Genomic DNA, 57,671 nt, shown 5'->3' with positions numbered 1-57,671 from the left:
GAGTCCGCGAGCGTCATTGCGAATTGCGAATTGTTTTAATTTATGCTGGTGTTCCATAGTTAGGATGTCTCGTAAAGAAGCGTTCGCGGAGCGTCTCGTTGACGCAGCCTCTCGTAGAGAAGAGAAGCAATCGCCAGGACTGGGATTGCTTCGCTTTGCTCGCAATGACATTGTGTAACTAATATATGTCTAACGACTTACCGTTCGCGTAGCGTCTCATAGAGAATGCTTTAGGCTGTGCTAATACTAATTCTGTATGAAGATGGGCTAAACCATATTTAAGTACAAGAAAGAAGAAGGAGAAACGTAGACGCATTAGCGAAGAAGGAGCGTCAGCGGCTTGCCGCAGGCTACTGCAAAGAACGCAAAGAGAAGAAAGAAATGCTTAACCCAAGCGTATTGGTCTATGTATTACTTCTTTACTAAAAAATATGCGGTAGCATATTCCGGTAATTGGCTAATATTCTGCCCAAATTCTTTTTGATTCTTAAAAATACCTGCCAAAAAATCGAGTTGATAAAGATTAGGTAAAAATGCCCCACCTGTATCAGCCATAACTCCCATTCGCAGATGTTTACGACCACCTTTAGTATGCTCAATTACAATTACTTTACCTAAACCGATATTCAAAACATCTCCTGCAAAAGTGACTCCGGGTTTAATGGAGATTTTTGCATCTATTTTGTATCCATAGCCTTTAATGGCATCAACCTCTCTAAAATACCAATAGCGCTTTTGTGCTGTTGCCTTCAATCCGCGAATATAAGACATTCCATTATTTCTATCTACATTAAAAAATGCCCTATAACCATCAGTAAAGTTAATTAGTACTGTTCCTTGCATTAAGGCTTCTTCTAAGCCAGTTCTAGTTAGATAAGCGAGACTTTTAACTTTTCCAAATTCTTTACCGCCTGGTTCAAAAATACCCGATAAAACATCCTGCTTTGTGTATTTTGTATAAAATTTGTCGTTATTAGAGTTATCCTTTAGGCTATAAATGGGGGTATTAAAAGTAGAGGTTTTCTTGCGAGAACCAGAGTGAGTAAATACAGCATATTTAGTAATTCGCAATTGTTTTTGTTTCTTATCTTTTGGGTTATAGGCAGTCCATTTGATAACTCGAAAATTTGAATTGATAAACTTAGGGTCTTGTAAACGAGTAGCTCGTTTATTAGCAATATCTTCTTTTAAAACAACAATCATGAAATCCAAAGTTTTAAGAACATCTGGCACAGTAACCCCTTGAGTGGTAAGCAATCCTGTACGCAGAATATCTGGGTCTTCTGAGGCGTAGTCTTGAAAGTATTTTCTAGTATTAACGAGAACGGTTAATAAATCTCCTTGATTGAAATTAACCTTACTACTTGGGAGTTTAGCTGGAGTAACAACTTGGCTACCATTAATGCTAAATTTATATTTTTTAAACTCATCAATAACCGGATAGGATGGAGATGCTGCTAACAAATCCTGGCGAGATGAAAAGGCGTATTGCTTTAAAATCTCATCAGATGTTTGTTGTGTGACAAAAGAACTTTGAACCTTCGAGGTTAGTGGATCAACAAGGTGATTTGAAGTGAAGGAAGTTTGTGATTGAAGTAGGGCTAAATTATCTTGCTGAGTAAAAGATTGATCTTGTTGGGTTTGCTGTTTAGTTTTTAACTGATTATATAGATGGCTACTGCTTAAACTGACAAATAATAAAGCAGCACAACCTAATGTTAAACGGATTTTTTTATTAAATAAGATATTCATAAACTAAAGAATAAATTTGTATTGTCTCTTAGTATCTTCACTCCGTGACGCTGCGCGTAGCTTGCTTTGCTGTCAGGGTAGAATTTGGGATTTTTTAAGTTTCTATCACCTCACGCACTAATTGCGCCAACTTATCTGCACTATCAGGAACAGCGATCGCTTTTGCTTTTTGTCCCATTTTTGCTAACTCTTGCGGTGATTGCAGCAAATTCAACACATTACTTTGCAATACTTCACTCGTCAATTCTGATTGCTGCAAAGTTAATGCCGCACCCGCTTTTGTAAATACGTCTGCATTGTAAGATTGATGGTCTTCTGCGGCAAAGGGGTAAGGAATCAGAATCGCTGGAACTCCACACACTGCTAATTCTGTCAAGCTACCTGCGCCAGAACGACTAATCGCCAGAGTTGCTCGTTGCAACAAGGCCGCCATGTTGTTGTAAAAAGGTAAAGCTATGTACTGTGAATGTTTGAGACTATCTGCTTCTGGATCGCGATCGCCAGTTAAATGTACTACATAAGCACCAGCATCAAACCAAGCTTTTGCCGATTCGCGTACCAATTTATTTACGGCAACTGCACCCTGGCTACCGCCAAAGACGACAATTAAAGGAACACCATCAGGAATAGCTAAATCCAGTGGTGCATCAATTGCCCCATCAAGAAATTGCGCTCTTACCGGAGTACCAACACAAACATTTTTGGCACGGGGCAAATACTTAGCAGCTACTTCAAATCCCAAAGCAACCGCACTACACCAAGGGCCAAAAAAGCGAGTTACTTTACCAGGTATTGCGTTAGATTCGTGGAAAACCACAGGCAAACCGAGGGAACGTGCCGCAATCACGGCTGGCCCGGCAATGTAACCCCTGTGGTAAACACCCCTTGAAAATTTCCCTGTTTGAGAATTCGTCTAACTTCCACAATCGAAAGGGCAAGTTTACCCAAGATCCGAATTGAGGAAAATCCAAACCCTTGCTGAAACCCTTCAACTGCAATAGTATTCAAGGGATACTGTTTAGGGACAAGTTGAGTTTCTAGGCGATTGGGTACTCCCAGCCATTCTATTTGATAATCTGGAAGTTTTTCTGCCAGTGCGATCGCTGGAAACAAGTGACCACCAGTCCCACTGGCAGCTATTAATAATCGTATCGGTGCGTTTGCCATCAAACCTCTACCGTTTAGCGTCTAGCTTAACTAAGATAAAACAATTTCCTTACTTTCTCTCATCAAATCAGTAAATTCTTGCCAATGACTAATATTATTACCGCCTTAGTGAGACGACAACTCAGATTTCCAGCACATATCTGGCTGGTTTCGTTCCTACTGACTATTGGTTTAACAAGTGGTTGGCAACGTACTCAGGCGACGACACCACAACAATTAGTCCAAACTGGTACACCCCAAAACGCACCAGCCAATCTGAAAAATCTCTTGACGCAAGTTGATGCCGCCGCTAGCCGGGGAGATGTCAAAGGAGTGTTGCAATTTTATAGCCCCAATTTCACTCATGGGGATGGATTAAACCTCCAAACTCTAGAAAAGTCTTTAATTTCACTTTGGCAACGATATCCCAAATTGCAATACACTACAAAACTGCTATCTTCAAAATCTGAAGGCAATGGGATTATTGCCGAAACAGAAACGAATATAACTGGCTTACCCTCCGGTAACGCTAATAAATTGACTCTCAATGCCACGATTAAATCGCGTCAGCGCATTGAAAATGGCAAAATTGCCCGCCAAGACATATTGTCAGAACGCACCTTGCTTACCTCTGGCAGCAAGCCGCCCCAAATTGATTTTAAATTACCACAGCAGGTGGTAGTTGGTCAGAAGTATAATTTTGATGCGATCGTCCAAGAGCCACTTGGTGATGATTTTCTACTAGGAACGGCGCTAGAAGAACCCATAAAACCAGATAAATTTCTCAACCCTACATCTGTAGATTTGCAATTACTAACATCTGGTGGATTGTTTAAAACGGGACAAGCACCATCTACCCCTGGTAGTCAATGGGTTTCTGCTGTCATCCTACGAGGTAATGGGATGACGATGGTAACTCAGCGCCTGCAAGTAGTGAAGAAGTAATACAGACGCGATTAATCGCATCTTTACAGGAGTTAGGAGTAATAGACAGACTGATGATAAATTATGAACGATAAAACTTGTGCTAATTCATAATTCATTAACTGTTAACTCCTCACTCCTAACTATCCTAATGACCGAAGACGACTCATGATACAAGCCCCTAAATTTATTTATGGGGATAAAAATTTTTGAATTTTGAATTTTGAATTTTGAATTCGGAGCGAAGCGACGTGACTTCCCTACAAAATCAAATCATTTTGATTACTGGCGCAAGTAGTGGTATTGGTACTGCTTGTGCGAGAATCTTCGCTGGTGCGGGTGCAAAACTTATTTTGGCAGCACGACGTTTAGAACGTTTACAACAGCTAGCAGATACTCTCAGTAAAGATTTTAGTACTGAAACTCATTTATTAGAGCTAGATGTGCGCGATCGCAGCGCTGTTGAATCTGCCATTACAACTCTACCCCCCGCTTGGTCTGATATCGATATTCTCATTAATAATGCTGGCTTAAGTCGTGGTTTAGACAAGTTGCACGAAGGCAGCTTTCAAGACTGGGAAGACATGATTGATACTAACGTTAAGGGTTTACTTTACGTCTCCCGCTATGTCGTTCCGGGAATGGTAAGTCGCGATCGCGGTCATGTGGTAAATTTAGGTTCCATTGCTGGACATCAAACCTATCCCGGTGGCAATGTCTACTGTGCAACCAAAGCTGCTGTGAGAGCAATTTCTGAAGGTTTAAAACAAGACTTGTTGGGGACACGGGTACGTGTAACTTCCGTTGATCCTGGTATGGTAGAAACGGAATTTAGTGAGGTGCGCTTTCATGGAAATACTGAACGCGCCAACAAAGTCTATCAGGGAGTTACACCCCTGACAGCAGATGATGTGGCTGATGTAATATTTTTTTGCGTGACGCGATCGCCCCATGTCAATATTAATGAAGTTGTGCTGATGCCTGTTGACCAAGCTAGCGCTACCCTAGTTAACCGACGAACGTAAAGCTAGCCCATCTCATACCATTCTCAAAAAGCTTACCCTTTTTACCTATTTCCGCAATTCCTCTCAACACTGAAACGGAGTACCGTTTCAGTGTTGAGAGGAATTGCGGGGGAAAAGCGAAACATCCCTTGACCAATACTGAGCGTCAGCGAAGTTAGGGAGAGGGATAGTTGAGCTTTTCCCAAACAAATCTTTGGTACAACACGACTATTTTAAATGTATTATATTCACACGTGATTAGGTCGAAGTCATGGAACAAGTATTGACGCTAGTTTGCAAACTCAACCCCTCTCAAAGACAGGCAGAAGAAATCGAACTGGTACTAAAAGCTTTTGCTGATGCGTGTAACTACGCCAACGAAAAAGTTACAGCACCTACGGCTGTTATGAGGTACAGTAGCAGCAACTAGCAAACCAGTTTCTTAAATGTTGAGGATTTATTAAGTTGAGTGCAACTGAGATTAGTTTATCAACCATTTCTGTTGTAGTTGGAGCGAAACTGCGTAAAAAAAATTTAAGTTGTGACCACCATAATTCAATTGGATTAAAATCGGGGGAGTATGAGGATAAACAAATAACTTTCGCACCTACAGCTTCAATCATTGGCACAATTGAATCTAGTTTATGTGCAGATAAATTATCCATAACTACCACTGCTCCTGACCATAAATTTGGCACTAAAAACTTCTCAATAAATAATTCAAATGCGATGCCATCCATTGAACCATTCATTGTCATTAATGCAACTACTTTTTTAATACTAATTGCTCCAATCACTGTAACTTTTGAGCCTCTATAAAATGGGTTAAAAGAGTAAGCTCTTGTTCCCATTTGTGAACGAGCATGAGTCCTCGCTAACCCTAATAAAACGCCAGTTTCGTCCAAAAATACTAAATTTTCTGGCTCTATATTTTTGACATGCTCCCAATAATCTAATCTTAAATTTAGGACTCAATAGTCCCCGCTTGCGTACTCCGCTTTGTTTTTTTTTTCGATTTAATCCTAATTTATGTAACGCCCGGCACATTGCACTTTGACCTACCCAATTGCCAGTCTTGTCTGCAAATAATTCACACAACTCTATCAATGTTGCATCTGGATATGATTCAACTAATTCTCTCAACTCTGTGTCAGCATTTGTTAAATGACTAAATTGTGGCTTTCCTCGCGGCTTGGATTGTAAATTCCCTTCAAGTTTTTGTTGTTTTACAAGCTTTTGAACTAAACTTTTTGAGACGGAAAATATGTTAGCTACTTTTCTGATTGAGATGTTTTTTTGAAGATGTGCTGCAACTATTTTTTCTCGAAGATCGACAGAGTATGACTTCATTTAAAGGTATTTATATTTTAATCTATTGTACCTCATAACAGACGCAAGTGCTGTAAGTCTCAAATAACCAGTAAGATGACTATTCAAAATCTGGTTTATAACGAGATTCGCGCTTTGTTTGGGTTAAGCGCAAATTTAGCTGTTCGTGCTTGTGCCAGAGTTGGAGCTAATCGCAAAACTGCCAAACAAAAAGACAAGCCAGTTAAAACATTTAAGCCAACATCGGCTGATTATGATGCCAGAATTTTCTCATTTAGAGAGAAAGACTGGACTGTTAGCTTAACTCTGACGAATGGCAGAGAACACATCAAAATTGATGCTGGTAATTACCAAAGAGGTAAATTAAAAGGCAGAAAGCCAACATCGGCACAACTATGCAAGCATTGTGATGGTAACTGCCACAGGGCGGGGTCATCTCTCCGTTACTAGCAAATATTGCCTTCCACCGGATGGAAGAACGGATTAAGCAATTTGCCGACACTCTACCCACAAAGGGCGGTTTCGGCAAGAGGGACAACAGAAAAGCCCTCACCCTCATCCGGTACACCGATGATTTTGTGATTCTCCACAAAGACATAACCGTTATCCAAAGATGCAAGGAGATTATCTCCAAATGGTTAAAAGGCATGGGTTTAGAATTAAAGCCCAGTAAAACAAGGCTTGCTCATACCCTGAACCAGTATGAGCAACAAAAGCCAGGATTTAACTTCCTTGGCTTTAATATACGTCAATTCTTGGTCGGAAAACAGGGTAAGCGCATCTAATTTTGTAGTTAAAATGACAGATTGTTTTGCACAATTGTGATCTTAAAAAGAAGATTTAAGCATTAAAGACATTCAGTAGTAGGCTAATAATCAAAGCATCTATCTAGCATCAGAGGCAGTCTCATGGCATCAGGTTTAAAATCATAAATTAGGGCAAGCTATCCGTCTCCACTGGGGCGTTGAAAATGGATTGCATTGGAGTTTGGACGTTACGTTCAATGAAGATGCTTGCCGCGTCCGTACTGGTCATGCTCCACAAAACTTGTCGTTCCTGCGACGTATAGCACTTAATGCACTAAATTTAGAGCGCTCGCTCAAGCGTAGTAATCGTCAAAAATCAAATCGAGCTGCTATGGATAACAACTATATGTTGACGATTCTTGCTACTTGTTTATCACACCATCATGATGCTTCAAATGCAGAATCGTTGAATCCTGATACAAAACTTTACATACACAGTTACACTAACTCTCTTAAGCCTAAAATAGTCAACATAACATTATCTCCTCAAACCAATGAACATAACTGATTTCCTGACACATATAAGATTGTAAATAGCGGAATTTATCTAATAGCGTATGCCCCCATTGTTGTGGGATAGATAATATCTGTAAAATTAGATAAGCTATTAAACTAATGTAAATTTGTATAGTGATACCATTGACGTTCTTAGTAATTAATTTGTCAAGTTTTAAGTGCATCTTTAAAAACTTCCACAATAATTCGACTCCCCAACGTAATCGATAAATATTCCTAATTTCATCATCACTAACGGCAGCTTCTCCTAACGCTGGTAAATTAGTAACTTTAGGGTTACTCGGTTTTCGCCTCTAAGTAGGTGGGCGGGAAAATTTATAACTATGTAACGAAAATTTAACCAGAGGAATTAGAGTCAAATTTAATACGTTGTGTACTGTAGTTGCCTTTTTCTCCCCTAGCTTTAACGCCATCCATCACGGCGTAAGCGAGGTCTAACTCGTCATCAAATATTTGCCCACATAGTTCGTCTTTTTTAAGGTGCTGCCACTCCAATTCAATTGGGTTCATCTCGGAGCAGTATGCGGGCAAGAAAAAGATGTACAAACCCATGTTTTCCCACTTTGACCATAACTTTTGCACTTCAAGACATCGGTGTATCGATCCGTTATCCTGCACAATTACCCTAGTGCGTCCAGTTTTTTGAGCTTCAGTCGCTTCAATCTCCATCATTTCGATGTACGATTTACGACTAATCCCACCAATAACCAGACCGTAAACAAAGCTGATTAAAGGTTGAAGAAAGCCGATAATACTTAATCTCCGTCCACGATGCTTAGTTTGCTCTAAGCGTTTTTGCTCACCTTTGAAGTAATAGGTGTAACCTGGTTCGCTCCATACACAAAACCCTGATTCATCTAGATACTTTAGGTCTATTTCTCCAGCCGCAGCAGATAATTCCAACATATCTAGGACTGAAGAGTTTGTTTGCTCGTGCTATCGGGTTTTGCTTGCCTTTGTGACTCTTCCTTGCTCGCTTCCAATTGACCCCCTTTTTTTGAGTACCCGTCTTAATCTGTCGGGACTCAGTTTAATTGAGCGATGCCTGCGGCGGGCTACGCCTACGCGTTCTAATTTTTGTGCGAGTTGAAGACTATTGTATGTACGCGGTTCTTTTTTCAGGCATTCTTCCAAAAATATGATGTCCTCTTCTTGCCATTTTGACTTTCCTCCTCGACCCGGTAGTTCCCAAAGTCCTTCTAGACCTTTGCTTTTCCAGTTGTGTAAAACCTCTCTTACCGTTTGTAGAGTCAAATTAAAGTGAGCAGCTATTTTTTCTACATACCAGCCATGTGCATTTAGCCTAATTATTTCTGCTCGATCTTTTACTTTCTGTGGTACTTCCGCAGTTCTTAGCTGTAACAGGGTTCTGTCTTGCTCACGAGTCAAGAATATCCTTAAACGAGCGCCCATATATTAAGTCACCTCGGTAGATGCATTCTCCGTATTTACTTATCTTTACATAGTTTGGTTTTTTCGTGCCTACCTACTTAAATCACAAAAATTAATTACTCTATAGGCAATAGCCTCATCAGATGCACCAACTTTAACCAATCCAGTTGAGTCCTCAAACTCTAGTTTCCAATTATTTTTTATCCGCAAGACAAAATATTTGTTTTCTTGCACTAATTCTTGAATAAATTTTAATCCAGCAAAGCCCCTATCCATTACCCCAACAGCATTTATTGGGAGACTAGACATCATTTTAGAACCAAATTTATAATCATGAGCATGTCCAAAATTTATGAAATTATCTGAGGGACTTCCAGTAGCTAGATTTAGAGAGCTGAAAAGTTTTACTTGATGGTGTCCTAACACCCATAACAATTTACTGGTCAGAGTAATAATTGTTGAATCTATTGGACAAATCGCATATTTATCGTGTAACTTTTTTTGAACTTTGTTCTGTACTAATTCATTTAATTTTTGGTAAATTTCTTGAAAGGGTTTTTGGCTTCGATGTAAATTTGCTTTAGAAAAAGTAGAAATATCTACCTCATATCCTGTCTTGTTTAACCTGTTAAACAAATCTCGCATACTTGTTAAGCTGTTATCCATAGTATAGGATAACCAGCACTCAAAGAACAGACGACTGTTCAATACTGGATAATCGTTTTTTGGCAGTCCTCTCAAGATACCTTTGACAATTTTGGGAAATTAATTTATAATCACTATCAAATAGATATACTTTAATCTTCTGCCCAAAATTTAACATATTTTGGGCTATTTTTATCGGATTTTTCTTAACATTCAACACTTTTGACAATCACTATATAAAAGACCGGAGTTTTTACCTCCGGCTTTATAGTTTATCAAAACTTAAAACTAATTACTTTCCTGCTGATCTAACCAAGTAATTAAATCAGATACTTCTGAAATGTTGAACAATGCAGCACCTAAAGCTTCGAGTTTCTCAACAGATAAAACTTGAACTCTCTCAATTATGAATGAATTAAGCTTCCCAAAACGTTGATTGAGTAACCGCAAACAAAATGAAACCGCTTCTTGTTGTTTCCCCTTCTGCAAAATATCCTGATAAATTACAGATTCTTGCATAATTTCCTCTCCTAAAAATTGCTGAATTAAATCCTTCTCAAACTTCAAACCTGCTAATATTTCTGTGTAAGCGGCGATATTCTGCCGAGTTCCCCTATCTGAAATTCTAGCAACACTCTGGGCAACCTGCGATAATAACTTTCGGGGTGAATCTGTCTGTGTTAAAGGTGCTAACGGTAATAATGCAGGATTATCTAGAAAGCCCGCTACCCGTGGAAATTACCGAAGATTTGCTTCATAGGTTGCGACTACCAGAAGAATATTGGGCAACATTAACCGCGTGTCGGACATTAGATGATTTAATGGCGGTCAACTTACCAGGGAAGTGGTGCGATCGCATTTTTGATTGTATCGCTGAACCCAATTTTGACCAAGTTCTTAACCAACCCAGCTTTGTTACGGGTAGCACTGATGATTTATTGCGCTTCACTGAAGGTGAGTTGCTGGGATTTTTACTCAAACTCAATCCTGAACAAGAAAAGTTCGTCAGTTGGGCAATCAACGCTTCTGTCCCTACACTGCTAAAAGGTGGCCCCGGAACGGGAAAAAGTACCGTTGCACTTTACCGTGTTCGTGCTTTGGTAGAAATCCTCCAAGCCAACGGAATCGAAAAACCTAAAATCCTATTTACAACCTATACAAATGCACTGGTTGCGTTTTCTCAACAACTTTTAGCAAGTCTGTTAGGCGAAGATATACAGTATGTTAATGTCAAAACTGCTGATGCAATAATTGCGTCAGTCATTTCCCAAAGTACCGGAAAACCCAATATTGCTTCTGGTGATGTCCTGCGAAAAACCATCAAGCAGGCGCTAATCTACGCAATTGATTCTCTAGAGCCAAGACTTGAAATTTGTCGGACGCACAGGAGTACTGCGCGTTAATCACCGCACCACCCGCGAAATTAACGAAGCTGCAATATCTTACTTGGCAAATTCGATTTTAGATGATGAGGAAATGGGGAATAGAGAATTGGGAATCGGAGAAATTTCCCGTTCTCCAAACTAGAGACTATATCCACAATGGCCCACCACCGGCTATCCGTGCCGTAAATAATCCAGGGGATGAAGCAGAATTACTGGTACGATTTTGCAAAAGTAAGGCAAAATTCGCCAACAAAGTAACGGGGATTGGATTGTTAGCTTGTTTTTAATTAATGGACAAAAAGAACCCGCCAAATTACGTGATGAAGCGTGGTTATTTCAACCAGAATTAAGCGTACAATCAGCAGATTTTCAACATCCTGATATTTTTCTCAAGCGACATAAACCGCGTCAGGCTGGTAAGCTTGACCCAGTAATTTATGCTGAAGAAAAAGCGATGGCAATGCTTTATCGCAAACAGGTAGAGTTCGCCATTGGTCATGGGGTAAGCGTTCACGCCCAAACAGCACAAAATACTACAGAATGTGCTGTTAAACTATCTACCAACGTTGTACCTGTCTACGAAGTTCCCAAAACCTCTCCACCTCAAGCAGATGAAATTCCTGAATTGAAGGGATTGGTTTTGGATATGAAAGAACTGGCGCAAACTCCAACCGCAGATTTTATAAGTAGGCTAAATCCCCTGGTAACAGCTTACACAGTCTGGATTCAACAACAAGCACAACGGATTTCTAATCCTAATGAAGGATTGACAGATTACCAAGATGTAGCCGAGGATGCAATTAAAAATTGCGATCGCACTCTTCAACGCATTCAGTCAGGTTTAACACTGCTGCAAACTAACCCGGAAGCAGCCGAAGCTTTCCGATTTATGAATCAAGCCATGCACTTGCAGCGTCTTCGTTCTATTTACTCAGAAGAAGCACGCCAAGGCAAAGCGCCAGAATTAGACAAAATCCCTAATCCTACCTGGTTTCCCTTTCAATTAGCGTTTATCTTGCTGAATTTACCCCGCATAACCGACTTACACCATTGCGATCGGAGTCACGAAACCGATGCTGTTGCAGACTTACTTTGGTTCCCTACTGGTGGTGGTAAAACCGAAGCTTACCTGGGATTAACCGCCTACACCATCGGCTTGCGGAGGTTACAAGGGGTAATTGCGGGACGTTCTGGAGAATATGGCGTTGCAGTCCTCATGCGCTACACCCTACGCCTGCTTACGCTACAACAATTTCAACGCGCCACTACCTTAATTTGTGCTTGCGAATCTATCCGTCGAGACAACCCGGCTAAATGGGGGAAAGAACCATTCCGTATCGGGTTGTGGGTAGGTCAGCGCACTACCCCGAACCACACCGACCAAAGCGAAGAATTTTGCAAACAAGCACGAGGACAGTATCAGCAAAGTGCTAGCGGTTCCCCTCACCAACTCACAAATTGCCCGTGGTGTGGTTCTAAAATCGACCCAGGTAAAAACATTGAAGTCGAATCTTTTAGTAAAGGTCGCGCCCGTACTCTAATTTACTGCGGCGACTCTTTGGGGCGTTGTCTGTTTAGTAAAAAACAATCTTCAACTGAAGGTTTACCCATCCTTGTAGTTGATGAAGAAATCTACCGTCGTTTACCCACGCTGTTGATTGCTACCGTAGATAAATTTGCCCAAATGCCTTGGAAAGGGGAAATTCAAATGCTATTTGGGCAAGTAGATGGTTACTGTGAACGGCATGGTTTTCGGACATCAGATATTGAAGATACTAATTCACATAAAAAAACTGCGTATTTACCCGGTGCTAAAACAATTCACAGCAACCCCCTACGCCCACCTGACTTAATCATCCAAGATGAGTTGCACTTGATTAGCGGCCCCCTCGGTACATTAGTAGGACTTTATGAAACCGCAGTAGACCAACTCTCCTCTTGGGAAGTCGATGGTAAAAAGGTTCGCCCCAAAGTCATAGCCTCTACTGCAACAATACGTCAAGCAGAAACTCAGATGCATAACCTATTTCTGCGGAAAGTACAGGTTTTTCCACCCCAGGGCTTGGATGTGGAGGATAATTTCTTCTCACGCCAGCGAGAACCAAATGAGACTAATCCAGGACGGCGCTATGTCGGTATTTGTGCCACAGGGCGACGGCTAAAAGCTGCATTAATTCGAGTTTATGTTGCTATTCTTGCTGCTTCTCAAGATTTGTATGAAAACAAACAATACGGAAATCGTGCTGACCCCTGGATGACGTTGGTCGGTTACTTCAACTCGATGCGGGAATTAGGGGGGATGCGACGCTTGGTAGATGATGACATTCGCATCCGCCTTGCGAAAATGGATAGTCGGGGACTAGCAAAACGTCTGCGGATTAACTTGGAGGAACTTACATCCCTTAAGGATTCTACAGATATTCCCGTAGTTTGCGATCGCATTGAGACTGCGCTGATGAAGTTGCTTGCAAAAGCGGGTGGTGCAGGGATTCATGTACTGTTGTACACCCAGCGACCTGATAAGAACGTGATTGATCCGTTGATTCGCTCAAACTTTCCAGCCAAGACGGCCTTTGTTACGACTCGCCCTGAAGACAGTTGTATTATCCTTGGAGACGATAAAGACAAGCGTGCGGTTTACTTGCTGGGATACGGAGATTTCTTGTATAAAACAACTGAAGTGCTGCGACTCCAGGCGCTTTATGTAGCTGACGATGAAGACCCTGAATACTTCCAGCAATTACTTCTAGAAGCTAAAAATCAAAACGACCCCTACACAGCTTGACAGTCTGGGTTAGACTTTGATGAATTTGCCGCTAGTTTGTACGGCGAGCGCAATAGTAAGGACATAGGTAAATCTAAAACTACTGCTATTACTAAAACTAAACAGTCCAAAACTGATTTTGAGGGCAGTTTTAACTTTAAGGTACAGCTTGACGAGGAAGCAAGAAACTCAATTTTTAATTTGCATCAAAAAGGCTATCAACTTGATGAAATTGTCAAAGCGGTATTCAATTTATCCCGTCAAGATGGTAGGTCATACAAGAAATTTAGAAATGTTGTTGAGGATTTTTTAAATAGCTTTAAAGAAGATGATATTTGAATTAACGATGCCTTTACCTCCTAGTATGAACGAGATTATTAACCAGGCACGGTCAGGTTGGCAAGCCAGCGCTGGACTTAAGAAGTACTGGACAAACTTACAGCAAATTGCAATCAAACGTGCCACAGATAAAAGTACTGAAAGCAATACTGGGCTTTGTTTTAGGATTCATTTTGTAGTGGGTTTGATCGAAAATTGCTGTAATTGGTGAATTTGTTAAAGAATGTGAATTTTGTTTGGATAGTACAGTTTGGATTGAATTTCATTGGTATCTCAAAAATTTTGCACGAGATAGCGATAACGTAGCTGCTGCCGCCAAGTTTATTATGGATGGTCTGGTTACAGGACGAGCAATTCGTAACGATAACTTGACAGTTATCCAATCGCCTGTAGTTCATTATTATCATCGCAGTAGTGGTGATGACGGTGTGCTGTTGAGACTTTCACAATCACCTGATTTTCTGTTAGATAATTTTATTGTATCTAACCAATTTTCCCGAAATAGCTTAGAAAAGCATAGTCAAAAAATTACATATTTAGTGTCAATTTAACTTATGAAGATATTGGATTTAAAGGATAACAATAATGTTACGTTATAAAGACTACCGTCAGTTAATCGATCAGGTAAATGCAGGCAAGAATATTAACCTATGGGGCAAGCCAAATATTGGTAAGACTCTTACTGTTAAAAACTGTTTACTCAAGGATATTAACTTAGAGTCTGTTTACCTCAATCTTGAATATCCTTTTAGTGTGGATCATCTATTCAACGTTATTCCTATTAGCTTCAGCTTTTACTACCAGCAGGATTGGCAAAATATCATAAGCAACTTATCTGATGGTTATAATAGGCTGCTGGTGATAGATAATTTTGATAGATTGCACTTTGTTAGCGATAGTTTTATCGGCGACTTATTTCGATTACAACAATTAGCTCAACTAGAAAATTTTTCTTTACTATTAATATCTCGGATGCCGCTAGAATATTTTCACTTTCCAGGTTTTGCTAACTATTTTGAAAATTTGGAATTGAACGAAACTAATACTTGGACTTTTGGACAGTAGATATGTAGCTTATAGATATCGTTTTTTGGTGATATCCGCTCCGGGTGGAATGTTGGTTTAAGCAATAAAGCAAGTTCGACTCTTGCTATCACTATTGAGGATGAAATTGTTAATGCAGTTAATAGCGAAGAATTTAGTTCTTGTTATTTGCAAGTGTGTGCTGGGTGTAAGTTACTGCATGGTGCCAATAACATTGTTTGTGGCATTCATGTTCCTTGGCGTTCTCACCCTAAGTTATGTATTGGCTTAGGAACGAGTCACACATGCGTTTGCCCTGAGTCTTTGAGTGAGTATACACTACAAAATCTACTGACGATTACAAGTAATCGTCAGTGTTTACACTTGAATAATATGACATACTCATATAAAAATTTTATACATCTGACTATCTTTATCGATTTAATGTAGTATGATTAATAATCATTAATAAATCACCGAATACAGCCATTGTCTTGGTAAATATGAAACAAATTAAATTCACAAATAGTGCTGGTAAAATAACTGCACTTTTATTTTTAATTACAATTTTACTGACACCTTTTATGGTTGTCAATGCCGGAGAACGTGGGGTATTAATGCAGTTTGGAGAGGTACAAGAAACAGTATTAAGCGAAGGAATACATATAATAATTCCCATTTTAAATACAGTCAAAAAAATCAGTGTGAGAGTTCAAAAACAAGAAATATCTGCTGAAGCTTATTCTAAAGATTTGCAAGATATTTTTACAGATATAGCATTAAACTGGCACGTTATTCCTGAAGAAACCAATATAATGTTTCAAGAAATTGGTGATGAAAAAGACCTAGTTGATAAAATCATAAATCCTGCGGTAGAAGAAGTTTTAAAAGCAGTTATAGCAAGGTATACCGCAGAAGAAATAGTTACTAAACGAGGAGAAGTAAAATCTGGAATTGACAATACATTAATAGCAAGATTGCATGAATACCATATTGCAGTTGATGATATTTCATTGGTTAATGTCAATTTTTCGGATAAATTCAGTGAAGCAGTTTAGTCCAAGCAAATTGCAAAACAAGATGCCAAACGAGCAAATTTTATCGCAATAAAAGCTACTAAAGAAGCAGAAGCTAAGGTTAATTTGGCTAAGGGAGAAGCAGAAATAAACAGATTATTGCATGATAGTTTGACTAATGAGATTTTAGAAAGGCAGGCAATAGAAAAATGGGATGGTAGATTACCTTTGATTATGACTAAGGATGCTCCTAAACTTTTAAATATAAATGATATTTTAAAATTAAAATAATTTGACTATGATGTAGCAATCGGTTTTTATTTCTGTAAGAGTATTCCAACTAAAAATTTAATCAACTACCGAAAAAAAGCTAGGAGTATCGAGAATTTTAAAGTGGATTAATGCCAGAATCAAAAAGGTATAGGCAGTTGAAGAAACTAAACCTGTCAATAGTTCTTTTTTGACGTTATGCTCTTGAGTTTGTTTTTGTAATACATCAATTGCACCTGCTTGCATCAACAGAATACCAATAATATTAGATAACCAGTAACCAATTATAACGCAAGGCATAAGTAATTTAGGAGCAAAAAGACTACAAACATAACCGAAAAAATAAGCAATTGGTAAATTGAATACTAGATCATTCCACCAGCATAATGGTGATAATAAATATCCAATCATTAAGAAAAATCCACCTCTGAGCTTCTGCAATAAAGGTTTGGGTAAATTTTCTGGACTTTGTGATAACAACTCTTGACCACTCTTTTCGATTTCATTCATAACTTGTACAGTAATTTGATCAATTAACCGTACTTTATAATGAAAATTCCAAAAAGTCTAGAGCTAAATAGAAGTTGAAATCCCAAAACTTGGTTAACTATACGTAAAGCTTTTGTATTAATAAACTCTATATGCACATCTGAAAATTTTTATTCTTTAGTGAGTAATTCCTGTTCTTCAGGAAGTAACTTCGTTTCACTCACTAGTTTTTCACTGGTAATATTTGCTGACTGTGATAATGGTCGAATAATAAAACTCACGCCAATTGCCCAAGCGATCGCTACCATCCAACCTGCAATAATGTCACTGGGAAAGTGTACTCCCAAATATAGGCGTGTCCAGCCAATGGCCAAGAGATACACACTACCCAAAATCACCGTTAACCAGCACCAAATACTACCCCAAGTTAAAACTACCAAAAGAGTAATCAACGTCATACTCGTCATAGCATGACCACTGGGGAATGAATAATCAAACTCTGGAGCAACTGAAGTCCACAAATCAGGACGTACTCTATGCCAAAATTCTTTGGCTGTGCGGTTGATCGTAGCACTACCAGCAGCAGTAATCAGTAAATACGTGAGCGATCGCCAGCGACGTTGCACTAGTAAAATAAGTGCGATCGCACTCAGAACAGGTAACACAGTCCGAAAAGAACCCAATTTTGTCACAATTGTGGCGAATACATCTAACTGTGGCTGTGCTAGAGAGTGAACAGTCACCAGAATCGGTAAATCCCAAGGGAAACCACCCTCGTTGTATCGCACCTCTAACGCCAGCAGCCCAAAAATTTGCAGTGGTAAATATATCCCCACGAACAGCAGCAACAGAGAACGCCAATAGGTAATTAACAACTTTTGCACAAACCCGATAGGCGATCGCAACTTTGGCGTTTGTTGATTTTCATTGTTGACTTTTTCTAACTCTGGCATATTAAGTACGGCAGAAGCTTGTTATTAATGTAGTTTTTTGAAATACTACTATATTCTTCTTACTGAAATCAAAATCTTTGTTATTAATCGTTTTTAGAAAAAATTATTTATTTTCTTGTGTTTATTTATACATTAGTTTTGCATCACTTTGCAAAAACATAGACTTTTACTATTTTTGATTTTAAAATACGGTAAGTCGGTCAGTATTTAGTATTTGATGAGATTTTTTCAGCAGCCATTCAAAACTTGCAGTTACATGAAACGTTCTGCACACCAGCGTTACAACCAGTCTTTTAGTTTCAGTTAAACCAAGACGCATTTGCAAAACCCCGGTTAAGGACAGGAGTATGGATTTTTTATTATTGCCTCTCTTCAGCTTTCTAGTTGGTATTATTGTTGGTCTGACAGGAATTGGTGGTGCTTCTCTCATCACTCCAATGTTGATTTTTATTTTTCAAGTACCACCTGCTGTAGCAATAAGTTCTGATGTAGTGGCAGCGACGTTAATGAAAGTCGTTGGTAGCATCAAACATTGGCAGCAAGAAACCCTCGATAGAGAAGTAGTTAAATGGCTGGCTTTGGGGAGTGTTCCTGGTTCTTTGTTGGGAGTAGGGATAAGCTAATCAGCATTTAAGCTGCATAATATATAAATGCAGAGCCGATTGAAAAAAGTATGCCACCACCAGCCAAAAACTTTTTAATTTTAGAACAAGTTACTCAGTTACAGCAGGCTCTTAAGGAGAGCGAACTACCGCACGTAAGGGAAAGAATTTTAATTATTCTGCTCCAAAACGATGGCAGAACACAACAAGAAATTTCTAGATTTCTAGGTTGTTCCCCCAGAACTGTTGCATATTGGTGTATGCATGGAGATCCAGATAACCTAGAAAGTTTACATAATAAACGAGAGTATGAGCATAACCGAAAAGCCACGCCTGAATATATTGAACTGTTATTAAAAACAGTTGATATAGAACCATCAGATTTTGGTTATGAATTTGGTCGATGGACAGCAGAAAGATTAGCAACATATTTAACAGAACAAACAGGAATTGATTTAAGTAGTTCTCAAGTTAGGAGGATATTAAAGCGAAAAAAGTATAGTTATATTTGGGCTAAGTATGATTTAGAAGATAAACAAGATCCTCTAATTAGAGCAGAATTCCAAGATAAACTTGCCCAATATTTGGCAATAGCAAGAGAGCAGCCAGAGCGGATGCAGGTGTGGTTTTGGGACGAGAGCGGTTTCAGTTTACGGGTAATACGTCGGAAGAATTGGGGTAAGCGGGGAAAACGCAAAAATCTTACAGGACAACGACGGCGTGGCCGGGTAAATGTGATGGGAGGAATTCGAGAGGGAGATCGAAAGCGGGTATGTTTTTTTATTAAAAAAGGTGAGGGAAATATTTTCTATGCACTCAACCACAAACTACCACCTGCTAATTTTAGAGGGTCTGGTGCTAAAAAAGTGTTCAGAGGATGCACATCTAAAGCGTATTCTTGAGGAATCAAGACATCTTCTAAAATTAGGTCGTGGCTACCAGTAGCTCGCATCCCTAAATGATCCCAAGTTTCGATAATCCTCACACCAGAAAGGTCACGCGAGACAAGAAAACTACCTACTCGTGGTTCCTCTTCATCTGTCTGCGCCCAAACGACGAAATAACTTAAGATCGGACTGCCCGTAGTGTATTGCTTGTGACCAGTTATCAGCCAGCCACTATCTGTTTGTTTGGCAATTGTGGCTGGTAATCCACCTCTAGCGGGTGTACCTAATTCTGGTTCCACACGGGCAGCATTGAGTAAAGCAATACCTGTAACTGACTCCCGACACAGCCGCTCATAAACTGCGGGATGCCAACGACGAGTCCGGGCTGCATTACTATGTTGTAAGTAGTGCATGGTCAACACCAAAGCTGTAGAAGCATCACCACTGGCTATCTTTTCAATTACTTGACAGACGGTAGAGTACCCTGCATCTTGTCCACCAAATTCTCTGGGAACTGTGAGACTTAACAGTTGTGCTTGGTGGAGAGCCTGAAAATTCTCAAAAGGGAAAGAACTGTCGCGATCGTGGATGGCTGCACGAGTGGCAAAATCAGCCGCCAGCGACTCGGCAAGCTTAAACAAATCAACAGATACTGCTGTATTAGCTTCTAAAACAGGTGATTGTGACATTTTGCTCAATTCCTACCTACTGGAGACAGTGCTAATTGCATTTGGCGATATCTTCATTAAAACTACTGTCCCATAGTTGTTTGACATCAACTTGTGAAGGAATTACACCCGCTTGGAAAAAAGTATCAGCAACCTGTTGTTGAGATGCGGTAAGCGCTAGCTATGCCGTCAGGCTTATCGCTTTATCAGAAACAGGAAGTAATCCTGGAGGACGCTGTTGTTGTCCTTCTATGGCATCCTGGTAAACGATCGCTTCCTCAACTTTGATGTTATCGGGGTAACTCTTCGACCATTCCTTGAGATGAGATTCCCACCATGTTTAAGTTTTTTATAATCGACAGAGAAAATTAGTTCAGCAAATCTGGTTCTTCCTCGATAATCCTTTCATAGAGTGGCTGAAAGCTAAACCAACCCCTAGAATCAGTTCCCACCTGACTGTGTGTTAACGTCGCAATTTCATCGTCAATAGGAACAGGTTTACCTGCTGCTTCTGCTAAAAGTTGCGCTTGAGATGAACGTTCAAAGGAGATATACCACCAAGCAGCTGCATCGACTGTTGACCCCGCAGTTAAAAATCCATGATTTTTCAGGATCACAGCTTTCTTATCCCCCAAAGCTTCAGCAATTCTTTTCCCCTCAGAAGTATCTAAGACAACACCTTTGTAGTCATCAAATAGGGCATGGTCTTGATAAAAGATACAAGCATCTTGAGTTAAAGGATCAAGTAGACGACCCAGACTTGACCAAGATTTACCATAAAGAGAATGAGCGTGAGCCGCCGCCACTATATCAGGACGCGCCTCATGAATCTGGGAATGAATCGCAAAAGCTGCCCGATTCACAGGCGCGTTCCCTTTAACAACTTCCCCATGACTATCCACCAAAATGAGGTCAGAAACACGGATATGACCGAAGTATTTCCCCAAGGGGTTAACCCAAAAATGGTCAGTAAATTCTGGGTCACGGGCTGTAATATGTCCTGCTATTCCTTCACTGAAGCCAAAACGGCCAAATAAGCGAAAAGCCGCAGCTAAGTGTTGTTTACGGTAAAGGCGTTCATCTTCGACTCGTTCAAAGACTGGCGGTTGAGGTCTGTCGAATTTTGGCATATTTTATTAATTCGTAATTCGTAATAGTCTTGGTCATTAGTAGCAATGACTAAGGACAAATGACTAATGACCAAATCGGCGGGCGGCTATTCTTCTCATCCCTTGAAGAGAAGGGATTCACGCCGATTTTTGTTAAGGCGCATTGGAGTACCCAGAGCGAAAAGACTGAATACTTTGTTGTTCTGGATTATACTTATTTCTCAAAATGCTGCCAGTATCATTTCCCATAACATGAATTGAGATGGCTGGCGCAAATACCGTAGTGGCTTTCACAGAGTGAATATCTCCATCAGGAGGCAACAAACGGTAAATATCACCACGTTTTACTTGATACGCACCAACAATTTCTAACTGAGCAAGGGACTTGCAAGAAAATAAAGTACCAGCTAAACAGGGACAATAGTAATATCCCATTTGGGTAATGTTTCAGAACGCTGCCATTGGGGTTGGTATTGTTCTAACTCTTGCGAGAGAACCTTGATTCCTTTGTGATATGTGGTTTGAACCAGATGTACAATGGGAGCAATTCCTTTCCAAGTCATATTGGCGGCCCATTGTGCTGCGGCGGCAACAGAATCTAAAATCGCACCATTCCAATAGTTCTCCAAGGCAGCCCAACACCGCTCTATTGGATTGTACTTGCTATGGTAAGGGGGATAATAAATCAGTCGAATTTTTAAATTAATTGCACAAGACAACTCAACCATGCGTTTGATAAATTGTGTGCGGTTACTGCGAGTAGCGGCACCGCCATCAAGATCAATCACCCACTCATCAAGTTCCAGGTAATTGTGTTGATTCTCATGCCACCAAGCGGTTAAACAATCGACGATAAAATCACTGGTTTCCGCCGACTGACCCAAGTAAATCGATAGCTGGTCATTATGTGTATTGAGAATGCCAAAGGGAACTAAGACTGATGACCACTGTGTATCGTGGTCATCAGCAGCTTTCGCCTCCATTGTCCGAGCTTTACCGCCTCTAGAAAGGTTGCCAATCTTCACCTTAGCTTTAGTATCTATAGACACTCGCAACGATTTGGGGTTTTCATCTGATGCCTGATTCTCCCGGAACACATTCTCGAAAATGGCATCAGTTTGCGGAATCTTTTTCAAGGGTTTCGTTTTTTGTGTTTTTTTAGGCGATACCCTAAGCGATTGAGAATTTCTCCACAAGTTTGACGAGATGGCAATTCGCTCTCGTTATAGCCATGAACACTTACTAATGCTTCTCTTACTGCTCTGGCACTAATGCGGGCATACAGAAAGGTCGATTGAAATTTAGGGTCGGCTTGAGCTTGAGCATCCACCAATGAACGAATATCTGCTTCTAAGTTGGGCAATACCTCAATACTATTGTGTCGTCCCCTTGCCTGATAATTCTCTACACAGACTATCCCCGTCCGCCTTTCATGCAAGCCGAGTTGCACACTCTGGCGATTCCATCCCATAACGGTTTCTGCAATGCGTGCTGAACTATCGAAGTAATCTTCGGTAACTTTTGCCATGAAATCTCGTTTGCGATTGCTAGTCAGTTTCTGTGCTGCATCTTTAAAGGTCGATTTGATGGTGTCGGTGAGCATGAATTGAGGGATTCCCATTCTAGATATTTAAACTAGGCGCGGACAGTTCACCGCTTCTTCTCTTCTAGAATGGCTGGTATTTTATTTTCTTGCAAGTCCCCAAATCCTTCTAATTGACCCTTATCTAAGCGACGGTACACAGTTTCTTCTTGTTTGCCTTGATACAACCCAACAAGTCCCCAAGATAAATGGTCGTGAATAGGAGTGATGGAATTAGGAGGAATCACTAAACTAAAAATAGTTAACTCTTGAGAACGATACAGCAACCATTGTCCGATACCACCACCCAAACCACCTTCAAGATTTGGTTGAGCAAAATGTTCTGGTAGCCAATCCCGTTTCTGGAGTAGGGCGGCAAAATAGGGTTCAAGGATATCGAGGGTTTTTATGCGATTATGATTTGTGGTAGCAATAATTTCTTTGGCAGTAGCTACAAACTCAGAGAATTCAGGACTATCAACAAACCATTGGTCTGTTTCTAGAGGTTCGAGAGCAGTTGTGTGAGGCATAAGATTTTGGATTTTAGATTTCTCTTCTTTCAATCTAGGCAACAGTGACTGTTTGTTGTTCTCTTCGCTGCACCTCTTTTTTTACCAACGGAATCACATCTCGACCGTAGGCGATGTCTGACGACAAGCCGCTTCTCTACGAGAGGCTACGCCAACGCGTCTACGCATCTTCCACAGGGTCAAAACCGCGAATCAGAAGTGTTGTCACTAAGAGGCTACTGATTTGTTGTGATCTGGACTGTGAGAGAGGAATCATCAGAGTAGTCCAAATGAATTAATAACCTACTGTTTGATCTACGATGTTACGCAGAGGTTGTCCTTGGTGATAACGTGTGAAATTATCTAGGAACAGAGCTAGCGATCGCTCCTTAACTCTGGGAGAATTACCAGAACAGTGGGGTGTAATAAAAACATTAGGCAAAGACCACAATGGACTTTCTGCTGGTAATGGTTCTGTAAACACAGTATCTATTGCAGCTCCGGCAATTTCACCATCTTCTAAGGCTTTAACCAGTGCAAATTCATCTACAATTGCACCACGAGCAATATTAATTAAATAAGCACTCTTACGCATCAAGCGCAGTACCTCAGCATCGATCATGCCTTTAGTATCCCAAGTCAAAGGTGTGGCAATTACAACATAGTCAGCTTCGCCCAAGAGTGCTTTCCATTCATCTGCACCCACTACTTTGTCAAAGTTAGGTAGTGGTTGCGGGTGACGACGACTTCCAAAAATCCGCATCCCAAAAGCTTTAGCACGGGAAGCAATTTCTTGCCCAATTCCCCCTGCACCGATAATTAATAAGGTTTTATCTAGCAATTCTTGAATTGGCAGACCTTTTTGCCAACGGTGTTGAGTCTGTTGTTGGTGTAATTTGGATAGTTGTTTGGCATAGGAAAGCATATAGGCAATGACGAATTCGGCAATGGGAATCGCGTGAACTCCCGCGCCGTTAGTCAAAATGAGGTTGCGTTCTATATATTTAGGTGTAATGATGTGATTTACACCCGCATTTGGCGCATGATGCCAACGCAATTGCGGCGCAGATTCTAAGACTCGATGCAATGTTGTTGGTTTCAAGAAAAACCAGCTAAAGTAAACCTCAGCATCTGTAGCATCGCCATCTAAGTTGCCTTCGCTGTCAACACGCACAACTACTATGTCATCAGGTAGATGAGCTTCAAGTTCCGTGGCTACGTCTGTTGGTAGAATAATTTTCAAAGCTGATAACTCCCTTAACAGTCGCTTTGTCGGTAAGTTTTAAGGGGTGCATCTGGGCACTTGGTTGCAGATATTATTCGGACAAAAAATAATGCAGATATGTCATTTTACCTTTTGAATTGGAGATAGGAAATTAGGAAGATGCGATGTCTCTATTGCTTCTGCTTATATTTACACCTTTGTTGATAAGTAAAAAAGCAGGTGCGACGATCGCCTAGATTTAAAAATTCCATCCATGACGTTCTCGCACCCACCTCAACTGCAAAAAGGTATCCATCCCCGTACAACACATTGCAACTTAGTGCTTTGCTCAAAAAAGCACTAAGTTGCAATGATGACTGTGTGCGAACAGAGCGCCAAAGTTGGGGCGATGGGCTTACACCCCACCTTTGCTGCGGAACGCTACGCAAACTGCGATCGCACTTTAATATTTACTACTAATTATTGGTCAAGTTACCGGAGTTTATACATAAAAGAGCTTTACACACTTTTTCCAAAAAATCAAGAGCTATCTTAATAAAAGTTAAAACCGATTGAATTAAGTTGTAATAAATAGTAAAAGCTTGTCGATCTGCAAAAAGCTTTATTTCAGAGAATCGAGCCGAAAAAGGTCAATCTGTGGCAATTTTAGTAAAATTCGGAAATTTTGCGAATTTACTGCGATTTGGTATTAAAAAGCTGACATACCAGATTTTGTTAACACAAGCAACTATATTTTGAGATTGAATTTATAGCTGTAACTACTCATTTACTAAAATTTTTATGGGATGCTACTATGTTATAAAAAATAAAATACTGTAAATTGACCGACTTAGTGTAAATTAAGTAGACATATAAATTTAGCCAAATTATCATCACTTACTTGGTCTAACAATCCTGGCAATGAATAAACTTAGCATTTTCCCTAACAAAGGAGGTAAAGATTAATGTTTAATTTTTTATTTAAGCGCATAAGAATCTATTGCCAAAAATGGGTTATTTTTAGATTTGCTAGTCAAACCCGGTTATTATCAATTGTTCCTATACAAATTACTGGCACTTTTATTACTGGCTTATGCCTCAGCTTGCTATTTGCTGCTTGTACAGCAAATAATCCCAGTAATACTACAACTGTATCTGCCAATAATTCCACTCAAACCAAAGCATCAGTAGTCAGATTTGGCTATCAAAAATCAGCAATTCTCCTAAAAAGTAAAGGGCTTTTAGAAAAGCGATTACAACCTGAAGGTGTATCTGTTGAATGGATTGAATTTCCGGCTGGGCCACAGCTTTTAGAAGCTATGAATGTTGGCAGTATTGACTTAGGACATACTGGAGAATCGCCACCAATTTTTGCCCAAGCAGGAGGTACTGCAATCACATATATCGCAGGAATCGCCCCAAGTCCTGCTAGTTCAGCAATTCTTGTTTCCAAAAATTCTGCCATCAAAACAGTCAATGATCTCAAAGGGAAAAAGATTGCTTTGCAAAAAGGCTCTAGCGCCCATTATATGCTAGTACAAATTTTAGAAAAATATGGTTTAAAATATAGTGATATTCAACCCATATATTTACCACCAGCGGATGCTCGGGCTGCTTTTGTCAGAGGTAGTATTGATGCTTGGTCAATTTGGGACCCATTCTACGCAGCAGCCGAGAAATCTGGCGATGCTCGTGTATTAATTGATGGCACAGGAATTAATAAACAGGGAGGATATTACCTTGCCAGCCAAAAATTTGCTAGCCAACAACAAGAAATTATTAAGACATTACTAGAAGAAATCCAAAATTTTGAACAATGGTCTGATCAACATCGAGATGAAGTAGCTGCAAGTCTCTCTCCCATTTTGGGCATTGATTTAGAAACAATGAAAAAGACTACTAACAGAAGAAAGTTTGGCATCACACCAATCTCTCAAGAATTAATTACTCTTCAGCAGCAAGTTGCTGATAAATTCTATGAATTGAAATTGATTCCCAAACAAATTAACGTCAAAGAAGCGATGCTTACACCTGGGCAATATGCAGCTTTTTCACCCAAAGTTAAATAATTCGTAATTAGTAGTTCGTAATTATGACCAATCCTACTGAGTTATTCCATCGTCGTTATGGCGTAGACGCGTTCAATGCAGATATTCCTTGGAATGAGACAATATCTCATTTACTGTCCCACCGTTCAATTCGCGCTTACTTGAGCGATCCGCTACCATCAAATACTCTAGAAACTTTGGTAGCAGCAGCCCAATCTGCATCGACTTCCTCAAATCTCCAGACGTGGAGTGTAATTGCAGTAGAAGATGCACAACGTAAGGAGAAGTTATCGCAGTTGGCGAATAACCAAGCGCATATTCGCCAGTGTCCTTTATTTCTGGTGTGGTTAGCAGATTTGGCGAGATTAACATCTGTCGCTGAAAGTCAAGGATTACCCCATGAAGGTTTAGATTATCTGGAAATGTTTCTGATGGCGGCTATAGATGCAGCATTAGCAGCGCAAAATGCTGTTGTCGCTGCCGAATCTCTGGGTTTGGGAACAGTTTATATTGGTGCATTGCGTAACCGTCCAGAAGAAGTGGCAGAAGTTTTAAATTTACCGCCTCATGTCTTTGCCGTTTTTGGCTTGTGTGTTGGTTATGCAGATTCATCCGTAAATGTGGAAGTTAAACCGCGTTTACCCCAAGCAGCAGTATTGCATCGGGAGACTTATCAATTAGAGAAACAAGATGAGGAAATTGCTCTTTATAACCAAATCATGAAAGCATTCTACAATTCCCAACAGATGAATGTTGCCGGCGATTGGTCAGAACACTCAGCTAAACGAGTAGCGTTTGCTGAATCTTTATCGGGACGCGATCGCTTGCAGGAAGCTTTGAAAAATTTGGGTTTTGAGTTGCGATGAAAAGGTACTGGGTGCTGAGTGAAAAAATCAGTACCCAGTCCACGAATTGGGGAGAATTTTTAAACGCAGAGGGTCGCGGAGGCTCACGCAAAGGAGAGCAGAGGTTGTATTCAAGCCATCTGTGTTGTAAGTGCATGATAAGCCATTGAATAGCCATCTCCGGCATTGGTAGGATTTTCATAAGTGCCGTAGAGATAACCAGAAGCGGGTAATCCTAATCTGCCACAAGCACCTGTACATAAAATGACTGCTTTAGCTTGAATGACAATATAATCACCATTTCTGACATCAAATCCTACTGCACCAATAGCACGTCCTTCTTTGACTAATACACGGGTTGCCATGACGCGATTTGTAACTTTGACTTTGTGGCGTTTGACTTGGCGAGTGAGAATTGTTTTGAGGTCTTTTCCTTCTGGCATGGGTAAGACATATTTACCCACACGATGCACTTGTTTTAAGTCATAGTTGCCTTGGGCATCTTTTTGAAATTTCACACCCCAGCTTTCTAATTCTTGGATGACTTCGTAACCTAATTTGCCTGTTTGATAAACGGCTTTTTGGTTTACAATCCCATCGTTAGCAAGGGTGATTTCGCGCACGTATTGTTCTGGGGTAGAATGACCGGGAATGACTGCGGTATTCACGCCATCCATACCCATTGCGATCGCACCACTCCGTCGGATGTTAGCCTTTTCTAAGATCAACACTTCTGCATCTGGATTCGCTTGTTTGGCTTTAATTCCAGCCATTGTCCCGGCTGTACCGCCACCAATGACAAGTACATCAGTTTTTATCTGTTGGGTATTGATGTCCATAAGCTTTTAGAAGTGGGGAGTGGTGGAGATGTAGCTTTAGCTTCTCTTGCAGAGACGCTAGCGCGAACCCGCAGGGTGGGAGATGAGGAAGATGGGACTTCCTAAATTACGAATTACGAATTACGAATTACGAATTACCTTTCCAAACGATTTCTTTGACTTGGATTTGCTTGGGAACTAGCTTAATTTTATGAAAAGTGTCAGCAATGTTTTGTTGCTGAGTGATGACTTCATCTGTGAGCGGTAAAACGCCATACTCCCGGCGTTTTTCAGCAATTTCCAATGCTGCTGCTTTAATACCTAATTCTGGTTCTAGAAACTTGGCAACTTCCTCTGGATTATCTGCTGCCCATTTATCTGTTTTGCTGATTTCATCTAAAAGGGTTTTCAACAAATCTGGGTGAGAATTGACAAACTCTTGACGAGCAAGATAGTAACCCCGATTTGGTGCTAAATTTGTCGCATCTGTTAATATCCTGACATCTAGATCGTGTTCAACTGCTGCTAGGTAAGGGTCCCAAATTGCCCAAGCATCAACGTTACCGCCTTCAAAGGCTGCACGGGCATCTGCTGGTGTGAGATGTGCTGGTTGGATGTCACTATAGTTTAATCCGGCAGCTTCTATAGCTTTGACAACAAGATAGTTAGTGTTTGACCCTTTAGCAAAGGCTACTCTTTTCCCCTTAAGTTCAGCAACGGTTTTAATTGGTGAGTTTTTCGGAACAATAATTGCTTCGGCTTTGGGACTCCAAGGATCGTAAGCAACATAAAGCAAGGGAGTACCTGCGGCTTGGGCAAATATTGGTGGTGATTCTCCTGTGTAGCCAAAGTCAATACTACCTACATTCATTGCTTCTAGCATAGGTGGGCCTGCGGGGAATTCCGCCCATGTCACTGAAGCACCAGCAGCAGTTAAAGTTTGCGCTAAACTGCCTCGGTTCTTGAGAGCGTTGAGAATAGTAGCCGCTTTTTGATAGCCGATACGAACTACCACACCTTGATTTGTTGTCTGCGTTGCGGCGGAGTTACTTGTGTTGTTGGGAGAACAAGCCGAGATCACAAGAGTTAAACTTAATCCGACAGCAAAGAATAAGGCAAATGTGCCAATTCTGGATATTTCATAATTCTGAAGAAAACTGCTGACAATCTTCATCAGTCGATGTGGTAAATACTTACTGAACATACGTACATTAAACTACAAGCAATAACAATATTACGGTAAATTGAGCAACTTACCGTATTTTACTGATAGAATATTCACATAGATAAGCCGCAAATGCAAGATCCGAAAAAGTATGCCTATTACGAATTAGCGCATAAAATTTTAGCGGTTTTTAAACGCATAGGCGCTTTGCCTTCCCGCAGGGTAGGTACGCCAAGGGAAGCGCAGAGGATTTTTAAGAGGCGTTGGGTTTGATGCGTTGTAGGAAATCGATGTTTAAATCTAGCTTATTTCCTAGCCATAAAGAATGTGCTGTATGATCTGTGACATCATCACCCGTCTCAGGGTGGACGAGAATATATAACCCTTCACGGTTGAGCATTAACCAGGAGACGACTTGCGTAAATTGGTTTGGTAAAAAGGCAACTTGATACATTGCTTGTGGATGCGGGCCAATGGGTTGATCGTGCCAGTGTCCAAGTCTTAGAGAACTCCACAGAATAATTGATCCTATGATAAGAGAAAGATAAATTCAGTGTGCAGTCTAGCTCATGTATCCAAAATCTATCATTCAACTCACCGCGCACCTAAAATCTCTGTACATCAAAACAGCGAAAAAACTCAAGGGAAGTGACCGAAGACAATTCATGGCAGAAGTAGTCAAAGGTTTGGGAATAGGTGGACAAACTGTGGCGGAAAGGGAGTTGGGATGGAATAGGCGCACTATCCGTAAAGGGATGCAGGAGTTAGAGAGTGGTCAGCCTTTTATTGATGGTTTCAGGCGTAGTGGACGCAAGCGGGCTGAAGCAAAATTATCAAACTTGTTGAGGGATATAAAATCGTTAGTAGACCCACAAAGTCAAACTGACCCCAGTTTTAAAAGTATACGTTTGTATACACGCATGACGGCAAGCGAAGTCCGTCGTCAACTAATTGAACAATTTGGTTACACAGAGGAAGAACTACCTTCATCAGAAACAATTCGACGAAAATTGAATGATTTAGGCTATACCTTAAAAAGAGTTCTGAAAACCAAGCCTATCAAGAAAATTCCCGAAACAGAAGCGATTTTTGAACAAGTTGAACAAATTAATAGTGAAGCTGACAATGACCCTCATACTCTGCGAATTTCCATTGATGCTAAGGTAGCAGTTAAGATTGGAGAATTTGACCGTGGGGGTAAAAATCGAATGCCAACCATCTCAGTAGACCACGACTTCCCGACGGAGATAACTCTGATTCCCTACGGCATTTTTATACCTGAATACAACGAGTTATTTTTATTCTTTGTTTCTTCCAAATTAACCGCTGATTGTATTGTTGATTTGCTTGAAAGCTGGTGGCAAACTGTCAAACACAGATTTGCTCATATTCAAAAACTGGTGATTAATCAGGATAATGGACCTGAAAATAATTCTCGCCGCACTCAATTTATGAAGCGGATTGTAGATTTTGGTACATCATCTCAACTGACGTTACAACTTGCTTATTATCCGCCTTATCATAGCAAATATAACCCGATAGAACGTTGTTTTGGCTGGTTAGAACAGCATTGGAATGGTAGTTTACTTGACACTGTTGAGACTGTACTGAATTTCGCCCAAACTCTCACATTTAAGGGTAAAAATCCGGTGGTCACATTGGTAGAAACAGTTTATTCTACAGGAGTTAAACTTACTACCTCCGCTATGGCAGAAATTGAAACACAGATTCACCGCCTCCCCAATCTCAGAAAATGGTTTGTAGAAATTTTTGCTAAACCCACATAGCTATTGGATCATTTTTTTTGTGGAGTTCTCTAGGTGCATTCATTCAATCCACTGGACATCATGTTTCTGCATGGCGACATCCAGATGCACAGATAGACGCTGGATTCAATTTTGAGCATTACAAAGAAATTACCCAGACTGCCCAACGCGGCTTGTTCGATGCAGTTTTTCTGGCGGACAGTCCAGGAGTTTGGGGCGGCGAACCAGAAACTCAAAAACGCAATGGTAAACTTGTCCATTTCGAGCCGGTGACACTCTTTTCGGCCTTGTCCTCTGTAACTCAAAACATTGGCTTTATTTCCACTGCCTCGACTACCTACGAAGAACCCTACACCCTGGCACGGAAGTTTGCTTCTTTGGATCACTTGAGTAAAGGCCGGGCAGGGTGGAATGTAGTCACCACAGGTAACGAGAATGCCGCACTAAATTTCGGTCTTGAGCATCACCCGGAACATAGCCAGCGTTATGAACGTGCAGAAGAGTTTGTGAAAGTGGTCAAAGGACTGTGGGATAGTTGGGAAGATGATGCTTTCATCCGTGACAGAGAATCTGGTATCTATTTCGAGCCGGACAAACTGCACATACTCAACCACAAGGGTAAACATTTTTCTGTCAAAGGCCCCTTGAACGTCGGTCGTCCGCCCCAAGGCTACCCAGTAATTGTACAAGCTGGAGCCTCTGAAGCTGGACGGGACTTAGCTGCGCGTACTGCTGAGGTAATCTTCACTGCCAATCAAACCTTAGCCGATGCCCAGGAATTTTATGCTGATGTCAAAGGGAGGCTGGCGCAATATGAGCGTTCTCCAGAGGATCTGAAAATTATGCCTGGGGCTTTCCCAATCATTGGCCGGACTGAAGAAGAAGCTCAAGAGAAATACGAATTTCTGCAATCGTTGATTCATCCTGATGTTGCTTGGGGTATTTTGAGGAACTATTACAAAGGTGTGGATCTGTCGAAATATTCTTTAGATGATGTAGCTCCTGAACTACCAAGCGACACCAACAATAATAAGAGTCGTCTGAAATTAGTCAGGGATTTAGCTACTCGTGGGACTCTCACACTGCGTCAGTTGTATCTCTCTCTGGCTACTGCACGAGGTCATCGCACTATACTTGGTACTCCCGAAAGTATTGCCGATCAACTAGAGGAATGGTTCAACAATGGTGCAGCAGATGGTTTTAATATCATGCCGCCCATCTTGCCTACAGGGTTGGATGACTTCATTAACTTGGTCGTTCCCATCTTGCAGAAACGTGGACTGTTCCGTACTGAATACGAGGGTAGTACTTTGCGGGAAAACTTGGGGCTGCGTCGTCCGGGTAATCAATTCGTTGTCAAACAAGCGAATGAGAGATTGGTTTTGGCGTAAATAAATAGGATTGGTTCGTAGTAAGAACTTTAGTTCTTTCTTGCACATACTAGGTGAACTCAGGACTAAAGTCCTTACTACAAGCAAAAAGAGTAGTGAGTTTCGAGTGCTGTAGATGCTCTTGTGGTCTGACTTTTCACGTTATGTGGAAAAGTCCACTAAAAACCTAACCCCCTTCCCGACGCGGGAAGGAGGAAAGTTCAAAGTCTCTCTCCTAAAAGGAGAGAGATTTAGAGAGAGGTTTTCCGGATGCCTCTGAATTGTCAGCTTGTGGTGAGTCAGTGCGCGATAAATATTAACTAATTCTCGTCTGTATTTGTTGTACTCAGCACTCATAACTCATTTCTCAGCACTACTTCTGTCATTTATTCAAGGAAAAAAACATGACTGAATATAGCAGATTAAAAACTTCTCGTTCCGCCGCAATCAAGGCAAATCTTGATTATCCGATAATTGACACCGATGTTCATACCAATGATTTCACTCCGGCGCTTGAGGATTACATTGCTAAATACGGTGGCTCAAAACTTGTAGATGAATTACGCAAGGCGGAAGCTTCTCGTCTCAATTCCAAGAGCAATGGTAAAGACTGGTATCAACAAACTCCAGAAGAACGTCAGTACAACCGCACAATTCGATCGCCTTGGTGGGCGAGAGTAACCCGCAATACTTTGGATCTTGCTACTTACACTCTTCCTGAACTCTTCTATGAGCGTCAAGCAGAGCAAGGATCAGATTATTCGGTACTGTTTCCTAACAATGTTCTTGCACCTGCTGGAGCAAGTAAAGAGAACCGTCAAGCACTGCAACGGGCAGTCAATCACTATCATGCTGACTTATATCGGAAATATAGCGATCGCCTGACACCTGTAGCTGGCATCCCGATGGGTAATCCTCAAGAAGCCGTTGAGGAGTTAGAGTTTGCAGTAAAAACACTAGGACTTAAAGTAGCAAACATTCCTGGTGGTGTGAAACGTCCAATTAAGGCGATCGCTGATAAATATCCAGCAGATCAATATCCTGAAATCGCCAAGTATGCCTCTTACATTGACTTTTACGGATTAGATAGTGAATATGACTATGATCCATTCTGGGCTAAGGCGGTTGAGTTAGGTGTACCCATTACTACCCATTATGGTAGTCAAGGTTGGACTGGACGCTCTTCCATCAGCAACTACATGAATAACCACATCGGTCACTTTGCCGATGGTTCCCAAGCATTTGCTAAGGCGTTGTTCTTTGGTGGTGTTACCAAACGTTTCCCTCAGTTGCGCGTAGCTATGCTCGAAGGTGGTGCAGATTGGGGCGCTCACGTCTACATTCATTTAGTAGATCGTTTCTCCAAGCGCAGTCTGAAAGGACTACAAAACTACAACCCAGATAACGCCAATTCTGATGAGTTGTTCGTGTTGTTCGAGCGTTTTGGTAGCGAGTTCCTGCAAGAACATCCTCTGAGTAAAGAGGAATTAACAAAGAGTGTCTTGGGTTCTTCTTTCAACCGTCATAGTCGCTCACCCGTTGGTAGTGAATTGGAAGACTTTGCCGCAGCCGGGATTGAGACAATTGAAGACATCCGCGATCGCTGGGTGAATAGTTTCTTCTTTGGTTCCGAGTCTGACGATCGCACCATCGCAGCAGCATTCAACGACAAAGCGAATCCCTTGGGTGTGAAAATCAACGCCATTTATTCTTCAGATGTTGGTCACTGGGATGTACCTGATTTGACCGATCCACTAGCGGAAAGCTGGGATTTGGTACAAGAAGGTGTGATTTCTGAAGCGGACTTTAAGGCTTATGTATTCCATAATCCTTACAAGTTCTATACCCAAGCTAATCCTGACTTCTTCAAGGGTACGGCAGTTGAATCGAAAGTACCTACTCCCCAAGTAGATAAGAGCCTTGTAGTAGCTTAAATCTTTGTCAAGGCATTGAGATGTTACAAGATACCCGACTTCTTTAAGAAGTCGGGTATCTGACCACCAAAAATACAGAAGAATTATAACTATGACTATCGAACACCGTTCCGCTTCACTGCCTTATCTTTTCTCGCCTGTCTCTGAAGAAGCAAATAAACCTGCACCACTCGTATTGTTTTTGCATGGCGCACGCGATCGCGGTACAGATATAAATGTACTACTCAAATGGGGTTTACCTCGTTTCGTGGATTCATCCAGCCCCTTACCTTATGTCTTTGCAGCTCCCCAGCTTCCTGAAGGACAAACCTGGGTAGATCGAGAATCTGACGTAATTGCTTTGTTGGATAATCTCATTACCTCCCAACCCATAGATCCGTCCCGTGTGATTTTATCTGGATTCAGTTTAGGTACGGCTGGGGCATGGCATATCGCTGCTTCTCATCCTACTCGCTTCGCTGGTTTGGTAGCAGTGTCTGGTCGTGTACCCAAAACATTAGAACCAAGCCAACTAGCCGCACTCAAAGAAATTCCTATCCAAATATTCCAAGGTGCAAAGGACGAAAAACTGCCGATTGAAGATACACAGCAGATTGTCGATATCTTGCGCGGAGTGGGGGGAAGAGTAGATTTTACTGTACTGCCGGAAGGCGATCATTTTATTGCCGATGAAGTCTACAGTGACTCGAAATTGCAACAATGGCTAATTTCACAAAGTCGTCGTACTTCTGTAGCTGTCTGAAGAATACAAAAAAGAAAAACTTCTCTTGGGTTAAAGCTGACGCAAAGACTCGGTGACATAGGAACGCAGAGAATTTTTCTTCTTTCTTTGCGTCCTTTGCGCCTTTGCGGTTCGTTTTCTTATCAAAATTTAACGACATAAAAAATGTTTCCATGACATTACCAACTACCAAGCTCGGTCAAACTGGATTGACTGTTTCCCGTCTCTGTCTCGGTACAATGACTTTCGGATTGCAGACAGACGAAGAAACTTCCAAACAAATCCTTGACACCGCCGCCGATGCGGGAATCAACTTTTTGGATACAGCTGATGTTTATCCACTTGGGGGTGGGCTAGCTACAGCTGGAAGTACCGAAGAAATCATTGGGCGCTGGCTCAAAGGCAAACGCGAACATTTTATTTTGGCTACCAAAGCTGTAGGTAAAGTTGGCCCTGCACCTTGGGATCAGGGTGCTTCGCGCAAACACATTTTGGATGCGATCGATGCTTCCCTCAGACGACTGGGAACTGATTATGTTGACCTGTACCAATTGCACTCTGATGATGCTTCAACTCCTCTCGATGAAACCTTAGAAGCATTAGATACAGTAGTTCGTGCTGGCAAGGTACGCTACATTGGGGTTTCTAACTTCTTAGCTTACCGACTCGCCCGCGCCTTGGGTCGCGCCGAAGTGCGAAATCTGACTCGCTTCGTCTCGATTCAACCCCGCTATAATTTGTTGTTCCGCGAAATTGAGCGAGAACTTTTGCCCTTGGCGAAAGAAGAAGGATTAGGTGTAATTCCTTACAATCCCTTAGCAGGTGGTCTACTCACTGGTAAACACAATCTGACTCAAGGCCCCACCGCAGGGACTCGTTTTACTCTTGGTGCTGCCGCAGAACGTTATCAAGAACGATACTGGCGCGATCGCGAGTTCAATACTGTGGAAGAATTACGCACAGTGGCGGAATTTGCTGGATTGTCGCTCACTACCCTAGCGGTAGCTTGGGTGCTGGCTAATCCGATTATTACTGCCCCTATTATTGGTGCTAGTCGTCCAGAACAACTTGCTGACACCCTCAAAGCTGTAGAACTAAAACTCGACGACAATTTGAAACAAAAACTCGACGACATCACCACCGAATATCGCAGGGGAGATTCTCTGCGTTAGTTTTGCTTTCTTTTAACCTTTCCAATCCAAACTATTTTATCTATCAAACAGCTATGATTAAACGCCGTCGTTTTCTAAATGTTGCTACATCTAGTCTGGGCGGTTTTTCTATGCCATATTTGTTGGGAAGTTGTAGCCAACAGAATGTAGCAAGTACTAGTGGCAATTCAATTTCCCTTGGGATAAAAACGAAAGTTCTCCGCATGGGTTATCAGAGTGCAGGGGATCTGTTCAGAAATCGGCAAGTTTTAGAGAAACGCTTGGAGCCACTGGGAATCAAGGTGGAATGGGCGCAATTTGTCCAAGGGCCACAACTGATGGAAGGTATGGCTGCGAAAAGAGTTGACGTAGGATCAGTAGGAGAAACGCCGCCAATTTTTGCCCAAGTCGCTGGTTCAGACCTTGTTTATGTCGTCGGTACACAAAGAACCACAAGAACAGGAACAAGTAGTGTAATTGCTGTACCTCCAGAGTCTCCCCTTCAGAAATTTGAGGATATCAAGGGGCAAGAAGTTTATTTTCAAAAAGGCTCGGCATCGCACTATTTTATTCTTAGAGCTTTGCAGTCCATCGGCTTGACAATTAAGGATATCAAAATCAAAAGTATGGCGACTATCGAAGCGCGGGGTGCATTTCTCGAAGGGAGAATTCCCGTTTGGATGACAGGAGATCCCCACTATGCGATCGCTCAAAAGATGGGTCGAATTCGTGTCCTCAGAGATTCTGTTGGGCTAGATTCTCCTGGGGGCTATTATATTGCTGATAGGAAGTTTGCCCAAGAAAATCCTGGCTTACTAAAAATTATCATTGAAGAACTTCACGCTCTTGATAAGTGGGCAGAGGCGAATCGAAATGAAGTGAAAAAGTTGATGATCGCAACACAAAAGCTCGATGAGGATGTGGCCGACAAGGTAATGTCTCGTCGCACTTTCGCAGGACGCAGAGGCTTAAGTCCTGAACTGATAGCAGAACAACAGCGTGTAGCAGATTTATTCTTTAAAGAGGGTGTCATACCGAAGAAAATCAATATTCAGGATGCTTTACTTCCGCCTGATTTGTATGCTGCAATCACACCGCCAGAAATTATGGTCTAGTAGTCTGTCCCATTAATTTTGATGAGTTTGTAGTAAGCACTTCAGTGCTTAAAAATCAAGGACTAAAGTCCTAACTACAAACTTATTTATCCCTCAGAACTAATGACACAAACTACTAGTGCTTTGCTTCGTTAGTTCTGAGTATTTCATATATCCTCAGCATTGTCGAACGAGCAAACACAGCATCGATCAGAGTGCTTAGGAAGTTGGGTATGAAACACGAAAGAAGAACAATATTTCATGGAGTTGAGATGGATATTTATAGTTTAAATATTGCTACTTAAGAAAGCTTTAGCGTCGTGAACAAAGAACAAAGTCTTCTAGCTTTATTGTTATTTGTCCCCACTGAATCGAGTTGTTAAAGAGAAGCCTAAAAAGATGCTACGAGATCAACTCTCATGAAGAAAAAGTCCAAACAATCGAATTCCTTTCAACGTGCTGCCGACGCGCCCAACTTGCCAGCGACTCCATTTAGGTTCATTTGCTATTTTGTTAACCAGTTCCGCTGGTGGTATGTGGCAATGGTGATTCTGGAGGTAATACACGCAACCTGCGGCATCATGTTACCTTATGCCATTGGTGAGATCATCCGGGGCGTGACGCGATCGCCAGGGGAGAGTAAGCAGATTTTTGATGCCGTGAGCCAACCCCTGATGTTGTTCACCGCCTTGAGTGTGGGTGAAGTGGTATTCGGGCGATCGGCTGGACTCTTACAGACAATCCTCCATCCGATCCACCGACAGCACATCGTCCGATCGCTATATGCCTATTTACAGCACCATTCTCATCGTTACCTCAGTAGCAGTTTTTCCGGAGCATTGGCACATCGGATTAGCGAAACTTCTCTGGGTGTAACTCAGACGATGCAAATGCTGATTACTGAATTTATGCCAGTAATCATCGTGTATACTGTCACGACGATATTACTGTATCGCGTCTATCCTCCACTTGCTGGATTCGTGGGGTTGTGGGCAGTTCTTTTCATCACTATTTCGTTCTGGCTGGCAACTCGCTGCCGAATTTATTCCCGAAAAGCCGCAGCCGCAAGAAGTGAGACAACTGGTATCATCGTAGATGCGGTAACAAACCTCAATAGTAGCCGACTGTTTGCTCGCCTGGGTTTTGAACGACGCTATTTGAATGAGCAATTAAGGGACGAACTCAAAGAGGTGAGAAAATCCAACTGGTACTCGGAGCGAATCCGTTGGTTTCAGTTTATCTCAGCAGCAGTCCTGAAAATTGGCACTTTGTATTACTCACTCTCACTTTGGAGTCAGGGAACGATCGCTACTGCTGACTTCGTGGTTGCTACCAGTTTATCACTGTTAATCATTAGTGAAGCCCGCAATTTAAGTAAACGGTTTCTAGAATTTTTTGAACATATCGGCAATATTGCCAATGGTGTCTTTACCAAAGTTTTATCGGAGCGTTATCGCGTAGGAAAAAACCTCGCTAACTCACGTTGGATCGAGCGTGTTATCGAAAAAACTTGGCTGAGTTTACCTAGCGTGGAAAGTTGGGGCTATCGTTTCCCTAAAGAAGATGGGGAATCTGTGCGTCAGAGTTATTATGGCCCTGAATATATGCGGGTACTCCGCAAAAACCTTTTGCGTGTTGGTGTACAGATTCTCGACCAAAGTCCAGCTCTAGAGCTTTTATTGGCTGACGACGGCTCAGTAGCGGGAGCAAGAGGTGTGCAGAGGCAACATCATCGTACCTATACCGTTCGTGCTGGTGCAGTAGTCTTAGCGAATGGCGGTTGTGCATTCTTGAGTAAAGCACTAGGTTGCAATACCAATACAGGTGATGGACTGTTGATGGCAGTAGAAGCTGGTGGAGAACTTTCTAGTATGGAAGCTTCTAATCACTATGCCATTTCGACGGCTTTCAATGCGACTGTAACGCGGGGTGTCCCCTTTGGCTGGGCTAGTTATACGGATGAAGCAGGCAATGATCTGGGTGGTTATATCAATGGTCGTCGCGATCCATCGTTCCTCCCTAATGCCCTGTTGAAAGGCTCCGTTTATGCTTGTTTGGATCGAGCCACACCGGAAGTTAAAGCAGTGGTTGAAAAATCTCATTTCATCGCTTTTCTACCCTATACCAAAGCTGGTATTGACCCTTATACAGAACGAGTGCCTGTGACACTTGTTTTGGAGGGTACAGTCCGTGGTACTGGTGGGATTCGGATTGTGAATGATGATTGCGCTACAAAGGTTCCTGGCCTCTACGCTGCCGGTGATGCTGCATCACGGGAGTTTTTAGCCGGTTTAGCTTCTGGGGGTGGTGGCCCCAATGCTGCCTGGGCAATTTCTACAGGGCAATGGGCTGGAGTTGGTGCGGCGGACTTTGCCAAAAGTCTGGGCGCTCATGCAAATGAACGGGTTGCGCGTCCTGCTGGTCAAGTGGGATTGGGATCATCGCCCTCACACACTTCTGAAACATTCGATAGTGAAGCGATCGTGCGCGGTGTACAAGCCGAGATGTTCCCTTTGGAGAAGAATTATTTGCGTTCTGAGCAGGGACTTTTGGATTCTCTCGCTAAATTAGAGAAACTATGGGAGCAAGTACAAGGGAACCCGAAACAAGATAGTGTGCGCGATGTGGAATTTTCTCGTCGAGCGGCTGCTTTGACGGCTGTAGCACGATGGGCATATTTTAGCGCGTTACATCGCACGGAAACGCGCAGCGAACATATTCGCATAGACTATCCCGAAACCGATCCAAATCAGCGTTATTACCAAGCAACAGGCGGCTTAGATAAGCTTTGGGTGAGGCGTGATTGGATTACGGATGCGATGTCTGGCGACAAGCCGCAAAGCGTCTACGCTACACCACCAGTAATTACCACTCAAACCACACCCTCTGTATCAAAGTTGTAGCAGGAGCATATCATGATCGAGCTTGTCAGCCATAAACTATGTATCAATTGCAATTTGTGCGTCCAAGTGTGTCCTACCAACGTCTTTGACTCCGTACCCAACCAACCACCTGCGATCGCCCGCAAGGAAGACTGTCAAACTTGTTTCATGTGTGAGGCTTATTGCCCTGCGGATGCACTCTATGTTGCACCTGAATCTCATACCAATGTTGCAGTCAATGAGGATGATTTAATTGAAAGTGACATCATGGGCGAATATCGTCGGCTCTTGGGTTGGGGATATGGTAGAAAAAACAATAGTGAATTGGATACGGCTCATAAACTGCGTCAACTACCGCGTCCTTATCAAAGTTAATTTGGGGACTGGGGATTGGGGACTGGGGACTGGGGACTGGGCTTTTATTCAGCACTCTCAATCACTTTTTGACGCAGTTCTGGAAATACTTTGGAGACTTTATTCAAGAGATATTCGCCATAAGTGCCGCGAAATTCGTGAACACTGGCTTTATCCCAGCGATCGCTTTTATCATCATTCACTACTACATCCTTCAATTCAATGGGTTTGACTTCAACGTTGAAATTGGGATCAAAGAAAAACGGGAACGAAAGGCGATGACTTGTTGATAAGTTCTGAACGCGGTGGGGTGTTGAGCGATACAGCCCTTGAGTCATGCGATCGAGCATATCCCCAATGTTGCATACGAATGAACCAGGAATAGGAGGTGCATCTATCCAACCAGACTTGGACTTGATTTGTAATCCACCGACATTATCTTGCTTGAGGATAGTTAACACACCATAATCTGTATGTTCGCCAACACCCCATTTAGATTTAGATAATAATGAATTAGGAGGATAATTAAAAATGCGAAATAATCTCAATGGGTCTTTTGTATAACGATCTGCAAAATAGGACTTTTCTAAACCTAAACTTAAAGCAATACCAGCCATCAGGATATGTCCGAGTTGAGTCATTGAGTCTATATATTCCAGTACTGTTTCCCTAAATTGGGGAATGTTGGATGGAAAAAGATTGCGACCGTGCATTGGTATACTGGCTTTCACAAGTGGGTGATTTTCTTCTAGTTCTGCACCAAAATAAATACCTTCTTTTAAGTCTGGTTTACCTGATGTTAACTCGTTACCCACGGGGAAATATCCTCGCCAGGCTTTACCACCAATAGCCATACGTATTTTCAATTTAGTTTCTACATCTTGCGCGAAGAACTGTTGACTGAGATGTTCTAGTTTCTGTTGTAGTTGTTCATCAATTCCATGTCCAACAATATAGAAAAATCCGTAATCTTGAAGAGCTTGTCTGATTTGCTCTGCAATTACATCGACAGAGTTGTTAGTTTGAAAAATTAGCCCACTAATATCGATGATGGGAACTTGTAAGAATGTCATACTTGTATTTTCGTAATCGTAGATGAAGCAATCACTCAAATTATATCGAAGTCAAGGTTTTGAATATGGCGATCGCTGAATTTTATCAAGTATTTAGATAAGCATTTTTTCAAAAAAAGTTTGTAAATTTTATTGCAACACAAGTAATTCGATGTACATACCGTAGTATTATCTAAATAATTCTCGTGGGTTCTCAAAATCAAAAATACTTCATAGGATAAGCAGCAATTATCGAGTAACGCCAACTGAGCAATAAAATTTGTCAATTCAATAGTGAAATTATCCCGAAATCATGGAATATAACCAATTAGGCAATAGTGACCTTAAAGTTTCTGAAATTTGCCTCGGCACAATGACCTATGGGCGACAAAATACTATAGAAGAAGCGCATCAGCAGCTAGATTATGCAATTAATCAAGGAATTAATTTTATAGATGCGGCTGAAATGTACCCCGTACCACCCAGTGAAGAAACCTATGGTTTAACCGAAACTTATATTGGAGAATGGTTAAAGCATCAACAGCGAGATAAATTAATAATTGCTACTAAAATTGCGGGGCCTGGTCGCGGCTTTAAATGGTTACGTGGTGGTGCGGAAGGAATTGAACGAAACAATATCAAACAAGCGATAGATGATAGTCTCGCAAGATTACAGACAGACTATATTGATTTATACCAAATCCATTGGCCCGACCGTTATGTTCCTCGTTTTGGACAAACAGTTTTTGACCCCAGACAGGTAAAGGAAACAGTTCCCATTGCCGAACAACTGGAAGTTTTTGCTGATGTAATTAAAGCAGGTAAAATCCGTTATGTCGGGTTAAGCAATGAAACACCTTGGGGCCTTGTACAATTTAGTCAAGCAGCAAAACAATTAGGATTACCTAAAGTTGCTTCCATCCAAAATGCTTATAATTTACTTAATCGAGTTTTTGATGGCGCACTTGCAGAAACAGTTTATTACGAAAACATTCCTTTACTAGCTTATAGTCCTTTAGGATTTGGCTATTTAACTGGTAAATACCTCAACGGTAAACCAGAAAAAACCAGAGTGACTTTATTTGAAAACTTTGGTCAGCGTTATTTAAAACCAAATGTGCAAGAAGCAGTAGCAGCTTATGTAGAAATTGCCAAACGTCATCAATTGAGTCCTGCACAATTAGCTATAGCATTTGTGCGGAGTCGTTGGTTTGTTGCTAGTACGATTATTGGTGCTACCACACTAGAACAACTCTAAGAGAATATAGAAAGTATCAATGTAGTTCTCGACAAAGATATTTTGGCAGAAATAGACATAGTTCATACTCAATCTCCAAATCCAGCACCATAAGAGTGCTGAGTAGGGAGTGCTGGGTAGTTATTTTCCCCAGTCCCCAATCCCCAGTTCCCAATCCCAAATCCTCTTAAAATTATGACGATCGCAACAGCATCAGTTGACCAAAATACTATTCGTCGCCGTGGTACTGGTTTAAGAGCTTATAATCCTGACAAAGCATTCAAGGGATATACACTTTTTACACCTCTTACAGGTAAGGGAGAAGTATATCTTCTGAATCTAGAAGGAGAAGTAGTACATCAATGGAATTTGCCATATTCACCGGGTTTGTATGCTTATCTTTTACCCAATGGCAACCTTTTTTATAATGGTAAGACGCTAGATATTCCGCCACATTTTCCTTTGTGGGCTGCCTTTAAAGGTGGCGTTGTCTTAGAAGCAGATCCCAAGGGAAATATAATTTGGGAATATAAACATCCAGATCATCATCACGACGGGCGCAGACTACGCAACGGGAACACGATTTTATTAGCTATTGAAAAGATACCTCAGTCTTTGATTCCCCGTATCAAAGGCGGTGTAGCAGGAACAGAAGCAGACGGTGATATCTATGCTGATGTACTTTATGAGGTTACTCCTGGGGGTGAGATTGTTTGGACTTGGCACGCCCACGAACACTTAGATCCAGATATTTTTACTATCACTCCCCAAGATCAACGACATGAATGGACTCATGGTAATACTGTAGGCGAACTCGCTGACGGGAGTATTATAGTCAGCTTCCGCAACATCTCTACCGTTGTAATTATTGATCGCAACACAGGAGAGATTATCTGGACACTTGGAGACGATGTATTAGCACAGCAACACTTTCCTAACGAATTAGCTAACGGCAATATCCTAATTTTTGATAATGGCGCACATCGTCGTCACACTGCGCTGAATTTCTCTCGTGTGATTGAAGTCAACCGTCAAACAAAAGAAATAGTTTGGCAATACAGTGACAACCCACCTCAAAATTTCTTCAGTTCTTATATATCAGGCGCACAGCGTCTAGCGAATGGCAACACTTTAATTACAGAAGGTGCTTTCGGTCGCATATTTGAGGTGACAGTTACAGGAGAGATTGTTTGGGAATATGTCAATCCTCACTTTGCGGCAAGGAATCTTGGTGAGAAGTCAGCAGTAGCGAGTGGGGAGCAAAATTCAGTATTCCGTGCTTTTCGTTATGCGCCTGAAGAAGTGCCTTGGCTCTAGTTCAATTTTAGATTTTGGATTTTGGATTGAACTAATTGCCATAGCTAATAAACCAATCCTATTCATAGAGGAATAATCAACATGGCTGAAATCAAGATATATAGTGCGGTTGTTTGCCCTTATGCTCACCGTTCGCGTTTGGTATTGCAAGAAAAAGGCATCGAATTTGACTTGATTGAGATTAATTTGCAGAACAAGCCGGAGGGATTTACAGATATTTCTCCTTATGGAAAAGTGCCAGCACTTGTACATGGTGAGAATAGAGTCTGGGAATCGGCGGTAATTAACGAATATCTCAATGAGGTATTTCCAAATCCGCCGCTTTTGCCTAGCAGCCCCATTGCTAAAGCACAAGCTCGAATCTGGATTGATTTTGCTAATACTCGATTCGTTCCAGCTTTTTCTACTCTCTTGCGTAGTCCTGATATCCAACAGCAAGAAGCAGCTAAACAAGAACTATATAAACATCTGGAGTTTATTGAAAAAGAGGCTTTTGGGAAGTTATCAGGAGAAGGGCCTTACTGGTTTGGTGAATCTATTAGTTTGGTTGATTTTACTTTTTACCCCTGGTTTGAGCGTTTACCTGCACTGAAGCACTACCGAGGCTTTGGGCTACCAGAGGAATTTACTCGTCTACGTCAATGGAAAAAGGCTTTAAAACAACGTGATTCTGTGGTGGCGATCGCCAACAGTAAGGAATTCTACATAGAGAGATATGCTAGATTTGCTACTCCTGTTGCTGCCTAGCACTGCTTAATAATTTTATCGCCACCCAAAAAAACTTTCTGGGTGGCGAACAACTAAAAATAGTAGGGCAAGATATGGGTTTAACTAGAAGGACTTATCTGTAATGAATTAGGAAACTCAATCTTGGAGGTAAATTAGCGAGACAGTAGTGCATCTACTGCCAATTGACTCGATCTACGGAAATAGGAAGCAGAATTGAGTCCCATTTTGTTGCAAGACTCAGCGCACTTGCGGCAAATAGCGGCACACAGCATCATTGTGGCATCGTTGCTCATTTGTTCGCAAGCTAGGGCAGTGCGATCGCAAATTTGGGCGCATAAACTACAGGTGTTTCCCATAAACTCAGAACCGTCATTAATCATGTTGACGCACATCATGCACATTTCTGCACAGTCCCGCAACATGGACATCATAGCCATATCCATATATTTACCACCCTGACTCTTGCAGTATTTGAGAGTATCAATGCAAGTAGTTTGGCATTCAATAGAGATTTGTTTGCAAGCTTCCATTTCACTGAGTATAGATTCGGTTGTCATCATAGAAATAGTCTCCTTGTTGTCGCCGTTAGTGATGTGGCTGACTTAATTAGCAAGGTAAAACTTTATTTTTGAGAAATCAATAGATTCTGGAGTTCTAGCAATTTCAAGGCCCCTATACCTATATGCTTGACGTAAATTAAGCGGCTTTTCATATTTAATTGGGAGCTATTTGGCTAAAATCCTTATTTATTAAGGGCTGAGAGTCTTTTGTTAGTTATAGCGAATTACTTAATATCCAGAATTAGCTGTCGGTTTATTTGATTTATCTGCCTACTAGATCGAAAAACAGTTGAAAGATAATACCCTTTTATTTCCTAGCGTATAAACCGTCAAAGCTTTGTCAAGCTATATCCATCATTGAAACAACTCATTAGTTGAAAAAATGCTATGAGTACATTTTCTTATATTTCAGTAATATCAAATTTTCATGACTTTATTAAGCCATAGTTCATCATGCAGTGGTGGCTTGCAGTTCCTACAAGTCGGCACAGCCACCCAACGGACTGCTCACTGCGCCTCTAGATGAGCCAAATTCATATTTAGACTCAGCAACCCCGAATTCTTAGACAAAATGTACTTGCCTTTTACAGGCAATCATGCAAAACTGCTATATCAGCAAGAATCTACTAAATACCTACCAATTTACAGTACTTTGTTTAAACTTATCTTGCCACTACCAGGATAGTTATTTTGTAAAAGTGCTTGCTCGGTAAGGATTTAAGATTAAGTAGACTCAACAGAGTTTAAGGAGAAGCAGTGTTAATTCAAAAAGATTGTTGCCCAGATGACTGAAAAATCACTGATTTAAGCTCTTACTCTCTGCGCCAGACTAGCTCATATTTTCAATCAGCAATGTCAAGGATTAAATCTTGGGAATTGGGCGAACTATACCTCCTCGTGTCGCAACTGAATCCTAACTTCTCCAATTCCCATTTCCTCATCCATACTCACCACAAGGAGAAAATAGATAATGGTGCAACTATTAGTTAAACAAGAATCCAAACATTGGATTAATGTTGCTACTTCTTTATCTACGGAATTAGCAGCTACCGCAGTGGAAAGAGATAATAAGGCAGGGCTGCCAGATATAGAAATCCAACGGTTGCGAGAAACTGGTTTACTACCTTTGGTTGTACCAAAAGAGTATGGTGGTATTGGTGCGACTTGGGCAGAAGCTTTAAAAATAGTCCAAGAACTCTCGAAGGCAGACGGTTCAATTGGACAGTTGTATGGCAACCATCTGAATTTAACTGCCTTGGCTCATGTTTCAGGAACACTAGAGCAAAAGGAAAGATATTATCGGGAAACTGCCCAGAAAAATTTATTTTGGGCTAATGCCATTAACACTAGAGATACAAGGCTGAAAATTACCGCAGAAGGTGAAAATTTTCGTGTTCATGGGGTCAAAAGTTTTGGTACAGGTGTCGCCATTGCAGATTTCCGCGTTTTCGCTGCCATTCAAGATAATGTAGAACTACCGTTAGTATTCATAATTCCCAAAGATAGGGCTGGTGTCGCTTCTAATCAAGACTGGGACAATATTGGGCAAAGGCGCACAGATAGCGATACATTCACTTTTTACGATGTTTTGGTAAAAACAGATGAAATTTTGGGATATCCTCATCCTCCTGATGGTGCTTTTAGTACATTTTTGGGAATCATCGCCCAATTGACGAAAACTTATGTTTACTTGGGAATTGCTGAAGGAGCATTGGCAGCTGCTAAACAATACACTGTTACTCAAACCAAACCTTGGATTACGTCTGGTGTCGATAGTGCTACTCAAGACCCCTATATTTTGAATCACTATGGAAACTTGTGGGCAGAACTGCAAGCAGCAATTAGTTTAGCTGACAAAGCTGCTAGCCAAGTACAACAAGCATGGGACAAAGAAGTTAACCTGACTTTTAAAGAAAGGGGAGAAGTAGCAGTTTCGGTTTTTGCAGCCAAGGCTTTTGCTACTCGCGTTGCCTTGAATCTCACCACAGGTATTTTTGAAGTTATGGGAACTCGTTCTACGGGTAGTAAATACGGCTTTGACCGTTACTGGCGAGATTTACGTACTTTTACGCTTCATGACCCTGTAGATTATAAGTTGCGCGATATTGGCAATTGGGTACTGAATGAAGAATTACCCTAGTCACGCAATATTCCTAAAGTTTCCGCCACAGTAGACCTCAAATCGGTTGCTTAAGGTGGGTAAAACCACCTTAATTCCTTCTTTTTAATTGCGGATGCAGTTAAGTCAAAAGACCAAATCTCATACATTCGCCGTTAGGCGTTAGCGTTGCGTAGCAAAAAATAGGCGCAGAAGCGCAGAGATAATTAGAGGTGAATTAATTCATGAAAGATTTCAGAAAACAAATTGCATTCTGGAAAAACCGACACATCACTCGTCGTCACGCCTTATTTGCTTTTGGTTACAGTTTAGTACTTACTACAGTATTTAGTTGCAGTAATTCACCAAATAATTCTCAGCAACAATCAGCTTCATCGGCTTCTAATGTAGCTAGTAGTAATACTATTGCCAAGAAAGTAATTAGAATTGTCCGCTCTAAACAACTGACTGCCCTAGCCGTCTTAGAACAAAAAGGTATTCTAGCAGAACGATTAAAACCTTTAGGATATAGGGTAGAGTGGCCAGAATTTGCTGCCGGGCCACAACAATTAGAAGCTTTAAATGCAGGCGCACTTGATATTGCCTCTACAGCCGAATCTCCTCCTGTTTTCTCTCAAGCAGCCGGCGCACCTCTTGTATATCTAGCAGCTAACTCTTCTGATGGGCAAGCAGTTTCACTGTTAGTTCCTAAAAACTCTCCTATTCAAAGTGTCAAAGATTTAAAAGGAAAAAAAGTAGCTTTTCAAAAAGCATCAATTGGTCATTATCTTATACTTCGAGCCTTAGAAAAAGAAGGTTTAAAGCTTAGTGATATAGAATCAATCGGTCTAGCGCCTCCAGATGCTAATGTGGCATTTAGTCAAGGTAAAGTAGACGCTTGGTTTATTTGGGAACCATTTGTTACAAGAAATGTCCAAAATAACACGGCACGGGTTTTAACTGATGGTGGTAACGGCTTGCGAGATACTAACAATTTTATATCCACAAACCGCAAATTCTATCAAGAAAATCGAGAAGTCATCAAAGTCTTTCTAGAAGAAGTGCAAAAAGCCCAAAATTGGTCTAAAAATAATCCTAAAGAACTTTCCAAATTGCTCTCTGGAATAACTCACCTTGATCCACCAACATTAGAGATTATGCACAAAAAGTATGATTTTACGCTGATACCAATTACCGAAAAAATTATTAATAAACAACAACAAGTTGCAGATAAATGGTACAGCTTGGGACTAATACCTAAACAAGTAAATGTCAGAGATGGTTTTTTAACTCCAGAACAATACGCCGAAATCACTCCCCAAGAAGTTCTGGCTAAAAAATAATATTTGGAAAGTTTGCAATCAATTTTGAAAGATAATTATGTCTACACTCACCCTAACTAACTTTGAAATTACTGCTTTTGATACACCTTTAGGATCTGTAGTGACTGGATTTGATGCTAGTCAAACGATTGAACCTGAAGTTATCTTAAGATTGAAGCAGGAATTAAGAGAACGCCACATTCTCATCTTCAAAAATCAAAACCTGACTGATGAGAAATTCTTAAACTTTGCTTTTCATTTTGGTTCTCTATTTGTCCCGCCAGATGATATCCCAGTTCTTGCTTCTCAGCCAGGAGTCACACCCGTAATAATTCCCGTTTCTAATGTTGATGGTGGCTATACTGGAACTGGTGAACTAACTTTTCATTCTGATCATCAAAAAAATGGGTAGAAACCCCGTGCTTCTAGCACGGCTTTATATTGGGAGTCGTGTATCTCACAGAATAAATGCTACAATGTGAAAATGACACAAAAATCTTTCAAGTACCGCTTTTATCCGACTCCTGAGCAAGAAACCTTGCTTCGGAGAACGATGGGCTGTACTCGATTGGTCTATAACCGCGCTCTCGCCGCAAGGACTCAAGCATGGTATGAAAGACAGGAACGAGTAGGCTACGCTCAAACTTCGAGTCTGTTGACAGACTGGAAAAAACAAGCCGAACTTGATTTTCTTAACGATGTCAGTTGTGTGCCGTTGCAGCAAGGCTTGAGACATCTGCAAACCGCTTTCACTAACTTCTTTGCAGGAAGGGCGCAATACCCAAACTTCAAGAAGAAGCGCAATGGCGGTAGTGCAGAATTTACTAAATCTGCTTTTAAATGGCGTGATGGTAAATTGTTCCTCGCTAAAAGTTCGGAAGCTCTGGACATCCGATGGAGTCGAGCCATTCCCGATAATGCCGAACCCTCCACCGTTAACGTGAAGCTCTCGCCCTCTGGACGTTGGAGCGTTTCTTTGTTGGTGGATATTGAGATTGATCCATTGCCGGAATCTCCTAACTCTGTTGGGATTGACTTGGGTATCACGAGTTTGATTGTTCTCTCTACGGGTGAGAAGGTTGCAAACCCTAAAGGTTTTAAAGCAAAACGCGCCAAGTTGCGTATTGCACAAAAATCTTTGAGTCGTAAGCAGAAAGGGTCTAACAATCGCCATAAGTCTCGTCTTAAAGTCGCTAATATCCATGCCCAAATTAGTGACGCTCGAAATGATTTCCTTCACAAGTTGACAACTCGGTTGGTGAGAGAAAACCAAACCATCGCCGTAGAAGATTTGGCTGTGAAGAACATGATCAAAAATCGGAAACTCGCTCTTGCTATCAGTGATGCGAGTTGGGGTGAACTGGTCAGACAGTTTGAATATAAGTGCGATTGGTATGGCCGCACTTTGGTTAAGATTGACCGATGGTTTCCGAGTTCTAAACGATGTGGCAATTGTGGACATATCGTTGATAAATTACCGTTGAATGTACGAGAGTGGGATTGTCCTAAATGCGGGACACACCACGACCGGGACATCAATGCAAGTAAGAATATTTTGGCGGCAGGGCTTGCCGTTTCAGTCTGTGGAGCGAACATAAGACCCGATAATTCTAGGATTAAAGGGCAGTTGCAAAATACCCGCAAGGGAAAGAAGCAGAAACCTAAGTCGTGAGTCTTAGGAATCCCCGCCGTTCACGGTGGGGAGGATGTCAAAAGTGGACTCCTTATCCTTCTAGTGGTTCTTTACTCTATGCTTTGGAAGTACCCAATGAAGGTGGAGATACTTACTGGTTAAATTTGAATTTGGCTTATGAAACCTTGGATGAATCTATCAAGCGTCGGATTGCAGATTTGCAGTTGATTACCTACAATCCGTTTTTAAATCAACCAAATACACCGCGTTCTAAATACCGTCTCGATAAGAGTATTCCTCTAATTAGCCCGGTATTTCCTCACCCTCTAGTACGGACACACCCAGAAAGTGGGAAAAAGATTTTATATCTAGATTACGCCACAGAAGTGGAAGTTGTCGGACTAGATCCGCAAGAAGGATCTGAATTAATTGAACAGCTGCGATCGCATTTACATCAACCTCGATTTTATTATCAACATAAATGGTCTGTAGGCGATATTGTCTATTGGGATAATCAAGCAACTTTGCATTATCGTCAAGCATTTGATCCCAATCAACGCCGGGTGATGAAACGGATAAGTTTAGCGGGTAGCCGTCCATTTTGAGGAAAAACCCCATTTAGTTGAAAAAATAAGTTGGCATAAAATAACTCCGGTTTCTTGAATAAACCGGGGTTTTGTACTTTATGACGATTTAAGTTTTATTGATTGAGAATATATGAAGTTTATCTCCAAAAATATTAACGTTAATTATTCAGATTTTTTGACGAACTTAGATAATATATATTATAATCTACACAAAAGCTATCGTTTTACCGTTCTTTGTTTGGATTGAAGGCAGAAATCGAAATGGCATTAGCTCAACACATCAATATCCAAGACGCTAAAAAAGTAAATGATTATTTCTTGTGGAAGATATTACTACTTGGTACAGATTTTTTAAAGCAGCTATGGTGGCACACTAAAGCATACACAACAGTTTTGGGTATTATGTTGTTGACCTTTGCCAGTCTCGGATTTTTATATATACATTATATATTTGGAAAAAAATAAGTCGATTGATTCAACATGAAACTGTTGTAGAACAAAAATGACCATATATAAAAAATTGCAAATTACATCTTATCTGGCTCCCAATTGGTTTGAATTTTATCAGGCGATCGCAGCTTATTTAGGTCGTGTTTTAAAAGTAGAATTCCAACTACAACAAGGAGAACATGACCCCTTGGAAGACTCCCTATTATTCCAAGACCAGATAGACTTAGCTTTTATTTGTGGATTGCCACTAATTCGCTATAGTCAAATAGTTTCAAATCAATTGCAGACTTTAGTTGCGCCAGTAATGCAATCATCAAGATATAGCAACTGCCCTGTTTATTATGCAGATGTTATTGTCAATGCTAATAGTAATATCAAAAAGTTTACAGATTTAGCAGGAAAAACATTTTGTTATAATGATCTGGGTTCTAATAGTGGTTATAATTTACTTTCTCATAAATTAGTTCAACAAAAATATCCTGAAAATTTCTTTGGCAAAACGCTACAATCAGGTTCACATCAGCGTTCAATTCGCTGGGTAGTTGAGGGATTGGCAGATTGTGCAGCGATTGATAGTGTGGTGCTAGAACAGGAATTAAAGGATTTTCCTGAATTATCACAGCATTTGCGTGTGGTGGAAGTGCTGGGGCCTTCTCCGATGCCACCATTGGTAGTAGCACAGCGTCTAGGTATATCTTTGACTCAGCAAATGCAGTTGGCATTACTCCAACCAGATGCAGAGTTACAAAAAGTGATGAAACAGTTCGGAGTCAGACGTTTTGCCGCAGTGAGTTTGGAAGATTATCAGATATTAAATCAGATTTATAAAGACCGCTCTTGTGTTAGCTTGTCTAGGTAAGAAATAAAATAAAAGCTCAAGCAGAGGCACAAAGAGAAGGAAATGGGTTCTCAATTATCTATCTCCCAATCTTCAGTAAGCAAATTATTAACGCGCTTGAACTCCCTAGTGTTATGGGTGACAAGGGTTAAGTTATTTGTCAGTGCGATAGCGGCAATTTGTAAATCATAAGCTCCAATTGGAGTACCTAATGCTTCTAGTTGAGAGCGAATCGTTCCAAATCTCATTGCTGCTAGATCGTCAAAAGTTAATGATATAAATTGTGCTAAAAATTCTTGTTGTAAGGTAAGATTACGTACTGGATTGGCACTTTTCATTGCGCCATAAAATAGTTCAGCTTTGACGACTGAGCAAACGGCAATATCTTTAGTTGCAGTGGATTCTAGTTTTTGCTTTAAGGTGGAATTTTTTCCACGCATATAAATAATGCAAGTGTTAGTATCTAGCAGGAATTTCACAGGATGTGTTCACGTTCTTGTTGTTGTCCTTGGGGATGGCGAAAGAATGTTTCATCTTGGATACATCCATAAAATTGAGTCAGGGGATATTCTGGGGTTTCAGTTTTGGTTTCTGGTTGTAAAGACTCAATCAGGGTTTTTAGTAATACCAAACCTCGGTTAATATCTAATTCTTCAGTGAGTTCAGCCAAAGGAGATTCACGGAAAAAGTCTGAGAGTTTGCTTGGTTGATCTGGGTGGGCGTTGTTATTGTGTGTGGTCAAGCTTTGAGCGAGAAGTTGGATAATATACAGTTTATCATTGGGCGAAAGCTGAAGGAGTTGTTGTTCGAGTTTTTGGATAGCCATGATGAGGGTGTGGAGGATAATTTTATTTTGCACTAGTTTTTAAGACACGGCATAATCCCAACTCTGCTGTTGTGTCGACAATACCGCATCTTGATAAACTTGCCCAAATAATACTCGCTGTGCATGACTCCCTCCAATCTCATGCAAGCGTGGTAAAACAGGTTTCAGTTCTACAACAGTCGTGTTGAAATCGCCTTTGGCATGAGCTACCATTCCTCTAGCTGCGGGAATTGCTAACTCTACCCAACTCCGTCGCAGGAAAGGATTAATACTCAAAGTGTGATACTGCATACTCTGAAGCATTTGGTTCACCCAATCATGGTGTCCGGCTTTGGCAAGGGCATAAACATAATGCAAATCCTGAAATGGTAATGCGTGTTCATCAATCCGGCTATAAAGATAAGGACTGATGCCTTGCCAACGGTTCTCCACATTTACACCATGCAACTCTAGGCGCAATAATAATGAAATTGCTCCTACTTGGTCTTTAGGAGATTGTTTGTTAGCACGTTCCCAAATATGCGTATCGTAGAGTTTGAGAACTTTTTGGTAGTTTCTTAACTGCAAATAATATAATGCAATGTGCCACCAGTTATGAGTGTAGAGCATGGAGTTGCAGTTTTCCCAGGTATCTGCAAAACTTTCCATCCAAGCTATCCCCTCATCGACTCTTCCCTGAGTTTCCATGACATGAGCTAAAGCATGATGCGCCCAAGGATCATATCTATTCAATGCGATCGCTTGACGAGCTGTCTTTTCTGCTGCTTTGAGTTGGTGACATTGTTCTAATCCAAAGGCTACCATGCCATATAAATAATGTTGTTGAGGATTGCTAGGTAAAACCTTCTGGGCAATTTCCAGTAATTTTTCTTTATTTCCTGTATAAAAATAGTGATACTGCCCCTGCTGCACAGATATTAAATCACGGGGAAATTGATTAGCAATCTCTTCATGAGTGGCGATCGCTACATCAATTTCTTGATTTGCCCAAGCTAAAATCGCTTGCACATATAACTTTTCTCTGGCAGTAACCTTGGTGCAATACTGTTTTGCAGTTTGCAGATATGGTAGAGCTACCTGCCAAGCTTTGCGATTTTCTTGGGTGAGATAATAAGCAGCCGCATAAGCATGAGCTAATGCACAAGTAGGATCTGCTGCAATTGCTTGTGAAATTGCTGTTTCTGCATCTTTACCATAACCAAGCATCTGATCGATAAAACGGTTAATGGCTGCTTTCGCATTGGCTGAATCTGTTGTAACTATTAGTCCTTGTGCATCTTTAAACATGATTAATTCTTTGCTGCAAGATTTATGAAGCAAGCTATAAACTACGGTAAGTCTACAGGAATAATGTAATTTCAAGTTTAAGTATGTCATAGCCACCACAAAACCGCAAGCACTAAAATACTAAAACTCTACCGACTAACAGTATTTAGTTTTGTAAAGGTATTGCTTTGCTTGACTGGCTGTGCGATAGTCTAAAAGTGAATTAAATAATACGGTAAACTGACAAAATTACCGTATTTTAAGTCCAGGAAATATTGCAGCTACTCTGACTATAGATATCATGCAGCTACTTTGGTTTATTCCAACTCACGGTGAAGGGCGCTATCTTGGTACTGCCATAGGCGGGCGGGCAGTCAACTTTGATTACTGGCGGCAGATTGCCCAAGCAGTAGATCATTTAGGTTTTGCAGGGGCATTACTACCTACAGGCCGTTCATGTGAAGATGCCTGGGTTTTGGCATCAACTTTGGTGACACACACCAAGCGGATGAAGTTTTTGGTGGCTATTCGTCCGGGGTTGATGTCGCCGGGAGTAGCAGCACGAATGGCAGCAAGCTTTGATCGCATTTCTGGTGGAAGGTTGTTGATTAACGTCGTCACCGGTGGCGATCCGGTGGAATTAGCGGGAGATGGATTGCATCTTTCCCATGATGATCGCTACAGATTAACAGATGAATTTTTGGCAGTGTGGCGAGAGATTGCATCTGGAGAAACTGCCGACTTCCAGGGAGATTATCTGAATATCCAAAGTGGTAAGCTATTATTTCCCACAATCCAGAAACCTCATCCGCCTCTGTGGTTTGGCGGTTCTTCTCCGATTGCTCAAGAAATTGCAGCCAAACACGTAGATGTATATTTAACTTGGGGCGAACCACCAGAACAAGTTGCCCAAAAGATTGCCTCTGTACGTCGGTTAGCAGCAGCCCAAGGGAGAACATTACGTTTTGGGATTCGTCTCCACGTGATTGTGCGAGAGACAGAAAGCCAAGCCTGGGATGCAGCGAACGATTTGATTCGCTACGTAGATGATTCGGCGATCGCCAAAACCCAACAAGCATACGACGCACGCATGGATTCCGAAGGACAACGCCGGATGAAAGAATTACACAACGGCTCTCGTGAAGCCTTAGAAATTAGCCCGAATTTATGGGCAGGAATCGGTTTAGTGCGTGGTGGTGCTGGCACAGCCTTAGTAGGCGATCCTAATACCGTTGCTCAGAGAATGCGGGAATATCAAGAAATAGGTATCGATACCTTTATCTTCTCTGGTTATCCTCATCTAGAAGAAGCATATCGAGTAGCAGAATTACTTTTCCCTCGTTTACCCCTAGAAAATCAGCCAACACTAGAACCGCAACTATTGAGTCCCTTTGGTGAGGTTGTAGCCAACCAAGAATTCCCCAAACAGCAAATCGCCACCGTAGATTAAAAAACACTCCGCGCACCTCTGCGCTTCCCTTTGCGTACCTCTGCGTTTAAAATCCCAAAAGGTTTAACTTACCATGACAAATATATTAGCGATCGCAGGCAGTCCCTCCCACCCTTCCAGAACCTACGCTATTTTGGAATACGCTGCTCAAATTCTGTCACAGCAAAAAAATTTACCCACAAATATCATCTCTGTGCGTGATTTACCAGCCGAAGACTTAGCTTATGGACGGTACGATAGTGCCGCATTACAACAGCCAAAAGCACTGCTAGAAAAAGCAAGCGGTGTAATTATTGCAACACCCATTTATAAAGCAGCGTACACAGGTGTACTCAAAGCATTTCTAGATTTATTACCCCAGAAAGCTTTGGCTGGAAAAGTTGTGCTACCTATAGCTACAGGTGGAACCATAGCACATTTATTATCAGTAGAGTATGCCTTAAAACCTGTGCTAGCAGAACTAGGCGCACGGCATATACTGAGTACAGTATACGCAGTCGATAAGCAAATTCAAATCCAGTCAGATGGTAGCGTGCAACTTGATGAAGAAATAGACCAAAGATTGCAAGATGTCCTCAAAGAGTTTGCTCTAGCGGTGAATCATTCCCAGAATGTTGCCAAAGAATTTGTCCATGCTGGCTAGTTAATCAGAGTTATCCTTACTCCTTTCCTACCAGCAGCCGGGTGATTTCCATCCATCTGCTATTTTTTATTTAAAAATCATGGAATTAACACATTCTTGACCGGGATTATGGTGTTTCCTATTGCTATTTCATCTAGATGTCTGTAATATCTATGACTAAATCATCAAATACTAAATTTTGATTGATTAAGTGTAGATTAAGCTAAGGGGTCTAAAGTCAGTATGTGGACGGATATCTGGAATCAATGGAAACGCACTTCTTTGAGAAGCTTTGTGTCACTGTTTTTGGTACGAGCTATTTTGAGCGTAGCGATCGCAAGTACGGCGGGTGTATTTACTTTTTTGATTTATCAAGCATAGGTAATTTGGATATGGTTGCTGACAATCAGATCATTCACAAACAAATTCGCCTGAGAATTCCTCGGAATTTTCATCAAGAACCTGTGATTTCTCGTTTAGTCTCGGAATATGGACTAACTATTAATATTACAGCCGTGATTTTGGGTGCAAATGCTGTTGGTGATGGTTGGTTTGACCTCAATTTACAAGGTACAACAGCACAGATAGATGCTGCTATCAATCATCTTCAGGATATAGAGCTAGAAATCTGGGACGAAAACAGCGTCAGTAGTTGGTGATTAACCTTTTCTTCTGGAATATTCTTATGCCACAACCTGAAGTCACCCCAATTGATAGCCGCATTCGTATACCTCAGCATTACCAGCGTCAACCTTTGATTTCTCGTTTGGTATCCCGCTATGGTGTCACAGTTACAGCAAATTGCAATCAAACGTGCTACAGATAAAAGTGCTGAAAGCAATACTGGGCTTTGTTTTAGGATTTATTTTTGTGGTGGGTTTGATCGAAAACTGCTGTAACATCACGGCGGCGATGCTCACGCCAGCAGAAAACTATGGTTGGTTTAACTTGCAACTCCAAGGCAATTCAGAACATATCAGTGATGGTTTGCTGTATTTACAGAACTTGGGAGTAGATTTAATGCAGTTGAGTATCCCCGGCAATGTGCAGGATAATTTTAGTTCTCAGCCGTTTCCCCACTCAAGTCACAAATTTTCACCTTTGCCAATACCTCAACATCCTCCAACCTACGAAATTAAAAACGGTCAATCTTACCGACTACGCTTGCAGATTTGCATCTTAAAAGATTATCACCAAACACCAATCATCTTTGACTTAGTTT

At 41.2% G+C, this 57,671-nt stretch carries 53 protein-coding genes and 12 pseudogenes (1 of these 65 running past the window's edge); 41 read left to right on the top strand and 24 right to left on the bottom strand.

Annotation, left to right across the window (positions count from 1 at the left end):
• Window positions 1-411 precede the first annotated feature (411 nt).
• Complete coding sequence (locus ANSO36C_RS25575; RefSeq protein WP_251956837.1) at window positions 412-1,752, bottom strand: hypothetical protein; 1,341 nt, start codon at window positions 1,750-1,752, stop codon at window positions 412-414.
• 94 nt (window positions 1,753-1,846) lie between these two features.
• Window positions 1,847-2,919 (bottom strand): annotated as a pseudogene (gene murG, locus ANSO36C_RS25570) (undecaprenyldiphospho-muramoylpentapeptide beta-N-acetylglucosaminyltransferase).
• Between the two features lie 84 nt (window positions 2,920-3,003).
• Between murG and ANSO36C_RS25565 the strand changes: the two are divergent.
• From ANSO36C_RS25565 to ANSO36C_RS25555, 3 genes are all read left to right on the top strand, one after another.
• Window positions 3,004-3,843, top strand: coding sequence for a nuclear transport factor 2 family protein (locus ANSO36C_RS25565; protein ID WP_251956835.1), 840 nt, complete (start codon window positions 3,004-3,006; stop codon window positions 3,841-3,843).
• 230 nt (window positions 3,844-4,073) lie between these two features.
• Entirely contained in the window at window positions 4,074-4,847 is a 774-nt protein-coding gene (locus ANSO36C_RS25560; protein ID WP_251956833.1) for an SDR family oxidoreductase, read from the top strand.
• A gap of 250 nt (window positions 4,848-5,097) precedes the next feature.
• On the top strand, window positions 5,098-5,256 hold the full coding sequence (locus tag ANSO36C_RS25555; RefSeq protein ID WP_251956831.1) for a hypothetical protein: 159 nt from the start codon (window positions 5,098-5,100) through the stop codon (window positions 5,254-5,256).
• Here the strand turns inward: ANSO36C_RS25555 and ANSO36C_RS25550 are convergent.
• Window positions 5,231-5,731 (bottom strand): transposase, encoded by a 501-nt coding sequence (locus ANSO36C_RS25550; RefSeq protein ID WP_251956821.1) that lies wholly within the window; start codon window positions 5,729-5,731, stop codon window positions 5,231-5,233. The genes ANSO36C_RS25555 and ANSO36C_RS25550 overlap by 26 nt on opposite strands.
• Entirely contained in the window at window positions 5,652-6,176 is a 525-nt protein-coding gene (locus tag ANSO36C_RS35060) for a helix-turn-helix domain-containing protein (protein ID WP_410174632.1), read from the bottom strand. The genes ANSO36C_RS25550 and ANSO36C_RS35060 overlap by 80 nt, the downstream gene beginning before the upstream one ends.
• 75 nt (window positions 6,177-6,251) lie before the next feature.
• On the opposite strand from ANSO36C_RS35060, the gene ANSO36C_RS25545 reads away from it, so the two are divergent.
• The 3 genes and pseudogenes from ANSO36C_RS25545 to ANSO36C_RS35055 form a co-directional block, all read left to right on the top strand.
• On the top strand, window positions 6,252-6,605 hold the full coding sequence (locus ANSO36C_RS25545) for a hypothetical protein (protein ID WP_251956820.1): 354 nt from the start codon (window positions 6,252-6,254) through the stop codon (window positions 6,603-6,605).
• 20 nt (window positions 6,606-6,625) lie between these two features.
• Complete coding sequence (locus tag ANSO36C_RS25540) at window positions 6,626-6,940, top strand: reverse transcriptase domain-containing protein (RefSeq protein ID WP_251956819.1); 315 nt, start codon at window positions 6,626-6,628, stop codon at window positions 6,938-6,940.
• 148 nt (window positions 6,941-7,088) lie between these two features.
• A pseudogene (locus tag ANSO36C_RS35055) lies at window positions 7,089-7,322 on the top strand (ISAs1 family transposase); the annotation flags it as partial.
• Window positions 7,323-7,428: 106 nt separating this feature from the next.
• Here the strand turns inward: ANSO36C_RS35055 and ANSO36C_RS25530 are convergent.
• From ANSO36C_RS25530 to ANSO36C_RS34475, 4 genes and pseudogenes are all read right to left on the bottom strand, one after another.
• Window positions 7,429-7,746: pseudogene (locus ANSO36C_RS25530) on the bottom strand (transposase); the annotation flags it as partial.
• 232 nt (window positions 7,747-7,978) lie between these two features.
• Window positions 7,979-8,890: pseudogene (locus ANSO36C_RS25525) on the bottom strand (IS630 family transposase); the annotation flags it as partial.
• Between the two features lie 78 nt (window positions 8,891-8,968).
• Window positions 8,969-9,625 (bottom strand): annotated as a pseudogene (locus tag ANSO36C_RS25520) (transposase); the annotation flags it as partial.
• Between the two features lie 177 nt (window positions 9,626-9,802).
• The gene (locus ANSO36C_RS34475; RefSeq protein WP_323374505.1) at window positions 9,803-10,033 is read right to left on the bottom strand and encodes a DUF4351 domain-containing protein; all 231 of its coding nucleotides are present in this window, start codon (window positions 10,031-10,033) and stop codon (window positions 9,803-9,805) included.
• A gap of 182 nt (window positions 10,034-10,215) precedes the next feature.
• Between ANSO36C_RS34475 and ANSO36C_RS25510 the strand changes: the two genes are divergently transcribed.
• From ANSO36C_RS25510 to ANSO36C_RS25480, 7 genes and pseudogenes are all read left to right on the top strand, one after another.
• A complete protein-coding gene (locus ANSO36C_RS25510) occupies window positions 10,216-10,917 on the top strand; it encodes a UvrD-helicase domain-containing protein (RefSeq protein WP_251956817.1) in 702 nt (233 codons plus the stop codon).
• Window positions 10,918-10,979: 62 nt separating this feature from the next.
• Window positions 10,980-11,186: a hypothetical protein gene (locus ANSO36C_RS25505; protein ID WP_251956816.1), complete on the top strand. Its 207-nt coding sequence runs from the start codon at window positions 10,980-10,982 to the stop codon at window positions 11,184-11,186.
• Entirely contained in the window at window positions 11,177-13,684 is a 2,508-nt protein-coding gene (drmA, locus tag ANSO36C_RS25500) for a DISARM system helicase DrmA (protein ID WP_251956815.1), read from the top strand. The genes ANSO36C_RS25505 and drmA overlap by 10 nt, the downstream gene beginning before the upstream one ends.
• 36 nt (window positions 13,685-13,720) lie before the next feature.
• Window positions 13,721-14,002 (top strand): hypothetical protein, encoded by a 282-nt coding sequence (locus tag ANSO36C_RS25495; protein ID WP_251956814.1) that lies wholly within the window; start codon window positions 13,721-13,723, stop codon window positions 14,000-14,002.
• A 236-nt stretch (window positions 14,003-14,238) separates the two neighbouring features.
• On the top strand, window positions 14,239-14,553 hold the full coding sequence (locus ANSO36C_RS25490; protein WP_323374504.1) for a hypothetical protein: 315 nt from the start codon (window positions 14,239-14,241) through the stop codon (window positions 14,551-14,553).
• A 34-nt stretch (window positions 14,554-14,587) separates the two neighbouring features.
• A complete protein-coding gene (locus ANSO36C_RS25485) occupies window positions 14,588-15,067 on the top strand; it encodes an ATP-binding protein (RefSeq protein WP_251956813.1) in 480 nt (159 codons plus the stop codon).
• A 461-nt stretch (window positions 15,068-15,528) separates the two neighbouring features.
• Window positions 15,529-16,332: pseudogene (locus ANSO36C_RS25480) on the top strand (prohibitin family protein).
• A 57-nt stretch (window positions 16,333-16,389) separates the two neighbouring features.
• On the opposite strand, the gene ANSO36C_RS25475 reads toward ANSO36C_RS25480, so the two are convergent.
• Window positions 16,390-16,821, bottom strand: coding sequence for a hypothetical protein (locus tag ANSO36C_RS25475; RefSeq protein ID WP_251956812.1), 432 nt, complete (start codon window positions 16,819-16,821; stop codon window positions 16,390-16,392).
• A gap of 149 nt (window positions 16,822-16,970) precedes the next feature.
• Complete coding sequence (locus ANSO36C_RS25470) at window positions 16,971-17,753, bottom strand: phosphatase PAP2 family protein (protein ID WP_251956810.1); 783 nt, start codon at window positions 17,751-17,753, stop codon at window positions 16,971-16,973.
• Window positions 17,754-18,100: 347 nt separating this feature from the next.
• Here ANSO36C_RS25470 and ANSO36C_RS25465 point away from each other — a divergent pair.
• Both ANSO36C_RS25465 and ANSO36C_RS25460 read left to right on the top strand, forming a co-directional pair.
• Window positions 18,101-18,370, top strand: a pseudogene (locus ANSO36C_RS25465) (TSUP family transporter); the annotation flags it as partial.
• Between the two features lie 56 nt (window positions 18,371-18,426).
• Window positions 18,427-19,167 (top strand): annotated as a pseudogene (locus ANSO36C_RS25460) (IS630 family transposase); the annotation flags it as partial.
• Here ANSO36C_RS25460 and ANSO36C_RS25455 read toward each other — a convergent pair.
• From ANSO36C_RS25455 to ANSO36C_RS25430, 6 genes and pseudogenes are all read right to left on the bottom strand, one after another.
• The gene (locus tag ANSO36C_RS25455) at window positions 19,164-19,931 is read right to left on the bottom strand and encodes an acyl-CoA dehydrogenase family protein (protein WP_251956809.1); all 768 of its coding nucleotides are present in this window, start codon (window positions 19,929-19,931) and stop codon (window positions 19,164-19,166) included. The pseudogene ANSO36C_RS25460 and the gene ANSO36C_RS25455 sit on opposite strands and share 4 nt — an antisense overlap.
• Window positions 19,932-20,278: 347 nt before the next feature.
• Window positions 20,279-21,040 carry a class II aldolase/adducin family protein gene (locus ANSO36C_RS25450; protein ID WP_251956807.1) on the bottom strand — a complete coding sequence of 254 codons (762 nt, stop codon included), beginning with the start codon at window positions 21,038-21,040 and terminating at the stop codon, window positions 20,279-20,281.
• Window positions 21,041-21,172: 132 nt separating this feature from the next.
• Window positions 21,173-21,454 carry a hypothetical protein gene (locus ANSO36C_RS25445; RefSeq protein WP_251956805.1) on the bottom strand — a complete coding sequence of 94 codons (282 nt, stop codon included), beginning with the start codon at window positions 21,452-21,454 and terminating at the stop codon, window positions 21,173-21,175.
• Window positions 21,427-22,490 (bottom strand): annotated as a pseudogene (locus tag ANSO36C_RS25440) (ISAzo13 family transposase). The gene ANSO36C_RS25445 and the pseudogene ANSO36C_RS25440 overlap by 28 nt, the downstream one beginning before the upstream one ends.
• Window positions 22,491-22,669: 179 nt before the next feature.
• A complete protein-coding gene (locus ANSO36C_RS25435) occupies window positions 22,670-23,131 on the bottom strand; it encodes a cupin domain-containing protein (RefSeq protein WP_251956803.1) in 462 nt (153 codons plus the stop codon).
• A gap of 274 nt (window positions 23,132-23,405) precedes the next feature.
• Window positions 23,406-24,353, bottom strand: a complete 948-nt coding sequence (locus ANSO36C_RS25430; RefSeq protein WP_251956802.1) for a D-2-hydroxyacid dehydrogenase — start codon at window positions 24,351-24,353, stop codon at window positions 23,406-23,408.
• A 201-nt stretch (window positions 24,354-24,554) separates the two neighbouring features.
• On the opposite strand from ANSO36C_RS25430, the gene ANSO36C_RS25425 reads away from it, so the two are divergent.
• The 3 genes from ANSO36C_RS25425 (at window position 24,555) to ANSO36C_RS25415 (ending at window position 27,228) form a co-directional block, all read left to right on the top strand.
• The gene (locus ANSO36C_RS25425; protein WP_251960493.1) at window positions 24,555-24,794 is read left to right on the top strand and encodes a hypothetical protein; all 240 of its coding nucleotides are present in this window, start codon (window positions 24,555-24,557) and stop codon (window positions 24,792-24,794) included.
• A gap of 485 nt (window positions 24,795-25,279) precedes the next feature.
• Window positions 25,280-26,383 (top strand): sulfonate ABC transporter substrate-binding protein, encoded by a 1,104-nt coding sequence (locus ANSO36C_RS25420; protein WP_251956800.1) that lies wholly within the window; start codon window positions 25,280-25,282, stop codon window positions 26,381-26,383.
• A gap of 23 nt (window positions 26,384-26,406) precedes the next feature.
• On the top strand, window positions 26,407-27,228 hold the full coding sequence (locus ANSO36C_RS25415; protein ID WP_251956798.1) for an NADPH-dependent oxidoreductase: 822 nt from the start codon (window positions 26,407-26,409) through the stop codon (window positions 27,226-27,228).
• Between the two features lie 131 nt (window positions 27,229-27,359).
• Here ANSO36C_RS25415 and ANSO36C_RS25410 read toward each other — a convergent pair.
• The 3 genes and pseudogenes from ANSO36C_RS25410 to ANSO36C_RS25400 all read right to left on the bottom strand — a co-directional run.
• Window positions 27,360-28,046 (bottom strand): annotated as a pseudogene (locus ANSO36C_RS25410) (FAD-binding protein); the annotation flags it as partial.
• 127 nt (window positions 28,047-28,173) lie between these two features.
• Entirely contained in the window at window positions 28,174-29,229 is a 1,056-nt protein-coding gene (locus tag ANSO36C_RS25405; RefSeq protein WP_251956795.1) for a sulfonate ABC transporter substrate-binding protein, read from the bottom strand.
• Between the two features lie 214 nt (window positions 29,230-29,443).
• Window positions 29,444-29,695: pseudogene (locus ANSO36C_RS25400) on the bottom strand (DOPA 4,5-dioxygenase family protein); the annotation flags it as partial.
• Window positions 29,696-29,777: 82 nt separating this feature from the next.
• Between ANSO36C_RS25400 and ANSO36C_RS25395 the strand changes: the two are divergent.
• The 8 genes from ANSO36C_RS25395 (at window position 29,778) to ANSO36C_RS25355 (ending at window position 40,483) form a co-directional block, all read left to right on the top strand.
• Window positions 29,778-30,977 (top strand): ISAzo13 family transposase, encoded by a 1,200-nt coding sequence (locus ANSO36C_RS25395; RefSeq protein ID WP_251960248.1) that lies wholly within the window; start codon window positions 29,778-29,780, stop codon window positions 30,975-30,977.
• Between the two features lie 17 nt (window positions 30,978-30,994).
• A complete protein-coding gene (locus tag ANSO36C_RS25390) occupies window positions 30,995-32,347 on the top strand; it encodes an LLM class flavin-dependent oxidoreductase (protein ID WP_251956793.1) in 1,353 nt (450 codons plus the stop codon).
• A gap of 383 nt (window positions 32,348-32,730) precedes the next feature.
• Window positions 32,731-34,260 (top strand): amidohydrolase family protein, encoded by a 1,530-nt coding sequence (locus tag ANSO36C_RS25385; protein ID WP_251956791.1) that lies wholly within the window; start codon window positions 32,731-32,733, stop codon window positions 34,258-34,260.
• 91 nt (window positions 34,261-34,351) lie between these two features.
• Window positions 34,352-35,002: a carboxylesterase family protein gene (locus ANSO36C_RS25380; protein ID WP_251956788.1), complete on the top strand. Its 651-nt coding sequence runs from the start codon at window positions 34,352-34,354 to the stop codon at window positions 35,000-35,002.
• A 152-nt stretch (window positions 35,003-35,154) separates the two neighbouring features.
• Window positions 35,155-36,153 (top strand): aldo/keto reductase, encoded by a 999-nt coding sequence (locus tag ANSO36C_RS25375; protein WP_251956786.1) that lies wholly within the window; start codon window positions 35,155-35,157, stop codon window positions 36,151-36,153.
• A gap of 53 nt (window positions 36,154-36,206) precedes the next feature.
• Window positions 36,207-37,247 carry an aliphatic sulfonate ABC transporter substrate-binding protein gene (locus ANSO36C_RS25370; protein WP_251956784.1) on the top strand — a complete coding sequence of 347 codons (1,041 nt, stop codon included), beginning with the start codon at window positions 36,207-36,209 and terminating at the stop codon, window positions 37,245-37,247.
• A gap of 398 nt (window positions 37,248-37,645) precedes the next feature.
• Window positions 37,646-40,129 carry an FAD-binding protein gene (locus tag ANSO36C_RS34470; RefSeq protein ID WP_323374503.1) on the top strand — a complete coding sequence of 828 codons (2,484 nt, stop codon included), beginning with the start codon at window positions 37,646-37,648 and terminating at the stop codon, window positions 40,127-40,129.
• A 12-nt stretch (window positions 40,130-40,141) separates the two neighbouring features.
• Entirely contained in the window at window positions 40,142-40,483 is a 342-nt protein-coding gene (locus ANSO36C_RS25355; protein ID WP_069074745.1) for a 4Fe-4S binding protein, read from the top strand.
• A 44-nt stretch (window positions 40,484-40,527) separates the two neighbouring features.
• Here ANSO36C_RS25355 and ANSO36C_RS25350 read toward each other — a convergent pair whose 3' ends face one another.
• A complete protein-coding gene (locus ANSO36C_RS25350) occupies window positions 40,528-41,535 on the bottom strand; it encodes an isopenicillin N synthase family dioxygenase (protein ID WP_251956782.1) in 1,008 nt (335 codons plus the stop codon).
• 292 nt (window positions 41,536-41,827) lie between these two features.
• Between ANSO36C_RS25350 and ANSO36C_RS25345 the strand changes: the two are divergent.
• The 3 genes and pseudogenes from ANSO36C_RS25345 to ANSO36C_RS25335 all read left to right on the top strand — a co-directional run bounded on the left by ANSO36C_RS25345 (window position 41,828) and on the right by ANSO36C_RS25335 (window position 44,815).
• Window positions 41,828-42,865: pseudogene (locus tag ANSO36C_RS25345) on the top strand (NADP(H)-dependent aldo-keto reductase).
• Window positions 42,866-42,946: 81 nt separating this feature from the next.
• Window positions 42,947-44,068 (top strand): aryl-sulfate sulfotransferase, encoded by a 1,122-nt coding sequence (locus ANSO36C_RS25340; RefSeq protein WP_251956780.1) that lies wholly within the window; start codon window positions 42,947-42,949, stop codon window positions 44,066-44,068.
• An 81-nt stretch (window positions 44,069-44,149) separates the two neighbouring features.
• Entirely contained in the window at window positions 44,150-44,815 is a 666-nt protein-coding gene (locus tag ANSO36C_RS25335) for a glutathione S-transferase family protein (protein ID WP_251956778.1), read from the top strand.
• Between the two features lie 134 nt (window positions 44,816-44,949).
• Here ANSO36C_RS25335 and ANSO36C_RS25330 read toward each other — a convergent pair whose 3' ends face one another.
• Window positions 44,950-45,363 carry a four-helix bundle copper-binding protein gene (locus ANSO36C_RS25330; RefSeq protein ID WP_251960438.1) on the bottom strand — a complete coding sequence of 138 codons (414 nt, stop codon included), beginning with the start codon at window positions 45,361-45,363 and terminating at the stop codon, window positions 44,950-44,952.
• Window positions 45,364-46,327: 964 nt separating this feature from the next.
• Between ANSO36C_RS25330 and ANSO36C_RS25325 the strand changes: the two genes are divergently transcribed.
• The 7 genes from ANSO36C_RS25325 to ANSO36C_RS25295 all read left to right on the top strand — a co-directional run bounded on the left by ANSO36C_RS25325 (window position 46,328) and on the right by ANSO36C_RS25295 (window position 52,306).
• Window positions 46,328-47,497: an acyl-CoA dehydrogenase family protein gene (locus ANSO36C_RS25325; protein WP_251956776.1), complete on the top strand. Its 1,170-nt coding sequence runs from the start codon at window positions 46,328-46,330 to the stop codon at window positions 47,495-47,497.
• Between the two features lie 203 nt (window positions 47,498-47,700).
• Window positions 47,701-48,798 carry an aliphatic sulfonate ABC transporter substrate-binding protein gene (locus ANSO36C_RS25320; protein ID WP_251956774.1) on the top strand — a complete coding sequence of 366 codons (1,098 nt, stop codon included), beginning with the start codon at window positions 47,701-47,703 and terminating at the stop codon, window positions 48,796-48,798.
• Between the two features lie 37 nt (window positions 48,799-48,835).
• On the top strand, window positions 48,836-49,189 hold the full coding sequence (locus ANSO36C_RS25315) for a TauD/TfdA dioxygenase family protein (RefSeq protein ID WP_251956772.1): 354 nt from the start codon (window positions 48,836-48,838) through the stop codon (window positions 49,187-49,189).
• A 72-nt stretch (window positions 49,190-49,261) separates the two neighbouring features.
• Window positions 49,262-50,449, top strand: coding sequence for an RNA-guided endonuclease InsQ/TnpB family protein (locus ANSO36C_RS25310; RefSeq protein ID WP_251956770.1), 1,188 nt, complete (start codon window positions 49,262-49,264; stop codon window positions 50,447-50,449).
• Window positions 50,446-51,015 carry a TauD/TfdA dioxygenase family protein gene (locus ANSO36C_RS25305; RefSeq protein ID WP_251956768.1) on the top strand — a complete coding sequence of 190 codons (570 nt, stop codon included), beginning with the start codon at window positions 50,446-50,448 and terminating at the stop codon, window positions 51,013-51,015. The genes ANSO36C_RS25310 and ANSO36C_RS25305 overlap by 4 nt, the downstream gene beginning before the upstream one ends.
• Window positions 51,016-51,258: 243 nt before the next feature.
• The gene (locus tag ANSO36C_RS25300; protein ID WP_251956767.1) at window positions 51,259-51,462 is read left to right on the top strand and encodes a hypothetical protein; all 204 of its coding nucleotides are present in this window, start codon (window positions 51,259-51,261) and stop codon (window positions 51,460-51,462) included.
• A gap of 37 nt (window positions 51,463-51,499) precedes the next feature.
• Entirely contained in the window at window positions 51,500-52,306 is an 807-nt protein-coding gene (locus ANSO36C_RS25295) for a phosphate/phosphite/phosphonate ABC transporter substrate-binding protein (RefSeq protein ID WP_251956765.1), read from the top strand.
• Window positions 52,307-52,356: 50 nt separating this feature from the next.
• On the opposite strand, the gene vapC is transcribed toward ANSO36C_RS25295, so the two are convergent.
• The 3 genes from vapC to ANSO36C_RS25280 are packed head-to-tail and all read right to left on the bottom strand — an operon-like array spanning window position 52,357 to window position 54,398.
• The gene (vapC, locus tag ANSO36C_RS25290) at window positions 52,357-52,764 is read right to left on the bottom strand and encodes a type II toxin-antitoxin system tRNA(fMet)-specific endonuclease VapC (RefSeq protein WP_251956763.1); all 408 of its coding nucleotides are present in this window, start codon (window positions 52,762-52,764) and stop codon (window positions 52,357-52,359) included.
• Entirely contained in the window at window positions 52,761-53,144 is a 384-nt protein-coding gene (locus ANSO36C_RS25285) for a hypothetical protein (RefSeq protein WP_251956761.1), read from the bottom strand. Before ANSO36C_RS25285 ends, vapC begins: the two co-directional genes overlap by 4 nt.
• Before the next feature lie 6 nt (window positions 53,145-53,150).
• Entirely contained in the window at window positions 53,151-54,398 is a 1,248-nt protein-coding gene (locus tag ANSO36C_RS25280) for a tetratricopeptide repeat protein (RefSeq protein ID WP_251956759.1), read from the bottom strand.
• Window positions 54,399-54,678: 280 nt separating this feature from the next.
• Here ANSO36C_RS25280 and ssuD point away from each other — a divergent pair, with 280 nt between their 5' ends.
• From ssuD to ANSO36C_RS25255, 5 genes are all read left to right on the top strand, one after another.
• On the top strand, window positions 54,679-55,827 hold the full coding sequence (ssuD, locus tag ANSO36C_RS25275; RefSeq protein WP_251956757.1) for an FMNH2-dependent alkanesulfonate monooxygenase: 1,149 nt from the start codon (window positions 54,679-54,681) through the stop codon (window positions 55,825-55,827).
• Window positions 55,828-55,900: 73 nt separating this feature from the next.
• The gene (gene ssuE, locus ANSO36C_RS25270; protein WP_251956755.1) at window positions 55,901-56,470 is read left to right on the top strand and encodes an NADPH-dependent FMN reductase; all 570 of its coding nucleotides are present in this window, start codon (window positions 55,901-55,903) and stop codon (window positions 56,468-56,470) included.
• A 371-nt stretch (window positions 56,471-56,841) separates the two neighbouring features.
• Window positions 56,842-57,108 carry an NIL domain-containing protein gene (locus ANSO36C_RS25265; RefSeq protein ID WP_251960437.1) on the top strand — a complete coding sequence of 89 codons (267 nt, stop codon included), beginning with the start codon at window positions 56,842-56,844 and terminating at the stop codon, window positions 57,106-57,108.
• Window positions 57,109-57,134: 26 nt separating this feature from the next.
• Window positions 57,135-57,275 carry a hypothetical protein gene (locus ANSO36C_RS25260; RefSeq protein ID WP_267145373.1) on the top strand — a complete coding sequence of 47 codons (141 nt, stop codon included), beginning with the start codon at window positions 57,135-57,137 and terminating at the stop codon, window positions 57,273-57,275.
• On the top strand, window positions 57,263-57,671 hold the 5' portion of the coding sequence (locus tag ANSO36C_RS25255; RefSeq protein WP_251956753.1) for an NIL domain-containing protein. The gene runs 185 nt beyond the window's last position; only the first 409 of its 594 coding nucleotides appear in the window; it begins with the start codon at window positions 57,263-57,265; its stop codon lies beyond the right edge, outside the window. Before ANSO36C_RS25260 ends, ANSO36C_RS25255 begins: the two co-directional genes overlap by 13 nt.

It is taken from the genome of Nostoc cf. commune SO-36, from assembly GCF_023734775.1.
Lineage (GTDB): Bacteria > Cyanobacteriota > Cyanobacteriia > Cyanobacteriales > Nostocaceae > Nostoc > Nostoc commune_A.
The sequence above is the reverse complement of the archived record's forward strand: the minus strand, read 5'-3'. Positions and strand labels throughout refer to the sequence as shown.

Bases quoted from the DNA above. Each gene is read 5' to 3' on its own strand.
- ANSO36C_RS25575 (WP_251956837.1), bottom strand. From the start codon at position 1,752: ATGAATATCTTATTTAATAAAAAAATCCGTTTAACATTAGGTTGTGCT.
- ANSO36C_RS25565 (WP_251956835.1), top strand. From the start codon at position 3,004: ATGACTAATATTATTACCGCCTTAGTGAGACGACAACTCAGATTTCCA.
- ANSO36C_RS25555 (WP_251956831.1), top strand. From the start codon at position 5,098: ATGGAACAAGTATTGACGCTAGTTTGCAAACTCAACCCCTCTCAAAGA.
- ANSO36C_RS35060 (WP_410174632.1), bottom strand. From the start codon at position 6,176: ATGAAGTCATACTCTGTCGATCTTCGAGAAAAAATAGTTGCAGCACAT.
- ANSO36C_RS25545 (WP_251956820.1), top strand. From the start codon at position 6,252: ATGACTATTCAAAATCTGGTTTATAACGAGATTCGCGCTTTGTTTGGG.
- ANSO36C_RS25540 (WP_251956819.1), top strand. From the start codon at position 6,626: ATGGAAGAACGGATTAAGCAATTTGCCGACACTCTACCCACAAAGGGC.
- ANSO36C_RS34475 (WP_323374505.1), bottom strand. From the start codon at position 10,033: ATGCAAGAATCTGTAATTTATCAGGATATTTTGCAGAAGGGGAAACAA.
- ANSO36C_RS25510 (WP_251956817.1), top strand. From the start codon at position 10,216: ATGCAGGATTATCTAGAAAGCCCGCTACCCGTGGAAATTACCGAAGAT.
- ANSO36C_RS25505 (WP_251956816.1), top strand. From the start codon at position 10,980: ATGATGAGGAAATGGGGAATAGAGAATTGGGAATCGGAGAAATTTCCC.
- ANSO36C_RS25485 (WP_251956813.1), top strand. From the start codon at position 14,588: ATGTTACGTTATAAAGACTACCGTCAGTTAATCGATCAGGTAAATGCA.
- ANSO36C_RS25475 (WP_251956812.1), bottom strand. From the start codon at position 16,821: ATGAATGAAATCGAAAAGAGTGGTCAAGAGTTGTTATCACAAAGTCCA.
- ANSO36C_RS25470 (WP_251956810.1), bottom strand. From the start codon at position 17,753: ATGCCAGAGTTAGAAAAAGTCAACAATGAAAATCAACAAACGCCAAAG.
- ANSO36C_RS25455 (WP_251956809.1), bottom strand. From the start codon at position 19,931: ATGTCACAATCACCTGTTTTAGAAGCTAATACAGCAGTATCTGTTGAT.
- ANSO36C_RS25450 (WP_251956807.1), bottom strand. From the start codon at position 21,040: ATGCCAAAATTCGACAGACCTCAACCGCCAGTCTTTGAACGAGTCGAA.
- ANSO36C_RS25445 (WP_251956805.1), bottom strand. From the start codon at position 21,454: ATGGGATATTACTATTGTCCCTGTTTAGCTGGTACTTTATTTTCTTGC.
- ANSO36C_RS25435 (WP_251956803.1), bottom strand. From the start codon at position 23,131: ATGCCTCACACAACTGCTCTCGAACCTCTAGAAACAGACCAATGGTTT.
- ANSO36C_RS25420 (WP_251956800.1), top strand. From the start codon at position 25,280: ATGTTTAATTTTTTATTTAAGCGCATAAGAATCTATTGCCAAAAATGG.
- ANSO36C_RS25415 (WP_251956798.1), top strand. From the start codon at position 26,407: ATGACCAATCCTACTGAGTTATTCCATCGTCGTTATGGCGTAGACGCG.
- ANSO36C_RS25405 (WP_251956795.1), bottom strand. From the start codon at position 29,229: ATGTTCAGTAAGTATTTACCACATCGACTGATGAAGATTGTCAGCAGT.
- ANSO36C_RS25385 (WP_251956791.1), top strand. From the start codon at position 32,731: ATGACTGAATATAGCAGATTAAAAACTTCTCGTTCCGCCGCAATCAAG.
- ANSO36C_RS25380 (WP_251956788.1), top strand. From the start codon at position 34,352: ATGACTATCGAACACCGTTCCGCTTCACTGCCTTATCTTTTCTCGCCT.
- ANSO36C_RS25375 (WP_251956786.1), top strand. From the start codon at position 35,155: ATGACATTACCAACTACCAAGCTCGGTCAAACTGGATTGACTGTTTCC.
- ANSO36C_RS25370 (WP_251956784.1), top strand. From the start codon at position 36,207: ATGATTAAACGCCGTCGTTTTCTAAATGTTGCTACATCTAGTCTGGGC.
- ANSO36C_RS34470 (WP_323374503.1), top strand. From the start codon at position 37,646: ATGAAGAAAAAGTCCAAACAATCGAATTCCTTTCAACGTGCTGCCGAC.
- ANSO36C_RS25355 (WP_069074745.1), top strand. From the start codon at position 40,142: ATGATCGAGCTTGTCAGCCATAAACTATGTATCAATTGCAATTTGTGC.
- ANSO36C_RS25350 (WP_251956782.1), bottom strand. From the start codon at position 41,535: ATGACATTCTTACAAGTTCCCATCATCGATATTAGTGGGCTAATTTTT.
- ANSO36C_RS25340 (WP_251956780.1), top strand. From the start codon at position 42,947: ATGACGATCGCAACAGCATCAGTTGACCAAAATACTATTCGTCGCCGT.
- ANSO36C_RS25335 (WP_251956778.1), top strand. From the start codon at position 44,150: ATGGCTGAAATCAAGATATATAGTGCGGTTGTTTGCCCTTATGCTCAC.
- ANSO36C_RS25325 (WP_251956776.1), top strand. From the start codon at position 46,328: ATGGTGCAACTATTAGTTAAACAAGAATCCAAACATTGGATTAATGTT.
- ANSO36C_RS25320 (WP_251956774.1), top strand. From the start codon at position 47,701: ATGAAAGATTTCAGAAAACAAATTGCATTCTGGAAAAACCGACACATC.
- ANSO36C_RS25315 (WP_251956772.1), top strand. From the start codon at position 48,836: ATGTCTACACTCACCCTAACTAACTTTGAAATTACTGCTTTTGATACA.
- ANSO36C_RS25310 (WP_251956770.1), top strand. From the start codon at position 49,262: ATGACACAAAAATCTTTCAAGTACCGCTTTTATCCGACTCCTGAGCAA.
- ANSO36C_RS25300 (WP_251956767.1), top strand. From the start codon at position 51,259: ATGGCATTAGCTCAACACATCAATATCCAAGACGCTAAAAAAGTAAAT.
- ANSO36C_RS25295 (WP_251956765.1), top strand. From the start codon at position 51,500: ATGACCATATATAAAAAATTGCAAATTACATCTTATCTGGCTCCCAAT.
- ANSO36C_RS25280 (WP_251956759.1), bottom strand. From the start codon at position 54,398: ATGTTTAAAGATGCACAAGGACTAATAGTTACAACAGATTCAGCCAAT.
- ssuD (WP_251956757.1), top strand. From the start codon at position 54,679: ATGCAGCTACTTTGGTTTATTCCAACTCACGGTGAAGGGCGCTATCTT.
- ssuE (WP_251956755.1), top strand. From the start codon at position 55,901: ATGACAAATATATTAGCGATCGCAGGCAGTCCCTCCCACCCTTCCAGA.
- ANSO36C_RS25265 (WP_251960437.1), top strand. From the start codon at position 56,842: ATGGTTGCTGACAATCAGATCATTCACAAACAAATTCGCCTGAGAATT.
- ANSO36C_RS25260 (WP_267145373.1), top strand. From the start codon at position 57,135: ATGCCACAACCTGAAGTCACCCCAATTGATAGCCGCATTCGTATACCT.